The sequence below is a fragment of the Marinococcus sp. LNHM3E3-2.2 genome, assembly GCF_056034385.1.
Genome location: NZ_JBQLIC010000001.1, coordinates 1 through 54327 on the forward strand (window position 1 = coordinate 1; position 54327 = coordinate 54327).

The 54327-nt window shown below is 45.6% G+C and carries 68 protein-coding genes, 1 tRNA gene and 1 riboswitch (1 of these 70 only partly in view); of the genes, 45 read left to right on the forward strand and 24 right to left on the reverse strand.

Annotated elements, in window-relative coordinates; all coding sequences use genetic code 11:
- The first annotated feature begins 275 nt into the window (after positions 1-275).
- Together ACTRXF_RS00005 and ACTRXF_RS00010 are read left to right on the forward strand one after the other, a co-directional pair.
- Positions 276-524 (forward strand): hypothetical protein, encoded by a 249-nt coding sequence (locus ACTRXF_RS00005; protein WP_474277058.1) that lies wholly within the window; start codon positions 276-278, stop codon positions 522-524.
- Between the two features lie 275 nt (positions 525-799).
- Entirely contained in the window at positions 800-1618 is an 819-nt protein-coding gene (locus ACTRXF_RS00010; RefSeq protein ID WP_474277060.1) for a glycerophosphodiester phosphodiesterase, read from the forward strand.
- Between the two features lie 127 nt (positions 1619-1745).
- Here the strand turns inward: ACTRXF_RS00010 and ACTRXF_RS00015 are convergent, their stop codons facing one another.
- From ACTRXF_RS00015 to ACTRXF_RS00035, 5 genes are all read right to left on the reverse strand, one after another.
- On the reverse strand, positions 1746-2519 hold the full coding sequence (locus ACTRXF_RS00015; RefSeq protein WP_474277062.1) for a Cof-type HAD-IIB family hydrolase: 774 nt from the start codon (positions 2517-2519) through the stop codon (positions 1746-1748).
- An 82-nt stretch (positions 2520-2601) separates the two neighbouring features.
- Positions 2602-3492 (reverse strand): YihY/virulence factor BrkB family protein, encoded by an 891-nt coding sequence (locus ACTRXF_RS00020; protein WP_474277697.1) that lies wholly within the window; start codon positions 3490-3492, stop codon positions 2602-2604.
- A gap of 84 nt (positions 3493-3576) precedes the next feature.
- Complete coding sequence (locus tag ACTRXF_RS00025) at positions 3577-4842, reverse strand: DUF1565 domain-containing protein (RefSeq protein ID WP_474277064.1); 1266 nt, start codon at positions 4840-4842, stop codon at positions 3577-3579.
- Positions 4843-4978: 136 nt separating this feature from the next.
- Entirely contained in the window at positions 4979-5953 is a 975-nt protein-coding gene (locus ACTRXF_RS00030; RefSeq protein ID WP_474277066.1) for a DUF4003 family protein, read from the reverse strand.
- Positions 5954-6010: 57 nt separating this feature from the next.
- The gene (locus ACTRXF_RS00035) at positions 6011-7306 is read right to left on the reverse strand and encodes a protoglobin domain-containing protein (protein ID WP_474277068.1); all 1296 of its coding nucleotides are present in this window, start codon (positions 7304-7306) and stop codon (positions 6011-6013) included.
- 114 nt (positions 7307-7420) lie between these two features.
- On the opposite strand from ACTRXF_RS00035, the gene ACTRXF_RS00040 reads away from it, so the two are divergent.
- The gene (locus ACTRXF_RS00040; RefSeq protein WP_474277070.1) at positions 7421-7642 is read left to right on the forward strand and encodes a hypothetical protein; all 222 of its coding nucleotides are present in this window, start codon (positions 7421-7423) and stop codon (positions 7640-7642) included.
- A gap of 71 nt (positions 7643-7713) precedes the next feature.
- Here ACTRXF_RS00040 and ACTRXF_RS00045 read toward each other — a convergent pair whose 3' ends face one another.
- From ACTRXF_RS00045 to ACTRXF_RS00055, 3 genes are all read right to left on the reverse strand, one after another.
- Positions 7714-8199 carry a macro domain-containing protein gene (locus ACTRXF_RS00045; protein WP_474262669.1) on the reverse strand — a complete coding sequence of 162 codons (486 nt, stop codon included), beginning with the start codon at positions 8197-8199 and terminating at the stop codon, positions 7714-7716.
- An 85-nt stretch (positions 8200-8284) separates the two neighbouring features.
- On the reverse strand, positions 8285-9637 hold the full coding sequence (locus tag ACTRXF_RS00050) for a 5'-deoxyadenosine deaminase (RefSeq protein ID WP_474277072.1): 1353 nt from the start codon (positions 9635-9637) through the stop codon (positions 8285-8287).
- Between the two features lie 39 nt (positions 9638-9676).
- Positions 9677-9774, reverse strand: a riboswitch (purine riboswitch).
- Positions 9775-9833: 59 nt separating this feature from the next.
- Entirely contained in the window at positions 9834-10583 is a 750-nt protein-coding gene (locus ACTRXF_RS00055; RefSeq protein ID WP_474277074.1) for an SDR family NAD(P)-dependent oxidoreductase, read from the reverse strand.
- Positions 10584-10775: 192 nt separating this feature from the next.
- On the opposite strand from ACTRXF_RS00055, the gene ACTRXF_RS00060 reads away from it, so the two are divergent.
- Together ACTRXF_RS00060 and ACTRXF_RS00065 are read left to right on the forward strand one after the other, a co-directional pair.
- Complete coding sequence (locus ACTRXF_RS00060) at positions 10776-11666, forward strand: SDR family oxidoreductase (RefSeq protein ID WP_474277076.1); 891 nt, start codon at positions 10776-10778, stop codon at positions 11664-11666.
- 73 nt (positions 11667-11739) lie between these two features.
- Entirely contained in the window at positions 11740-12567 is an 828-nt protein-coding gene (locus ACTRXF_RS00065; RefSeq protein WP_474262663.1) for an STAS domain-containing protein, read from the forward strand.
- Positions 12568-12642: 75 nt separating this feature from the next.
- Here ACTRXF_RS00065 and ACTRXF_RS00070 read toward each other — a convergent pair whose 3' ends face one another.
- Both ACTRXF_RS00070 and ACTRXF_RS00075 read right to left on the reverse strand, forming a co-directional pair.
- On the reverse strand, positions 12643-13008 hold the full coding sequence (locus ACTRXF_RS00070) for an IDEAL domain-containing protein (protein ID WP_474262661.1): 366 nt from the start codon (positions 13006-13008) through the stop codon (positions 12643-12645).
- A gap of 102 nt (positions 13009-13110) precedes the next feature.
- Positions 13111-13521, reverse strand: coding sequence for an RrF2 family transcriptional regulator (locus tag ACTRXF_RS00075; RefSeq protein ID WP_474277079.1), 411 nt, complete (start codon positions 13519-13521; stop codon positions 13111-13113).
- A gap of 237 nt (positions 13522-13758) precedes the next feature.
- On the opposite strand from ACTRXF_RS00075, the gene ACTRXF_RS00080 reads away from it, so the two are divergent.
- From ACTRXF_RS00080 to trhO, 3 genes are all read left to right on the forward strand, one after another.
- Positions 13759-14025 carry a hypothetical protein gene (locus ACTRXF_RS00080; protein WP_474262656.1) on the forward strand — a complete coding sequence of 89 codons (267 nt, stop codon included), beginning with the start codon at positions 13759-13761 and terminating at the stop codon, positions 14023-14025.
- 164 nt (positions 14026-14189) lie between these two features.
- Positions 14190-14447: a holin gene (locus tag ACTRXF_RS00085; protein WP_474277081.1), complete on the forward strand. Its 258-nt coding sequence runs from the start codon at positions 14190-14192 to the stop codon at positions 14445-14447.
- A gap of 330 nt (positions 14448-14777) precedes the next feature.
- Positions 14778-15752, forward strand: coding sequence for an oxygen-dependent tRNA uridine(34) hydroxylase TrhO (gene trhO, locus ACTRXF_RS00090; protein WP_474277083.1), 975 nt, complete (start codon positions 14778-14780; stop codon positions 15750-15752).
- Between the two features lie 44 nt (positions 15753-15796).
- Here trhO and ACTRXF_RS00095 read toward each other — a convergent pair whose 3' ends face one another.
- The 3 genes from ACTRXF_RS00095 to fdhF all read right to left on the reverse strand — a co-directional run bounded on the left by ACTRXF_RS00095 (position 15797) and on the right by fdhF (position 20087).
- Positions 15797-16486: a phosphatase PAP2 family protein gene (locus ACTRXF_RS00095; protein ID WP_474277085.1), complete on the reverse strand. Its 690-nt coding sequence runs from the start codon at positions 16484-16486 to the stop codon at positions 15797-15799.
- Positions 16487-16596: 110 nt separating this feature from the next.
- Positions 16597-17133, reverse strand: coding sequence for a helical membrane plugin domain-containing protein (locus tag ACTRXF_RS00100; protein ID WP_474262646.1), 537 nt, complete (start codon positions 17131-17133; stop codon positions 16597-16599).
- Positions 17133-20087, reverse strand: a complete 2955-nt coding sequence (fdhF, locus tag ACTRXF_RS00105; protein WP_474277087.1) for a formate dehydrogenase subunit alpha — start codon at positions 20085-20087, stop codon at positions 17133-17135. The genes ACTRXF_RS00100 and fdhF overlap by 1 nt, the downstream gene beginning before the upstream one ends.
- Before the next feature lie 307 nt (positions 20088-20394).
- On the opposite strand from fdhF, the gene ACTRXF_RS00110 reads away from it, so the two are divergent.
- The gene (locus ACTRXF_RS00110; protein WP_474277089.1) at positions 20395-21087 is read left to right on the forward strand and encodes a Na-translocating system protein MpsC family protein; all 693 of its coding nucleotides are present in this window, start codon (positions 20395-20397) and stop codon (positions 21085-21087) included.
- A 36-nt stretch (positions 21088-21123) separates the two neighbouring features.
- Here the strand turns inward: ACTRXF_RS00110 and ACTRXF_RS00115 are convergent, their stop codons facing one another.
- The 3 genes from ACTRXF_RS00115 to ACTRXF_RS00125 all read right to left on the reverse strand — a co-directional run bounded on the left by ACTRXF_RS00115 (position 21124) and on the right by ACTRXF_RS00125 (position 22434).
- Entirely contained in the window at positions 21124-21306 is a 183-nt protein-coding gene (locus ACTRXF_RS00115; RefSeq protein ID WP_474277091.1) for a hypothetical protein, read from the reverse strand.
- A 215-nt stretch (positions 21307-21521) separates the two neighbouring features.
- The gene (locus ACTRXF_RS00120; RefSeq protein WP_474262638.1) at positions 21522-21839 is read right to left on the reverse strand and encodes a hypothetical protein; all 318 of its coding nucleotides are present in this window, start codon (positions 21837-21839) and stop codon (positions 21522-21524) included.
- A 148-nt stretch (positions 21840-21987) separates the two neighbouring features.
- The gene (locus tag ACTRXF_RS00125) at positions 21988-22434 is read right to left on the reverse strand and encodes a hypothetical protein (protein ID WP_091610069.1); all 447 of its coding nucleotides are present in this window, start codon (positions 22432-22434) and stop codon (positions 21988-21990) included.
- A gap of 258 nt (positions 22435-22692) precedes the next feature.
- On the opposite strand from ACTRXF_RS00125, the gene xylE reads away from it, so the two are divergent.
- Complete coding sequence (gene xylE, locus ACTRXF_RS00130; protein ID WP_474262636.1) at positions 22693-24072, forward strand: D-xylose transporter XylE; 1380 nt, start codon at positions 22693-22695, stop codon at positions 24070-24072.
- 54 nt (positions 24073-24126) lie between these two features.
- Here the strand turns inward: xylE and ACTRXF_RS00135 are convergent, their stop codons facing one another.
- Entirely contained in the window at positions 24127-25749 is a 1623-nt protein-coding gene (locus tag ACTRXF_RS00135; RefSeq protein WP_474277093.1) for a glycoside hydrolase family 43 protein, read from the reverse strand.
- Positions 25750-25997: 248 nt separating this feature from the next.
- Between ACTRXF_RS00135 and ACTRXF_RS00140 the strand changes: the two genes are divergently transcribed.
- The 10 genes from ACTRXF_RS00140 to ACTRXF_RS00185 all read left to right on the forward strand — a co-directional run bounded on the left by ACTRXF_RS00140 (position 25998) and on the right by ACTRXF_RS00185 (position 37245).
- Positions 25998-27170, forward strand: coding sequence for an ROK family protein (locus ACTRXF_RS00140; RefSeq protein WP_474277095.1), 1173 nt, complete (start codon positions 25998-26000; stop codon positions 27168-27170).
- A 24-nt stretch (positions 27171-27194) separates the two neighbouring features.
- Positions 27195-27788 (forward strand): YesL family protein, encoded by a 594-nt coding sequence (locus ACTRXF_RS00145; protein ID WP_474277097.1) that lies wholly within the window; start codon positions 27195-27197, stop codon positions 27786-27788.
- Positions 27789-27852: 64 nt separating this feature from the next.
- Positions 27853-29166, forward strand: a complete 1314-nt coding sequence (locus tag ACTRXF_RS00150) for an extracellular solute-binding protein (protein ID WP_474262628.1) — start codon at positions 27853-27855, stop codon at positions 29164-29166.
- 97 nt (positions 29167-29263) lie between these two features.
- Entirely contained in the window at positions 29264-30142 is an 879-nt protein-coding gene (locus ACTRXF_RS00155) for a carbohydrate ABC transporter permease (protein ID WP_474262626.1), read from the forward strand.
- 19 nt (positions 30143-30161) lie between these two features.
- Positions 30162-30983 (forward strand): carbohydrate ABC transporter permease, encoded by an 822-nt coding sequence (locus ACTRXF_RS00160; RefSeq protein ID WP_474277099.1) that lies wholly within the window; start codon positions 30162-30164, stop codon positions 30981-30983.
- Positions 30984-31027: 44 nt separating this feature from the next.
- Entirely contained in the window at positions 31028-32362 is a 1335-nt protein-coding gene (gene xylA, locus ACTRXF_RS00165; protein WP_474277101.1) for a xylose isomerase, read from the forward strand.
- A 16-nt stretch (positions 32363-32378) separates the two neighbouring features.
- A complete protein-coding gene (gene xylB / locus ACTRXF_RS00170) occupies positions 32379-33857 on the forward strand; it encodes a xylulokinase (RefSeq protein ID WP_474277103.1) in 1479 nt (492 codons plus the stop codon).
- A 186-nt stretch (positions 33858-34043) separates the two neighbouring features.
- On the forward strand, positions 34044-34781 hold the full coding sequence (locus tag ACTRXF_RS00175; protein WP_474277105.1) for a ThuA domain-containing protein: 738 nt from the start codon (positions 34044-34046) through the stop codon (positions 34779-34781).
- Positions 34781-35836 carry a Gfo/Idh/MocA family protein gene (locus ACTRXF_RS00180; RefSeq protein ID WP_474277107.1) on the forward strand — a complete coding sequence of 352 codons (1056 nt, stop codon included), beginning with the start codon at positions 34781-34783 and terminating at the stop codon, positions 35834-35836. The genes ACTRXF_RS00175 and ACTRXF_RS00180 overlap by 1 nt, the downstream gene beginning before the upstream one ends.
- Positions 35837-35979: 143 nt before the next feature.
- Entirely contained in the window at positions 35980-37245 is a 1266-nt protein-coding gene (locus tag ACTRXF_RS00185) for an L-lactate MFS transporter (RefSeq protein ID WP_474277109.1), read from the forward strand.
- Positions 37246-37290: 45 nt separating this feature from the next.
- On the opposite strand, the gene ACTRXF_RS00190 is transcribed toward ACTRXF_RS00185, so the two are convergent.
- On the reverse strand, positions 37291-38208 hold the full coding sequence (locus ACTRXF_RS00190) for an aldo/keto reductase (protein ID WP_474277111.1): 918 nt from the start codon (positions 38206-38208) through the stop codon (positions 37291-37293).
- A gap of 141 nt (positions 38209-38349) precedes the next feature.
- Here ACTRXF_RS00190 and ACTRXF_RS00195 point away from each other — a divergent pair, with 141 nt between their 5' ends.
- From ACTRXF_RS00195 to ACTRXF_RS00210, 4 genes are all read left to right on the forward strand, one after another.
- Positions 38350-38577 carry a hypothetical protein gene (locus ACTRXF_RS00195; RefSeq protein WP_474262610.1) on the forward strand — a complete coding sequence of 76 codons (228 nt, stop codon included), beginning with the start codon at positions 38350-38352 and terminating at the stop codon, positions 38575-38577.
- A 73-nt stretch (positions 38578-38650) separates the two neighbouring features.
- On the forward strand, positions 38651-38887 hold the full coding sequence (locus ACTRXF_RS00200) for a hypothetical protein (RefSeq protein ID WP_091610094.1): 237 nt from the start codon (positions 38651-38653) through the stop codon (positions 38885-38887).
- Positions 38888-39026: 139 nt separating this feature from the next.
- The gene (locus tag ACTRXF_RS00205; RefSeq protein ID WP_474262608.1) at positions 39027-39425 is read left to right on the forward strand and encodes a DUF3942 family protein; all 399 of its coding nucleotides are present in this window, start codon (positions 39027-39029) and stop codon (positions 39423-39425) included.
- Positions 39426-39545: 120 nt separating this feature from the next.
- Positions 39546-39767, forward strand: coding sequence for a hypothetical protein (locus ACTRXF_RS00210; protein ID WP_322524533.1), 222 nt, complete (start codon positions 39546-39548; stop codon positions 39765-39767).
- 37 nt (positions 39768-39804) lie between these two features.
- On the opposite strand, the gene ACTRXF_RS00215 is transcribed toward ACTRXF_RS00210, so the two are convergent.
- The 3 genes from ACTRXF_RS00215 to ACTRXF_RS00225 form a co-directional block, all read right to left on the reverse strand.
- Positions 39805-40116, reverse strand: a complete 312-nt coding sequence (locus tag ACTRXF_RS00215) for a hypothetical protein (protein WP_474277113.1) — start codon at positions 40114-40116, stop codon at positions 39805-39807.
- 654 nt (positions 40117-40770) lie between these two features.
- Positions 40771-41946 (reverse strand): tyrosine-type recombinase/integrase, encoded by a 1176-nt coding sequence (locus tag ACTRXF_RS00220; protein WP_474277115.1) that lies wholly within the window; start codon positions 41944-41946, stop codon positions 40771-40773.
- Position 41947: 1 nt separating this feature from the next.
- The gene (locus ACTRXF_RS00225) at positions 41948-42421 is read right to left on the reverse strand and encodes a helix-turn-helix domain-containing protein (RefSeq protein WP_474277117.1); all 474 of its coding nucleotides are present in this window, start codon (positions 42419-42421) and stop codon (positions 41948-41950) included.
- A gap of 152 nt (positions 42422-42573) precedes the next feature.
- Between ACTRXF_RS00225 and ACTRXF_RS00230 the strand changes: the two genes are divergently transcribed.
- The 13 genes from ACTRXF_RS00230 (at position 42574) to ACTRXF_RS00290 (ending at position 48546) form a co-directional block, all read left to right on the forward strand.
- On the forward strand, positions 42574-42813 hold the full coding sequence (locus ACTRXF_RS00230) for a helix-turn-helix domain-containing protein (protein WP_474277119.1): 240 nt from the start codon (positions 42574-42576) through the stop codon (positions 42811-42813).
- 21 nt (positions 42814-42834) lie between these two features.
- Positions 42835-43056 carry a helix-turn-helix domain-containing protein gene (locus ACTRXF_RS00235; protein WP_474277121.1) on the forward strand — a complete coding sequence of 74 codons (222 nt, stop codon included), beginning with the start codon at positions 42835-42837 and terminating at the stop codon, positions 43054-43056.
- A gap of 20 nt (positions 43057-43076) precedes the next feature.
- Positions 43077-43901 (forward strand): bifunctional DNA primase/polymerase, encoded by an 825-nt coding sequence (locus tag ACTRXF_RS00240; RefSeq protein ID WP_474277123.1) that lies wholly within the window; start codon positions 43077-43079, stop codon positions 43899-43901.
- On the forward strand, positions 43902-45275 hold the full coding sequence (locus ACTRXF_RS00245) for a DNA primase family protein (protein WP_474277125.1): 1374 nt from the start codon (positions 43902-43904) through the stop codon (positions 45273-45275).
- Positions 45272-45682, forward strand: coding sequence for a hypothetical protein (locus ACTRXF_RS00250; RefSeq protein ID WP_474277127.1), 411 nt, complete (start codon positions 45272-45274; stop codon positions 45680-45682). Before ACTRXF_RS00245 ends, ACTRXF_RS00250 begins: the two co-directional genes overlap by 4 nt.
- Positions 45683-46216 (forward strand): ERCC4 domain-containing protein, encoded by a 534-nt coding sequence (locus ACTRXF_RS00255; protein WP_474277129.1) that lies wholly within the window; start codon positions 45683-45685, stop codon positions 46214-46216. It begins immediately after the preceding gene.
- A gap of 13 nt (positions 46217-46229) precedes the next feature.
- Entirely contained in the window at positions 46230-46415 is a 186-nt protein-coding gene (locus tag ACTRXF_RS00260; protein ID WP_474277131.1) for a hypothetical protein, read from the forward strand.
- A gap of 189 nt (positions 46416-46604) precedes the next feature.
- A complete protein-coding gene (locus ACTRXF_RS00265) occupies positions 46605-46817 on the forward strand; it encodes a hypothetical protein (RefSeq protein ID WP_474277133.1) in 213 nt (70 codons plus the stop codon).
- Between the two features lie 38 nt (positions 46818-46855).
- Positions 46856-47071 carry a hypothetical protein gene (locus tag ACTRXF_RS00270; RefSeq protein ID WP_474277135.1) on the forward strand — a complete coding sequence of 72 codons (216 nt, stop codon included), beginning with the start codon at positions 46856-46858 and terminating at the stop codon, positions 47069-47071.
- Between the two features lie 2 nt (positions 47072-47073).
- The gene (locus ACTRXF_RS00275) at positions 47074-47703 is read left to right on the forward strand and encodes a hypothetical protein (RefSeq protein WP_474277137.1); all 630 of its coding nucleotides are present in this window, start codon (positions 47074-47076) and stop codon (positions 47701-47703) included.
- Positions 47704-47795: 92 nt separating this feature from the next.
- Positions 47796-48206 carry a hypothetical protein gene (locus ACTRXF_RS00280; protein ID WP_474277139.1) on the forward strand — a complete coding sequence of 137 codons (411 nt, stop codon included), beginning with the start codon at positions 47796-47798 and terminating at the stop codon, positions 48204-48206.
- Positions 48207-48209: 3 nt separating this feature from the next.
- Positions 48210-48404, forward strand: coding sequence for a hypothetical protein (locus ACTRXF_RS00285; RefSeq protein ID WP_474277141.1), 195 nt, complete (start codon positions 48210-48212; stop codon positions 48402-48404).
- Positions 48385-48546, forward strand: a complete 162-nt coding sequence (locus tag ACTRXF_RS00290) for a hypothetical protein (RefSeq protein WP_474277143.1) — start codon at positions 48385-48387, stop codon at positions 48544-48546. The genes ACTRXF_RS00285 and ACTRXF_RS00290 overlap by 20 nt, the downstream gene beginning before the upstream one ends.
- Before the next feature lie 14 nt (positions 48547-48560).
- Here the strand turns inward: ACTRXF_RS00290 and ACTRXF_RS00295 are convergent, their stop codons facing one another.
- Positions 48561-48776: a helix-turn-helix domain-containing protein gene (locus ACTRXF_RS00295; protein ID WP_474277145.1), complete on the reverse strand. Its 216-nt coding sequence runs from the start codon at positions 48774-48776 to the stop codon at positions 48561-48563.
- A 144-nt stretch (positions 48777-48920) separates the two neighbouring features.
- Here ACTRXF_RS00295 and ACTRXF_RS00300 point away from each other — a divergent pair, with 144 nt between their 5' ends.
- The 8 genes from ACTRXF_RS00300 to ACTRXF_RS00335 all read left to right on the forward strand — a co-directional run bounded on the left by ACTRXF_RS00300 (position 48921) and on the right by ACTRXF_RS00335 (position 52506).
- Complete coding sequence (locus ACTRXF_RS00300; RefSeq protein ID WP_474277147.1) at positions 48921-49199, forward strand: hypothetical protein; 279 nt, start codon at positions 48921-48923, stop codon at positions 49197-49199.
- Positions 49196-49639 carry a hypothetical protein gene (locus ACTRXF_RS00305; RefSeq protein WP_474277149.1) on the forward strand — a complete coding sequence of 148 codons (444 nt, stop codon included), beginning with the start codon at positions 49196-49198 and terminating at the stop codon, positions 49637-49639. The genes ACTRXF_RS00300 and ACTRXF_RS00305 overlap by 4 nt, the downstream gene beginning before the upstream one ends.
- Positions 49636-49965, forward strand: coding sequence for a hypothetical protein (locus tag ACTRXF_RS00310; RefSeq protein ID WP_474277151.1), 330 nt, complete (start codon positions 49636-49638; stop codon positions 49963-49965). Before ACTRXF_RS00305 ends, ACTRXF_RS00310 begins: the two co-directional genes overlap by 4 nt.
- A 182-nt stretch (positions 49966-50147) precedes the next feature.
- Positions 50148-50339, forward strand: coding sequence for a helix-turn-helix domain-containing protein (locus tag ACTRXF_RS00315; RefSeq protein WP_474277153.1), 192 nt, complete (start codon positions 50148-50150; stop codon positions 50337-50339).
- Entirely contained in the window at positions 50339-50647 is a 309-nt protein-coding gene (locus ACTRXF_RS00320) for a hypothetical protein (RefSeq protein ID WP_474277155.1), read from the forward strand. Before ACTRXF_RS00315 ends, ACTRXF_RS00320 begins: the two co-directional genes overlap by 1 nt.
- A gap of 129 nt (positions 50648-50776) precedes the next feature.
- The gene (locus ACTRXF_RS00325) at positions 50777-51733 is read left to right on the forward strand and encodes a GAF domain-containing protein (protein ID WP_474277157.1); all 957 of its coding nucleotides are present in this window, start codon (positions 50777-50779) and stop codon (positions 51731-51733) included.
- The gene (locus ACTRXF_RS00330; protein WP_474277159.1) at positions 51733-51909 is read left to right on the forward strand and encodes a hypothetical protein; all 177 of its coding nucleotides are present in this window, start codon (positions 51733-51735) and stop codon (positions 51907-51909) included. Before ACTRXF_RS00325 ends, ACTRXF_RS00330 begins: the two co-directional genes overlap by 1 nt.
- A 363-nt stretch (positions 51910-52272) precedes the next feature.
- Positions 52273-52506 carry a hypothetical protein gene (locus tag ACTRXF_RS00335; protein WP_474277161.1) on the forward strand — a complete coding sequence of 78 codons (234 nt, stop codon included), beginning with the start codon at positions 52273-52275 and terminating at the stop codon, positions 52504-52506.
- A gap of 1393 nt (positions 52507-53899) precedes the next feature.
- On the opposite strand, the gene ACTRXF_RS00340 is transcribed toward ACTRXF_RS00335, so the two are convergent.
- Both ACTRXF_RS00340 and ACTRXF_RS00345 read right to left on the reverse strand, forming a co-directional pair.
- Positions 53900-53975 (reverse strand) — tRNA-Val (locus ACTRXF_RS00340).
- A gap of 242 nt (positions 53976-54217) precedes the next feature.
- Positions 54218-54327, reverse strand: the 3' end of a protein-coding gene (locus tag ACTRXF_RS00345) for a hypothetical protein (protein WP_474262604.1). Its footprint extends 154 nt past the window's final position; only the last 110 of its 264 coding nucleotides appear in the window; its start codon lies off the right edge, out of view; the stop codon is at positions 54218-54220.

A 54327-nucleotide genomic window follows, 5' to 3' on the forward strand; every position in this document is an offset into this window, starting at 1 on the left:
CCAGGCTATTTCTTTTTATCATAGCACAAAAAAACTGCCGACAAACTCTAAAATTAGAGTCATTGTCGACAGTCTGAAACTCCGCCCTGGCGGAGTTTTTTTGTATTTCGCAGGGTTAAGCCCATAAATAAACGAAAAATGATTAAAGCCTGTATCATCTTTGAAGTGTATAATATAGGGTAATAACTAGAAGCTTATATAAATTAAGAAATCTGCGGCAGGGGGCTGCAGCCATAGCATTATTTATCATATGAAACGCAATTGGAGTGGGGGACATGGGAAAATTTTATACAATTATCACAGTGATTGGTCTGGGGGTTGCTGGTCTGTTCGGATACCATTGGTATGATACAGAATCGAGCATTCAGACGATTCAGATGCACGAAGAGGTTACCAGCTTATCAAAAGAAACGAACGTATCTTCGGGCTTATCTTCCTTTTCGCTAAACGACAGCGGGGAAGTGCGTTATTTTGGTATCAGTGAAAGATATATTCTGTCTCAAAAAATGCAGAAGAATAATTAAATCTGCTGTAGCTGCAGCTGTCTGTTCTGCTTTACCTGGTGAAAATCAAAAGAGCTGTTTGAAGGCCGTTCAGTTTTTATAGAAAAACGTTAATGGTTGATTTTCAAAGCCCATAATGTGAACATATAACTAAGAGAAGCTTAGACTGCAGATGGGGTTTATAAAAACAGCAGAAGAAGCAGAAAAGAACGATGATAACCGCCAGTAGGGCATCTACCGGAACCTGCACTCATAGAGCAGGTTTTGTACGGTTATGTGCAGGGAGGAAAAATATTTTGACTTCAATTATAGCCCACCGGGGGGCTTCAGACCGTCGTCCGGAAAACACCATGTCGGCTTTCCGCCAGGCTGTCACAGACGGAGCAGACGCAATTGAAACAGATGTGCAGCTGTCAAAAGACGGGGTACCGGTACTGATTCATGATACGCTGTTGAAACGTACAACCGGCGCTTCCGGAAGTGTTCACGAATATACATACAAGGAACTGCAGGATTTAAGCGCGGGGGCGTGGATGCATAAACGGTACCGCAAGGAAAAAATCGTCAGTCTGGAGCGGCTTCTGCAGGAAACAGGAATGGAGGAAATGAAGCTTGTGCTTGAATTAAAAAATTCCAACATTGCTCATAAAGGGCTTGAAGAAGCTGTGATTAACCTGCTGAACGACTATGAAAAAATAGAATCGGCTACAGTGTCGAGCTTCAATCACCGGTCGATGGCCTACGTTCGGGAGCTGTCGGAAGAGATCAATATCGCTATTCTTTACGCGGTGCACCTGTACCGCCCGTGTGAATACGCGAAAATCGTCGGAGCTACAGAGCTTCACCCTCATTACCGCACGATCGATAAATCCTGGATTGACGACGCTATTAATTCGGAACTCGAGGTTATTCCTTATACTATTGATAAAAAAAGCGGATGGAAAAAAGCAATAGATGCCGGCGTCACGGGGATTATTACAAATAAACCAAAGGCTCTTCAGCAGTATTTGTATCCCCCTGAGCAGGCAGCGCCGGAGGAACCGAAGCCTTCGGAACAAACGGAACCGTCAAAACTATCCGAACCATCGAATCAAAAAGAAGCTTACACAGATTAAAGCTTCTTTTTTTATGAGTGAATATAATTTCATTTACCGAAATTGTTTCATTGCTTACTAAAGAAAAAAGCCGCCTTTTTTACAAAGCGGCTTCCTGTCATTATTTGCTGTTAATAAACCCAGTGTGCTACAGCAGACCTACCTTTTCCAGGCCGCGCGCAATGCCGTCATTTCCCACGTCAGTGGTAATATGGCGGGCATAGCTTTTAACCTCATCCGGGGCGTTTCCCATGGCAACGCTGTTTGGTACGTACTGAAGCATTTCCACATCGTTGTAATTATCTCCAAAGGCATAGCAGTCCTCAAGCGCAATACCGGCTTCAGCGATTAGGTTTTTGATTCCGTTTGCTTTAGACCCTCCAGGAGGAATGACGTCGAGTGAATAAGGGTGCCAGCGCACAAACCGCAGATCCTGCATCTGGTCTACATAACGGTTTTCCTCGTCTTCCCGGGCAAACAGCAGGGCCTGATAAATATTGTTCTGTTCTGCAAACGAAGCGTCAAATTCGGGATGCTCTACGCCAAGCGTTGTAATGCTGTCATGAATATCATGATGAAATTCAATATTAGCTTTCATGGCACTGCTGCCCATAAATACAATCGGATGCTCTTTTTCAGCAGCGAAGGACTGCAAAGACTGAAGTTTTGCGGTGGGAATCGTGTTTTGATAAATAGCATTTCCATTATATTTCACAAATTGACCGTTAAATGAAATAAACGTGTGGATATCGAGTTCTTCCCGGAGGTCGTCGAACAAATAAGGGGCTCTTCCGGTGGATATCGCGATTTCATGGCCTTTGCTCCGGAGCATTTGAATAGCATCTCTGGTGGAAGCCGGCAGCTGTTTATTTTCATCGTACAGCGTTCCATCGATATCGAAAAAAATCATTTTTTTACTCATGTATGGGCTCTCCTTTTCTACACTTTTGCCCGTTTAGTATACTACAATCACTCACGTTCTACCAATACAGAGCCAAAAGAGGTTAATAGTAATCATGAAGCAGGGGAGCGGGATGCTTTCTCTGCCTCTGTCGGTAGATAAGAGCATTAATTTCTCCGCCGGTGACTAGAATCAGTCCCACCAGAAACAGCCACAGCATTAGCACGATGACTCCGCCAAGACTGCCATACGTGGAGGCATAGTTGGCAAAGTTGTTGACATAAAAGGAAAACCCCAGCGAAATTACCTGCCAGAGCAGCGTTGCTGTCATTGCCCCCGGCAAAACAGACCAAAAGGGCATATTATTGTTCGGTGCAAGATGATAGAGCATGGCGAGAATGACAGAAGTAATCGAAATAGTAATAAGCCAGCGCAGGAGCTGAACAAGAAAAACAGTATCCTCCGGAACATAAATAAATGATTGCACTGCCGATAAAATTAAATTGCCGAACACGGGCAGAAAGAGTGCAATAATAACGGAGAGCATTAATCCAAAGGTTAAACCGACAGACAGCAGCCGCACCTTGAAAAAGGACCGCGTTTCGATAACATCATAAGCCCCGTTCACCGCCTTAATAAAAGCATTCAGTCCGTTGGACGCTGTCCATATCGTGCCAATGATCCCGATGGTAAGCAGCCCGTTGCTCGAGCTGTTTATCGTATCTTCAATCGTGTCCTGAAACAGAGAGGCAGCCTCTGCAGGAACGAACTGGTACAAAAGTGATACAGCCCGGTCGGCATCGATATTAAAGTAAGGAAGGAGTGATAGAAACAAAATAAGCAGCGGGAAAATGGATAAAAGGTAATAAAAAGCCTGCTGAGCAGCCAGGCCGGCAGCATTGTCCTTCATTAATTCTGAAAATAAATTTTGAATAAAAGCAGTTATGCTTTTGATACTATCACTCCTTCGGACGGTTCTTCGGTCATTATACAAAAGACTGAAAGCAGAAAGGAAAAAACCTGTGCACAGCTGCTGCACAGGTTTTGCACATTGGGTCCCCTACAGCTGTCAGAGCTTCTAGTCAGTTTCTTCAGAAGAAGAGGAGGGGGCATCCTGTTCGATATATTGCTGGAATGTAACGAGATCCCTGAATTCACGACCCTCCCATTTCCATTCAGCTCTGGAAGAAGAAGGAAAGGAATTGTCCTTCAGGGTAACATAGTTGCTGATGTCTTCAGTGGCATCAATATAAAATCCGTTGAATGTGGAGCCTTCAAAATCGTTATTGATGACGCTTAAATGTCGTATGGAGGACTGGATACGCAGCTGGGCGGAGTCCCGGCTGCCGTGCGCGTTTTTCCAGGTGTTCTCTGAAAAAGAAACGCGGCTGATTGGACGTTGAGCAGGTCCTTGAACCAGAGCCGTTCCGGCCGACGTTTGGTCCCGCCATACATTATTTTTGAACGATAGATCCTCTGTTTCTGCAAAGGAAGTGTTACGGATAAATGTCCCAACAGCCCCTCCGCTTATAGTGTTATGTGAAAAAGTGACCTCATCGGCTCCCGCGACTGCAACAGCCGGATCGGTACTTCTGTTCGAGGAATTAATAATATTGTTTTTCACTACACCTCCGGACGGGACCCGGCCGTTTACTTCCCCGGGCACTGCCTGAAGATCAAGTGACGTTCCGGAAGCTTTCTCAAACCGGTTGTGGGAAACTGTAAACGAAGCTATGTTGCCCTCCAGTGCAAAGGCGGGGGCATGCTTCCATCTTTCGACAGTGTTGCCGCTTATGATTGTGTCCTCGTGAATGCTGTCTGCATCTGAACTGGCTATATGGACTGCTGACCCAGGCTCTTTTTCCGCTTTTTGAGACGATAAAAAACGGTTATCAAGTATTTGGAGGGCCCTGGTTTCTCCGGAGGAAGCAATCACAGATGCCGTATTTTCCTGATGAAAGGTGAATTTTTTAATCGTTATGTATTCGGTATCTTCTAAAGAAAAAAACGGCTTATCGCCAGCGGTTTTTAAATGAACGTTTTCATTTTCAAACGGACGGACGGTGATGGGAAGCTGTTCTTCACCCTGTTGGCTCATGTTCACATTTTCCTGATAAGTGCCTTCCCGTAAATAAATAGTATCTCCGGCTTCCGCGGTATCAGCGGCCTTTTGAACAGACTGAAAAGGCGCATCGATAGTGCCGTTTTGCTCATCATTTCCTGAAGGGGAGACAAATATCCCCTTATCGCTCTCGCCGGAATCAGCAGAAAAAGGAAGCATGCCGCAGCCGCTTATAAATAGTAAGAAAAAAAGCATGATAATAACAGAATAAAAACGTGGCATCTGAATCCCCTCCCTGTGAACTGATGAGACGTTGAATGTATGTAAATAAGCAGAAACTATCGTAGCACAATTGTAATAATTGCAACAGTTATAAATTGGAAGAAGACGCACGGGTAGTGTGCGCCTTCAATTTGTTTTAAAGGGTTATTGCTGCTGAAGCAGAAGTGGAGGAATTCAGTGCCTGCAGAGCCACAGCCCGCTGCGCGTCGATTAATGCTGGAGGCAGGCTGCCGTCTTGCAGGGAAGCGTGGTGGGCTACAGCAATCTGTATGGAGATATGAACCGCAAAATGCTGAAACCGCCGAAATTCACTTTGCTCAGCCAGGAGGGCATGAACGCTTCGGGCGTCATCAATAATGGTAGAAAAAGAAGCTGTAAATCCGAGCACTCCGAAAAGCGAGTAATAGAACGGACGTACGTGCCACTGTCCGGACTGCCAATGGCCAAGGATGTCGTCAAAACGTTCAAAGTATGCAGCTGCGTTTATACTTTCGAGATTCAGAGCGGATAAAAAGGAAAGGTACTGAAGTTGAGCACCTTTTTTAAAGTCCCGCTCGAGCAGCTGGTGATGGGCACTGTTCATATGCTCAATCATCTGTTCCTTATTTCCGGGGAACTGATGAATATAAAGCGTGTGTAGAGGATAATAATCCGCACTTGTTAAATCCGGAAAGGATTCCTGCAGAAACTCATACCAGGCCGTAAATGCCGGCACAGCTGAAAAGTCGTCCCGGAAGAAGGTGTAATATGATAAAGCGGCAGCGTACGTAGAGGTGCCGCGCCCCCACGGTCCCTGAACCAACTGGCTGTACAGCTGCTTAAAACCGCTCCAGCTGTCCTCGGGGCTGTCGGATAAACAGTCAAGCATACCAGCGATTGGAAAACGCTGGTGGGACCGCAGCGGTGAAAACCAGCTGTTGTTCTTTTTAATCGTCTGCTGGAGACGGTCAAACCGCTCAATGTCAAACGACTGGTGGTGCAGGGAATACATCGATGCCATCAGCATGAACATGCGGGCGTCCGAATGATGCCACGGATATTTTTTCTTTAACACCTCATAGGTGTTCAAATACTGCTTTGTAATATCTGTAAGCTGTTCCTGAGTTTCCATCTGAGGGCCTCCTTTTCTCTGGCTATGGTGTAAGTATAGCACGAGAATCGGAGGGTGTTATTCCTTCGTTAGCTCATGGAGAGAGGAAACAGAGCTCCCTACCTGAGAAATGGCCTGCTCGACTTCGCGCAGCTCCTGGATGAGTGAATGAACCTCCGCTTCGGCATCATTGCTCTGCTGGCGGCTTCTTGCCATTTCCTGTACGATACCATCAAACATGCTGTTGATTTCGTGGACCCGTTTCGTGCCGTTACTGATCTGATTGTCCGCGTTTTCAATGTGATTGCTCACAAGCTGAATTTGGTCATTTGTTTTCCGGACAAGCTCAGATACGGTATCTACGGATTTTTTTGTCTCACCGGAAAGCTTACGGACTTCTGTGGCTACCACCGCGAATCCGCGTCCGTGTTCGCCGGCACGGGCAGATTCAATTGAGGCGTTCAGGGCCAAAAGATTCGTCTGTTCAGCGATCCCAGTGACGATGTTTGTGATATCATCAATTTTAGCTGCAATTGCTTTGAGTTCACCCGTTTCAGTACGCATAAAATCCATGAGCTCCTGGAGGCTTTTCATATGCTTTCCGTGCTGTTCGAGCTCTTGCTTGCCTTCCTCGGACTGGGAAGCGGCTCCGGAGCTGCTCTTAACATTTTCTTTTGAAATGGTAACGACCCTGTTGGAAGTTGCAGTAAGTGAAGCAACAGAGGTATTTGTCTGGTTGAAAACCTCCCGGAGCGAGCGGGTAGTGACAGAAATTTGTTCGTGCAGATGATCTTTAACAGCCTGCTGTTCTTTGTGAAGTGTAAGGTGGGCCTCCTCGTAGGCTTCAAGCACAAGCTGCTGCTCGAGGTTAATGATTTTCGTAACTGCAAGAACAGCTGGAAGCAAATCAGCCCGACTGTTAAGGTGCTGGTCGACAAAATGAAGGATGGACTGCTCCATGTCTTGAAACGAGGACATGTACCATTTAGGCAGAAGGCCGATATGTAAATGAACCTGGGCAATCTTCAGCCGCTTTTGAATAAAAGTATCCTCCATTGTCCCCTGAAACATTTCCTGCACATGGACAGCAAGCGTTCGGCTCAGCCGTTCGACCGAGCTGTGCTCTTCAATGATTGCACGCAGGCTGGGCTCGTTCTTAAGGTTGCGGTAAAAGGCCTCAACAATAGCTTCGATGTTTTCAGCAATGACTGGCTGAAGTTCGGATAGTATATAAAGGTCATGGTCAGTTAGATGAATCAGCTGGAGCTGACGGTGCAGATCGCTTCCGGGGGAAAGCCTGATCCGGCTGCCGGCATGGGCGTCCCCTGGAAATTGTGAAGCAGGTGCAGATGATGGTTTTGCTGAAAACAGCATATTAATAGCCTCCCGATGCAATAAAAGTATGGTTGATACAGTAATTCTTATATCGGCTGAAGAAATATTAATATTCATGGATAATTAAAAATTTTTAGGAGGCAGGGATAGAATATGAGAAACAAAAAGATGTGGATAGCGGGGCTGTTGTCGCTTTTCATTCCAGGTGCGGGACAGGTGTATGTTAAAAAATACCTCTGGGCGGTGTTGTTTTTTGTGCTTTACGTAAGTCTGCTCGTTACGGTGTACGTGCCGTCCATTTTCGTTGCTGCGATTGCCGTGGTGCATGCGGTGCAGATTGCCGGACGGCAGGAAGCAGAAAGTAAGGACAAATAAAGGGGAAGGGCAGGGTGGAAAAAATTATTTGAAAGGCCCCGGGGTAAAAAACCCGGGGCCTTGTATCTGTGCTATTCGGCTTCGAGCGCCTGAATGAACGCTTCGTCCATATCGACAGCGATAAATTGAATTTCCCGGATGTTGTGCAGCAGCTCCCGGTAATAAATCGCGACGGTCTCGGGGTCCAGGCCGCCGGTGGCGGTGCCAAGCGCCGGCAGGGCGACCCGGTAGATGTGATTCTCCTGGCAGTAGCGTATTAACGCCTGAAGACAGGAATAAACCACGTCATAGTTCGACTTTTCCTCCGGGGCTTCCATCGTCACCAAATGAAGGATGGCTTCATACGGGAGACTGGCAGCCGTAGTCGTGTAAAGCTCGCCGCGCTTCGGCTCGTTCTTTTTGCAGTAGGCTTCTGCTTCCTGTTCAATAGTCTCTCCGCCAGCTTTTTTGATGGCAGCGGCAACCCCGCCGCCCATCGACCCCTTCCCGTTTGCAGCATTGCAAATATAATCGACATTGGTGACAGTGGTAATATCTCCATGTTTTGCACTAAGCATAATTTCTCTTCCTCTCCTTCTGCGCTATTATTCCGTCATCAGCATATCAGAATTTCCAGCCGGCAGGGAGGAGATTGCTCATAATTTATACAAAAGAATTAGACATATACCTGGAAGCCCTATGGAATAACTGCTTTGCTTCTTTGTTCGCATCACTAAGCACATGGTTCTTATTCATGGTCTGCATATTGCGGTCTTCCATAATAATCCGTCCATTCACGATGGTAGTTTCCACCTGATCTTTGGAAGCGGCGTATACAATACGGGAATATGGATCTGCTCCTTCGCTTGGATACGTATGAAAATCATAAAGGTTGAGGATAGACAAATCCGCTTTTTTGCCGATTTCGATACTGCCAATTTCCTGGTCAAGACCGACTGCTCTCGCACCTTCGATGGTTGCCATGCGAAGAACCTGTCTGGCATTCATGGCGGTCGGGCCATAGGAGGGTTTATGAATAAGGGCGGCCATCCTCATTTCCTGAAACATGTCGAGCGTGTTGTTACACGGGGAGCCGTCGGCACCGAGACTGACATTGTGATGGTGGTCGAGCAGGTCCGGGATCTCTGCGAATCCGGAAGCAAGCTTCATATTGGAGCTTGGGCAGTGACTGATATGAGCGCCCTTTTGTTTAATAATCTGCTTTTCATGCTCATCGAGCCAGACACAATGGGCGAGAATAAGGCGCGGGTGTACAAGGCCAAGGTGATCCAGATACGTTACATTTCGCATGCCGGTATCAGCTTCAACAATTTCTATTTCTCCCTGGCTTTCTGAAGCGTGTGTATGCACATACGCTCCGTAATGAGTGGACAGGCGGGAAACTTCGCGCAGCAGCGGTTCAGAGCAGGAGACAACAAACCGGGGTGAAAATGCGTATCGTATTCTATCATTATCCCGACCGTTCCATTTTTCATACAAATCGGCGCTTTCCTGCACGGACTGGCTCGTGGTTTCAAGCAGGGGAGCAGGCAGTTCATCGCCCTTATCCATCATAACTTTGCCGGATAGGGCCCGGATGCCGGAAGCTTCTATGGCTTCGAAGGCAGCGTTTGTATGGTGGACTGTTTCCATGTCGACGATCGTGGTCGTGCCGCTCCGGATCAATTCGCCGATGCCAAGCATCGCCGAGGCGTAGATAGAATCGGGAGTGTGGGCAGCTTCCATTGGCCATATGCGTTCCTTCAGCCAATCCATCAGCTCAAGGTCATCCGCCTGACTGCGAAACAGTGCCTGGCAAAGGTGAACATGGGTATGGATAAAGCCGGGAAGCACAGTTCGTCCCCGTGCTTCGATCACTTTTTCATCCGGACGGGGAGTTAAAGATGGTTGGATTTCTTTAATGTATTCATTTTCAATTCGTATATCTCCGTGCACAATGTCATTGTTTTCGTTCATCGTCATGATTTCAGCCTGCCGTATTAAGATCGTGGTCATTGTAAACACTCCTTTGTATGCATAAAAAAACGAAGAACACCTGTAAAAGGCGTTCTTCGTAGTTGGAAATTACGGTTTCCAGTAGAAACGTTCAACCCAATTGTTGAATATATACGAAGGATAAGTGGTAATACCTGCATCGTACCGGGGAATGAAAAAAACTTCAATAGAGTTGGAAGATAATATGACGAAAGATTTACTGGGCAGTATATCCCCCGTCTACGAGCAGGTTTGCCCCGTGAATAAATGAGGCATCATCACTGGCTAAAAAGTAAACAACAGAAGCAATCTCTTCGGGTTTAGCTAATCGGCCGACTGGATGCATACTGGCAAGCTGCTGCAGAGTATCTTCATCGAGGCTTGATTGAACAAGAGGGGTTTCGACATAACCAGGGCACACAGAGTTGACCCGGATGTTCTTTTTAGCATATGTCACTCCCAGCGTTCTTGTCAGATTAACTACGCCGCCTTTAGCCGTACTATAAGAAGTAATGGAATCGCTGCCTACGTGGCCGAGTATGCTTGCATTATTAATGATTTTACCGCCGCCGTCCTGGGTGAGCATTTGTTCAATAGCATATTTATCAGTTAAAAATACACCGTTTAAATTGACATCCATTAGTTTGTTCCATTCCTCATAGCTAAGTTCATGAATAGGCTTTGTGTCTCCCACACCTGCATTGGCAAAAACAATATCCACCGATCCAAACTGGCTGGCGGTCTCGTGGACCATCCGGGACACATCATCTTCAGAAGTCACATCGATGTGCATGTATTTGACGGTTTTATGGTTGTTCTTCAGCTCCTGCTCGAGTGCTTTGCCAAGTTCATCATTGATATCGGTTATAACGACAGACGCTCCTTCATCGGCGAGCCGGCGTACCGCTGCCTCTCCAATACCGGAAGATCCTCCTGTGACGATTGCTGTTTGATTTTGCAGTTTCAAAAAATCCCTCCCGTTTTAATAATAATAATATTAAGATATTCATTCACTGTACAGCTTCTATTTCTTTTATGAATATTCCTGTTTATTCCAAAAAAGAAAGAGAATTTTCAGGAAATGCACAGCACAAAGAGTGAACAATAGCGGCAATGGGTATAGTAAAAGCAACAAAACTATTCCAGAGGAGAATAAATTATGGAGAAAACAGCCATCATTACCGGAGCAAATACCGGAATGGGATTCGAAACAGCGAAACAGCTTGCCGTGAAAGGATTTAATGTCATTATGGCCGTCCGGGACGAGAAGCGCGGGGGAGAAGCCATGAGGCAGATAAAGGCCAGTACCGGAGCTTCACGTGTGCGGGTGATGCGCTGTGATCTGTCCTCTCTTCAGGATATACATACCTTTGTGCGCCAGCTCGAACAGATCGTTCCCTGTGTGGATGTACTGGTTAACAATGCCGGCGTAGTATCGCTGAAAAGAGAGCTTACCGAGGATGGTTTTGAAAGCATGATCGGCGTGAATCATCTGGGGCACTTCGCTCTGACACTGCAGCTTCTGCCTCTGCTTGAATGTTCGGCAGAAGAGGCACGTATCATTAATGTTTCGTCAGGAGCGCACAAATATGGAAGCATTCATTTTCCGGACCCTCATTTAACCAGAGGATATGGAACATGGAAAGGGTACGCCCAGTCAAAGCTGGCGAACGTTTTATTTACATACGCCCTTGCTTCCCGTCTCGAAGGGACGAGTATTCGTGTTAATGCCCTGCATCCCGGCGGGGTAAGTACTATGCTTGGAGTAGACCGGTCTACAGGCTTTGGGCGCCGTATTCATCAAACAATCCGGCCAATGCTTCGCACAGCAGCAGAAGGTGCGGAAACATCGGTGTATCTTGCCGCTTCCCGTGAAGTGGATGGCGTGCATGGCAAATACTTTATTGATTCTTTTGAAGAAGATACTGCCCCTCATGCCCGCGACAGGGAGCTCCAGGAAAAGGTATGGGAATGGAGCATGGACCAGACGAATGTGGAACGACTGCTGGAGGCAGAGTGGATCAATAGATTAAAACGTGAAAATCAGTAAGACAGCTTTATTTTTTTGATTATGTATTTTAAAATATATTAAATACAGGAAATGACAGAAAGGATTATTGGCGTTGAGTAAACAACTGTACAATTTCATGTTAAACCATGCAGAAGAGATCGTGACTACATGGATGGAAGATATTGAAGCGCAGTCGGAAGCTATCTACCCGAACGATGCCGACCGGAGGGAGGCATTCCGGGGAAGACTCAAGGGGTTCATACAGGAAACGGCAAAAGCAGTAATAGGGGAAGAACCGTCACTTACTGACTGGGCGCAGCTCACGGCGATGGACGGGCTTGAAAACCAGGGGCCGAGGTTTTACTCGGTAGAGTTTTTCAGAGTCGGGCGTGTTGACCTCTGGAAGCGTCTGTCTACCTACTTCAAAGAACGGGAGGACGAGATTTCCCCGCTGCAGGTGGCTGAGTGGGCAGAGAAGATTCAGTCGGTGTTTGAAAAGGGACTGGAGCTTGTAAACCAATACTACTATCAGATGAACGAAGCTCAGCTCGAGGCCCAGCAGCAGATGATGGTGGAGCTGAGTGTGCCGATCATTAAATTAATAGGGGATATTGGTGTCCTCCCACTTGTCGGAGATATTGATACGCACCGGGCGAAAATGATTGAAGACGTGACTCTTACAGAGGTGGCAAAGCTTGAACTCGATGTACTGATTATTGATATGTCCGGAGTGCCGATCATCGATACGATGGTGGCTCAGCAGCTGTTTAACCTGCATCACGGGCTGAGTTTAATCGGCACGGAAATCATTATTACCGGCATTCGCCCGGAAATTGCAGAAACGGCCGTGCGGCTTGGGATTGATTTCAGTAAAGTAAAAACCTTTGCTCATCTGCAGCAGGCCCTCGAACAGAAGATGAATATTCAAATTAAGAAATAACAAGTATACAGATGCAAAAATAGCCCTTCGCAGTAAATCTGCAAAGGGCTATTGTAGTAAATATGCCGGAAATTCCTAGTACTCGCTGTAATTCGACAGTGCATAGGAGGAATCGTTGGATGACCGGACATTTGCTTTATTATTCAATTCGGCAGTGAGCTCCAGAAACCACTGTTTATCATTGGTGACCAATGCAAGATCAATCAGGTCATGCAATTCATCCTCTGAAACAGGCTGTACGGTATTCAGCTTGCTTACTTTGTGGAGCAGCAGTTCAGCTGATTTTTCCATTATATCCTGATTGTCAGAGGAGATGACTTTTACTTTAATGGTTTGATAAGATTCTTCAATTGCTTCTACATAGCCTACAACCAATTCACCATAAATGGTGGTTCCTCGAACCCAATCTCCTACCGAAATAATATCGTTTGTTGGTAACATTCGCGTAACCTCCTAAGGATTACCTATTAATTAATAGTATTGTAATCTGAATTATCTATAACTATACATTTCCCTGTTTTTGATTGCAAAAACATTGCTCAGTTAATTTGTGATACATTTTTTCAGCATGTCGGCAATAGTAAATTGATCAAGGTGTTCTCCAAAAACGTATTCACCCTCCGAAAAAACACCGCCCAGCACTTGTTTCATATTAGCCCCAACGGAGCAATCGGGGTTTTCATCCGGGCACCGGGGCTGCAGAGTGCCTTTTGATGTGACCTGGTATACATCCCACAATGTGACGGCCTCCGGAGGGTGGGAAAGGACAAAACCTCCACCGGCGCCTTCCTTGGACTGAATCAAATCATGCTGCTTCAACAGGCTTAACACCTTACGGATCCGAACCGGGTGCACAGAGGCACTTTCAGCAATGAAAGTGCTTGAGGCAGCTTTCTCGGGCAGATGGGCGAGCAGTGTCAAACTGTGTACAGCTAAAGAAAAGTGGCTGTTCATACGTATCTCTCCGGGTAAAAAGAATTGTTAATGTTTATACTGTAATTATAAATATTACAGTTTTGTTTGTCAACGTTTGATGCCTGTGAAAATGGACGGAAGCTGCTCGGCAGGGAGAAATATTATCACTGTTTCGGTCAACTCGTTATGATTCATAAGCCTTTTCGTGTTATAATATACTTCTATTCATGCATTGTACTTTTCCGTGTCATTGATCCTATGAAAAGGAGTGAAGACATGAAAACATTTGAAGAGGTGGTCCGTACTTTAGCGGACATTGAAATGCAGTCTGTTGCTCAAACGAGATCAAGACACGAATTCCAGAACGAGCGCGAATACTATTCCCATTTTCTCCGTAATAAAGATCTTTCTTTTTATTTGGAAACTGTCGAAGAGATGTTTCCATTAGAAGCAAAGAAATACGGAGCAGAGGAAATTGTGCGTGGCATGGCTGAATATATCGAAGCAGGTGCCATGCCTGAGCGGGAGCCGCTGACTGAATAAAGGGGAAGCGGAAGATAAATAAACCGAATTGAATGTTATATCCGAAGGGTCCGGTTTACCGGGCCTTTTTTATTTTTGCAAATTCAACTTAAAAGGATGGTTTAAAAACGGAGGCATACATGCCTTTTGCAGAGAGAAGAAAAAACAAAGGGGAGGCGAAGAAAATGGAAGTCAGTCCGGAATTTCTGCTGTACATGTCATTCATCGGTACGACAAGTACGGCGCTGATGCAGCTGTTAAAGCAGGCGCTCCCGCTGCCGAAAAAGTATATCCCCCTTCTGACGCTCGGGATCGGGGCAGCCCTGGCACTTGTCCCTTTTCCGTACTCGAATGCCGTTCTGGCAGAGCGTGTATGGGCAGGCGTGCTTGCTGGACTCGGGGGCACCGGAATTTTTGAAAATGTGCAGAAAAGCAGAAAATAGTAAAATATCCTGCTGAAAACTGAGTGAGGACTCAAATAGAAAAAAGAGAAAGAAATCAATTCCCTCCTCTTGTTCAGAAAACTTTTTCATTTGCGGGGACAGGAAAATTTTTATATAATATGTCTGCGCACAACAAGAATCCCCCGCTTGCAGCAGGGGATTTTTATTGAGGTTTTGTTATGCTTTTAAATAACGTGGGCGCTGTTTGGGTATATTTCCCGCTGCTGTTAAAAGAAACGAAACAAAACCCTTGTGTGACAAGGCTTCCTGATTGCAAGACAGGGAGTCAGGAATGTATCTTGCAAATATATTCCGGATAGGTGAGAACAAATGACAGAAGAAAATCAATCGTACCGGGTGTTACTGTATTACAATTACACGTACGTGGAAGACCCTGAGACCTTTGCTGCAGAGCATCTGGCTTTCTGCAAGGAGCTTGGTTTGAAGGGGCGGATTATTGTTGCAGAGGAAGGCATCAATGGTACTGTTTCCGGCACTGTAGAACAGACGGAGGCATACATGCAGGAGCTGACAGGCGATGAGCGGTTTAAAGATACCGAATTCAAGGTGGACTATGCCGACGGGCACGCATTCAAAAAAATGCATGTACGTCCGCGTTCAGAGCTGGTGTCGCTGTATCTCGAAGATGACATTAACCCAAATGAACAGACTGGTGAACACTTGAGCCCGAAAGAATTTTACGAAGCGCTTCAAAGCGATGAAACCATCGTTCTTGATGCCCGGAATGACTATGAATATGATCTTGGGCATTTCCGGGGAGCGATTCGCCCGGACATTAATGCCTTCCGGGAGCTGCCGGACTGGGTCAGGGAAAACCGGGAACAGCTTGAAGGTAAAAAAATATTAACCTATTGTACCGGCGGCATCCGCTGCGAGAAGTTTTCCGGATTTTTGAAAGAAGAAGGGTTTGACGATGTGGCGCAGCTGCATGGCGGCATCGTTTCCTATGGCAAGGATCCTGAAGTAAAAGGGGAGCTGTGGGACGGAAAGTGCTACGTGTTTGACCAGCGTATCAGTGTGCCGATCAATCAGGTCGAGCATCGCGTAATCGGAAGGGATCACTTTGACGGGGAACCGTGTGAACGATACGTTAACTGTGCAGATCCTGACTGCAACAATCAAATTATCTGCTCTGAGGAAAATGAGCATAAATATATGAGAAGTTGCACAACGGAATGCATGACTCATCCAAGAAACCGTTATATGGAAGAGCAAGGGCTGACGGCAGAAGACGTTCAGGAAAAAATCGATGCGAGAAAAGCAGAACAGATGCAGAATGCATAAATACAAATAACGAAGCCTCCGGCATCCTGTGCCGGGGGCTTCATTTAGGTTTGCCTGCGGTATTTGTGCCAAAGTGTAAGCTCCAGGGCGATAATGCAGATGAGCAGCCAAAATATGCCGACTGAAATGCCTGCAACTACATCTGTAAAGTAATGAACGTCCAGGAACATCCGGCTGACAGCGACAAGCAGGGCAGCGAGCGTCAGCAGTATGCCGAGCATCCACTTCCACACAGTGGCCAGTGTACTTCGTATAACAAGATAGGCAAGAAATCCGTAAAAAGTAATGGCTCCAGTAGCGTGGCCACTCGGGAAGCTGTATCCGGTACCGTCATAGGCGGCGAGCACTTCCGGGCGCTCTCTTGAGAAGAAATTTTTGAAAGCAGTTGTGATAATGCTGATGCCAATCATATTTACGGCAAAATAAACTGCATGCCATCTGCTGAAGGATGAAAAAAACAACAGATATACTGTGATAGCAGCGGCACCGATTGTCAGCCAGGTAACTGAACCGCCTTCCGTAATAATGCCCATTATGGACTGCAGAAGATTGGTATTGAGCGCTGATACAATATTTTGGGCTGTTCGGTCGACCATAAATGTTTCCTGTTCGAGTACTTCTTCACCCATATCGAGAAATAAAAAAGCTGTCGTAAACAGTGCGAGCAGACCGGCAATGATAAGTATCCAGGAACTTTTTGGAACATCGGACAGTTGAAGACCTTTGAAAGACAATGACATTTGCTCCCTTGATTTGTTTTTAGACCTATTCCCTTGAGGATGATGGTATTAAACAAAAAACCAGGCTGCGCGAGGGCAGCCTGGAGCGTATTGGGTAGTGCCGGTTAAACCTTCGTGTTTGGTTTCCGGTCTTCCTGTTCTTTTTCCATTTCGGGTTTGCCTGTTTCGCCCATGCCGCGCATAAAAGCAATGCCGAGCGAAAGCGTGTGGTTTACTTCCGGATCCCGGAGGAGCTTTAACAATTGGAAAATGTTCACGGTTTGTTTTTCCTGTTCTTTCTCCTCTTCGAGTTTTGCTACACGCTCAAGTCCTTTGTTTAATTTCAACAGGAGCGGCTGCATGCTTTCAATATCGAGCTTTCCGGCTTCGCCGGCGAGAAGAAGCATGTTTTTAATCATGTTAGTGCTTCCTTCAGTATTCATCGCGTTTACCGCTACGTTTAATACCTTATCGCCTTCGCTTAGAAGTCCATTTGCCATATCAAGCAGGCCGGACTCATCAAGAAGGTTCGCAGTGCGCATCATCTTTTCAAGGCTTTCTTTGTTATCAAGCAGCTGGGACTGGAGTTCTTCCATGTCCCGCTGTTTGATTTCTTCTTCGGAGAATTTCAGCTTCTCAATATGAGTTATGCGCTCAGCCATTAGCGGTTCTCCTTTCTCACCATGTCGCCAGGGAAGATGTAGTCATTACGTTTCCATTTCCGTTCAACTTCCACGCCGTTCTGAGGGTTAGGATTTCCGTATCGGAAATTGTTTTTCGGCATCGGTGCTTCCCCGTCTGTACTGAGTATTTCCATGAATACCTGCGTTTCTTTGTAGGCCGGTGTATCCGTATCCTTATCAGCTTCGCTGCTCGTAAGTCGGTTAATGGCTGATTCACCGGAATTGTTCATTGGAATGTAAAGCTGTTTTTCTTTCACACGGTCAGTAACAAGCGCCTGGATGCGTACAGCCCCGTACGGCGATTTCAAGCGAACAAGGGCGCCGCTTTCGAGTCCGCGTTCTTCGGCGAGTTCCGGAGAAATTTCCACGAAATTGTCCGGGGTTTTCAGCGTGATTCCTTCCGTTTTGTACGTCATATTGCCTTCGTGGAAGTGCTCAAGCATCCGTCCGTTGTTCACGTGCAGGTCGTACTGCTCGCCGAAGGTTTGCGGTTCGGTCCAGTGCACCGGATAGAATCTTGCTTTTCCGTTCGGGAACTGGAAGCGGGATTCGTAAAGAAGCGGCTCATCCTTGCCTTCTTTGGTTACAGGCCATACGAGAGAGTTATATCCTTCAAGCCGTTCGTAGGATACTCCTTCGAAAAACGGGGAGAGTGAAGCAGCTTCTGCCATAATTTCAGACGGGTGGCTGTAGTTCCAGTCTGCGCCCATCCGGTTAGCCACAAGCTGAAGAATTTCCCAGTCCGGCTTAGAGTTACCGAGTGGATCAAGCGCCTTGTATAAACGCTGGAAGCGGCGCTCGGTGTTTACAAACGTGCCGTCTTTTTCGAGACTTGGGCTTGCAGGAAGTACAACGTCCGCAAACTTGGCGGTTTCGGATAAGAAGATATCCTGTACTACGAAGAAGTCGAGCTTCTCGAAGCCCTGCTGTACGTAGTTAATGTTGGAGTCTACAAGCGCCATTTCCTCGCCTTTCAAATAGAGGCTGCGGAGGCGGCCTTCGTGCATCGCATCGACCATCTCATGGTTGGTCATGCCGACTTCACTGGAAAGCTCTGTGTTCCAGCCCTGCTCAAACTTCCGGCGGACGTTTTCGTCTTCCACGGATTGGTAGCCTGGAAGAAGATTCGGTGCGCTTCCGAAGTCTGTTGCGCCCTGAACGTTATTATGTCCGCGAAGCGGGTAGGAGCCGGTTCCGTGACGGCCGTAGTTGCCGGAGACAAGCAGGAGGTTCGATATTGCCGTACTTGTATCCGCGCCGCCGGAGTGCTGGGTAACACCCATCGCCCACAGGGCACAGGTAGTATCTGCTTCGTGAATGCTTTCGGCAATGCCAATCAATTCCTCACGGGAGAGCCCGGTCTGCTCTACAGCGTAATCGATGGTGTACATTTCGAGTTCTTTCACAAAGTCATCGTAGTAATCCACGCGTTCATTAATAAACTCTGTGTCTTCCCAGCCCTGGTCGATAATGTATTTTGCTACTGCGTTCAGCCATACAAGGTCCGAGCCTGGTTTCGGCTGGATAAACATGTCCGAGCGTTCCGCCATTTCATGTTTTCTGATGTCGGAGACGATCAGCTTCTGGTTGCGCAGCTTATGGGAGCTTTTAATCCGTGTGGCAAGAACCGGGTGGGATTCAGATGTGTTTGTCCCGACGGTAATAATAAGCTCTGCGTTTTTAATGTCTTCTATCGTGCCGGTGTCCCCGCCGTAGCCTACTGTGCGGAAAAGGCCCTGGGTAGCAGGAGTCTGGCAGTACCGGGAACAGTTATCAATGTTGTTTGTGCCCATAACGGAGCGGGAGAGCTTCTGCATAAGATAGGACTCTTCGTTTGTTGTCTTGGAAGAGCTGATAAATGCAAGAGCGTCGTTGCCGCTTTCTTCTTTAATGGAAGTGAAGTTCTTCTGAATAACATCTAAAGCATGCTCCCACGTAGTTTCGACAAACTGGCCGTTTTCACGGACGAGCGGATTCTGAAGGCGTTCTTCGCTGTTTACAAAATCCCAGCCGAATTTGCCCTTTACACAGGTGGAAATGCCGTTTGCAGGTGCTTCTGCCTGAGGCTCAATTTTAAGGATTTCACGGTCCTTCGTCCAGACATCAAAGCTGCAGCCAACTCCGCAATAAGTACAAACTGTTTTCGTTTTTTCAATACGGTCGTCGCGCATTTTGGATTCCATGTTGGAGAGAGCCAGAATTGAGCTGTAGCCGGTTTCAACGTCCTTGGTGATATCGATCATCGGACGAAGAGTATCTTCTTTGATCCCGGTCATGTAGCCGGCTTCGCCTTCCATATTTGTTTCGATTAAAGCGTTACATGGACAGACGGTGGAACAGTGGCCACAGGATACACAGGAGGATTCGCCGATAGGAACATCGTTATCCCAGATAACACGGGGGCGTTCACGTTCCCAGTCAATGGAAAGGGTTTCGGTCACCTGGACATCCTGACAGGCTTCCACACAGCGTCCGCAGAGAATGCACTGATCCGGGTCATACCGGTAGTGAGGGTTAGTATAATCTTTTTCATACGGCTTAGTTTCAAAGGGAACGCTCTGGTGTTCGACACGCATTGCTTCCACTGTATTATGAATTTCACAGCCGCCATTATTGTAATCGCAGACGGTACAGTACAGCTCGTGATTATGCAAAATCCGGTCCATCGCAATTTTTTGTGCCTGATCAACGTCAGGGGTGAGGGTTTCGATGACATCATCTTCTTTAAATTCGGTGGAACAGGCACGGACAATTTCTCCGTTTACCTTCACCATACAGGTGTCACAGGTTTCAATTGCGCCTAGGCTCGGGTGATAACAAACATTTGGGACTTCCTCATTGGTGCCGCGCGTGTAGTCGAGGATTGTAGAGTCATCCGATACTTTGCGCTCGGTGCCATTCATCGTTACTCGAATAATCGACAAAATAATCATCCTTCCATTTTGGAAATAAAGTTGGACTAAAGGAATAAAAAAGTAGTGGACGGTAGATGAATGCAGCACTCGCTTATGTAATAGTCAAGGGAGTGCACCTTTATTCTAGGGATTACAGAGGAAAATGTAAAAAATAATAAAGATATACTCCCACACTTCCACGAAATTAGAAATTTAAAACAATATTTTAATAATTATCGGCCGCCCTGTTGACCCGTGTGGCATTTGTGATTAAATCAAAACTAGATTATAATGCTTTTGGATAGTAAATATGTGAATAATACTTAATTAAAGGACACTGATAAACATGAGGCCAACAGAAAACGAAAAGGATATCGCAAGCTTTGCCGGCAAACTGCTTCGGGAGAGATTCGGCAAAGGCCCGGAAGCCGCGCATGTGGTAATGCAGGGACCGTTCATCACCATTTACCTGCGGCATTTCCTGAGCCCAATGGAGCGGGTCATTCTCGAGCAGGAGGGCGAACAGGCTGTTTTCCGTCTGCGTGAAAGTATGATGCACAAAATTGTTCCGGAAATTAACGGATACGTGCAGTCGGTCACCGGCCAGGTGTATAAAAACTTTTACCACGACAGCGATTTTAATAAAGAATCGAGTATATTTGTCGGAATCGACGAGAATGCATATGACGGCGAAAATCCGTTTAAAGAATATGCGGGTAAAAAGAAGCTTGAAGAGCGTGTAAGGCAGGTTACTGCAGAGGCAGAAAAGGAACCCGACAAAGTCTTTTCAGGAATGCTGAATAATAAGACTGTTCTCGTGATCCGGGAAGGGCTGCTGATTAACATTGAAAAAGAGTTAGTACAGCAAGGATATGAAGAGCAGCTGAAGGTAACTAAACGCAAGCTGGAAAAACGACTGTTAATAGAAGGGAAGTCGTTTACCTCCATTGCCGGGATGAACATTGCTGAAGTGTTTGTTGACTGGGACTTTGAACGGGACCGCAGCGTCATTGTCTTTATTATGAGCGGGTCGGGCTAGAGGCAGGGTGCTCCTCCAGCCAGCCAGCCTTCTTTATCAGCCGGCGTATGCCTGAAAACAGTGGACACAGTAAGAGTAGTTCTTTTGAGTGAGTGGCTGCAGGGCAGCTTCTTCCAGCAGGCTTTCCCAGTCCGAGGGCCTGCTGTTGCTCATACAGCGGTCATTAACAAATACCGATTTGTGAATCTTTTGACCGTCGTGATCAATTAAAAATTTCATAAATTAAAAGGATGCTCCTTTCACAAAACAAATAAAAAAAGCCAAAAAGATAAACAGGAGGCAGGTACCTCGTGTCTCTTTTTGGCTTATGGGAAATAGCGCCATTGTCTATCCATTTCCACCGTTTATTTAATTGCTCTTAAGTAATTGCTTCGTATGTACACCCTAAAGGATATGGCGTTTAATTGCAACCATGATAAAAACAGGCAGCAATGCTATTCGCTGGCCGGTGTATCGACTAATCCGGTGAAACGCAGACGGAAAGACGTTTCGTCTTCATCAATATAGCCCCAGGCAATACGATCTTTTTTCCAAAAGATTTTAAATTGGTTACGGTCAACAATTTCAAAGCTGTCGCACTCTGAGATGATTCCAAGCATCTCCAGTTCACGGCAGATTCTCTTTGTCTCTGATAAATACCACATATTCTCCCAGCGAGGGTGCTCAAAACGGCTTGTTATTTCTGCAATAACTTCAATAGAGCCATTCTGGAGAACACGGTACCGGCCGAAGGAAGCTGCTTGATATTCCATGTATTTCTCCCCATTCGTTTTTCTTTTATTATGCATGAAAAACTAGGTAATTTCTACTTTTAAAAAACTCCCGGCCTCGGCCGGGAGTAAAAAGTTTTGGAGAGAAAGTGATGGTAGAATTAAATTTTTGAATTAGAGAAAAGCTGTTTTATTTCCATTTCATGACGACCTTCAGTTTGTTCTGCTCAAAGTAGTAGGAGTCTATTTTTCCATAAGGAACTTTTTTCATAGGCTCAAATACTTCCAGGTGAAAACCTGCCTGCTGCTCTTGAGCAGAGAAATAAGGCGGGCGGTCGAAGATTTCCCTGAATACGTCGTCCGCTTCTAAAGGGGAAATGGATTTTAACGTGAAGTAAAGGGTCCGCTCTGAAGCGTGGGAAGGTTCCAGCAGCATACTGAAGCGGCTCTGGCTGCTGTCATTTTTAACGCCTTCAATACGCAGGACCTGGTCCTGGATATGAACGGCGGAAATATCCACATTGTCCATTTTTTTAACCTGAAGTACCTTCAAAAACATTTTTTCCGTTACTGGAATGGTTACTCCGTTTTCTTTTGCGTCGGTCACTCGTTTTTTAATAGATGAAAAAAGACTCACTATTGATTTCCTCCTCATAAATTGGCTACTTATACACATTCCCGGATAAGCCTGTGAAGGAACGTCTTTTTTAGTTCGGAATAGATTTTTATTCGCTTAATTAAAAAATAAATTTCAGTATAGAAATGGAAGCAGCCGTCCTTAAGGATCTTTGTCCGCTTAATAAAGTTTATTGATTAAACAAACAAAGAATGTTAATGTGGTTTGTGATCGCTTACATAGAGGAAGGAGGGAAGAGTAGCACGTCTACTCAAGTATATGAATTCTAAACGAACGATGTATGTAGTATTAGTTACCATGGTAGCTACACTTGGCGGCTTATTGTTTGGTTATGATACGGCCGTGATTTCCGGAGCGGAGGGGTCACTGCAGACCTATTTCGCTGAAAGCCTGAATCTGAGTCCGTTTATTCACGGAATTACCGTTTCAAGCGCACTTATCGGTTGTATTATCGGGGGTTTGATTTCAGGTTTTTTGGCAAATCGTATTGGAAGAAAATTCACGTTAGTTATAGCAGCGGTTTTGTTTCTTCTTTCCGCATTGGGTTCAGCCTACCCGGAGCTGTTATTCTTTACTGCCGGGGAGCCTTCGATCGCTCTCTTAGTTGTATTTAATATTTACCGTATTATCGGCGGTATCGGAGTGGGGCTGGCCTCAGCGGTTGCGCCGATGTATATTGGTGAAATGGCTCCACCCAATATTCGCGGGAGGCTTGTCTCCCTCAACCAGTTTGCGATTATTTTCGGTCAGTTTGTCGTATACTTTGTCAACTGGGGGATTGCCCGCGGACAAACAGCGGAATGGGTGGATGCTCTCGGCTGGAGGTATATGTTTGCTTCGGAAGCGATTCCAGCTGCTTTGTTTTTACTGTTCATGCTAACAGTGCCGGAGACGCCGCGTTATTTGGTTTCCAAAAACCGGGACGACAAAGCCATGAAGATTTTATCCAGGATCTATGATCAGACGATGGCTAAGGCTACATTCTATGAAATTAATCAGTCATTTGATAAAAGAAAAGAAAAATTGTTCGCCTACGGAAAGCTGATTATTATTATTGGTATTCTCCTGTCGATTTTTCAGCAGTTTGTCGGCATTAACGTTGCGCTGTATTATGCCCCGAGAATATTTGAAAGCATGGGAGCGGCAAGGGACGCTTCGTTATTCCAGACCATTATTATGGGGGCCGTCAATTTAATATTTACAGTCATTGCTATCATGACAGTAGACAAATTCGGTCGTAAGCCACTGCTGATTATCGGCTCTATTGGAATGACCATAGGCATGTTTGGTGTTTCGGCTCTCGCTTTTACCGGCACAATTGGTATAGCGACGCTTGTATTTATTATCATCTATACGGCTTCCTTTATGATGTCGTGGGGACCAGTGGTATGGGTGCTTTTATCCGAAATATTCCCGAACAAAATCCGCGGTCAGGCTCTCGCTATTGCGGTGGCAGCCCAGTGGGCAGCTAACTATTTTATTTCTTCCACGTATCCAGCCATGATTGAGTTCAGCGGTGGATTAACGTACGGATTTTACGGTCTCATGAGCATATTGTCTGCTTTGTTCGTATGGAAATTTGTCCCTGAAACGAAAGGGAAAACGCTTGAAGAGATAGAGATGGGATTAAAAAAGTAAGAGTATAAAAAAAGAGGCCCGGCTGCCATTAGTGCAGTCCGGGCCTTCTGTATTTTATGCTTCGTTTTCTTCTTTAGGAACATAATGAAAGTATTCAAAATCTGCAGGCTTGGAAGAAAAACTGTCCTGGCACTGCATACCGACAAAAGCGCCTGTAAAAAAGCCATCGCCCTGGATATGGTCATCCGATAGTTTAGCGGCAGGAAAAGAAATATCCACCGCAGTCCAAGTGTTCCCATCAAAAGAATAGGAGAACCAGTACTTGTCCATACGGACAGAGACTTTAAGATAAATCGTTTCTACATTGCGATCAATTTCAATATCGCTGTCTCCAAGCGGCGTGTCAAACTGATAATGGTCATTAGCTAGAAGGGTTAAAATCCTTCCTTTACTTTCATCGTGGGTAATGTAAAAATAAACCCAGTTTTGCGTATTGTAATAGCAGACCATGCCTGCGGACTGCTGAAAATGATCCGGATCAAACTGAACGGCGGTTTCAGCATCAAAATAAAAGTGCTGCCACCTTCTTGCGACAAATGCCTGGGTGAATTTGGACGTCAGGGAGTCTTTACCGTACAGCCGCAAATAGCCTGGGCGGTCTTTAAACGATAACGTATTTTCTTCTAAAGGGATCCGCAGTGTCTGGAAGCTCTTATCCAAATTACCGGTGTTAAAATGACTGTAAACAGGAGACGCTGATTGCTGTGGCTCCTCCGAAAGACCAGGGCCCTCCACGTATAGCGAAGGTTCATTGCCGCCGGCTATGTAAGGCCATTCTTTTTCCCAATAAACCTTTTGAATGGCGGTTTCTCTTCCGAGAGGGCAGAAGCCCCGCGGATCCAATAAAGGTTTTTGTGCCTCTTTTAACGGCCGGCCGGTCAGGTGTACAAAATACCATTCGCCGTTCTGTGTTTCTACAAGAGAGCCGTGCCCCGCTTTCTGCAGAGGGTTTCTCGGATAGGGCCAGGACGTAATAAACGGGTTTTCCGGGTGGACCTCGTAAGGGCCGAATAGTGATTTGGACCGTGCAATGGTAGCTGCGTGGTCAAAGGTAGTGCCGCCTTCTGCTGTAAGCAGATAATACCATCCATTAACTTTATATATATGTGGTCCCTCGGTCAGCTTGATATCTGTACCGGTGAAAATAATCTGCCGCTCACCGATCAGCTTTTCTGCTTCAGCGTCGTATTCCTGCAGAGCAATACCGTAAAAGCGGTGATTGCCCGGCCGGTAATCCCAGACCATATTCAGCAGGTATTTTCTGCCGTCGTCGTCATGATAGAGGGAAGGATCAAAGCCGGAGCTGTTCAAATACACAGGGTCGCTCCATTCACCGTCAATCGTATCGCAGGTGACGAGGTAATTATGGCCGTCCTTCCAGATGCCGTCGATTTGTTTAATATCTGAATAAATAAGCCAGAACTGATTATCGTGCCAGGAAAGAGCGGGCGCCCAGACGCCGCCTGAGTCCGGATTACCAGCCATATTCAGCTGGGAGGTCCGCTCGAGAGGATGTTTGACGACTTCCCAGTTTTTTAAATCCTTTGAGTGATGAATCTGCACCCCGGGGAACCATTCAAACGTGGAAGTAGCAATATAATAATTCTCTCCAGCCCTGCAAATACTCGGGTCAGGGTTAAAACCAGCCAAAATTGGGTTAGTAATTTGATCATTCACGAAAGTAGCCTCCTTAAATTGGTAACGCTTTCAAAATAGATTGTATAAGCAATAAACTAAATATAACTTAATTCCTGATTCTGCTCAACTATCAATTTGTTTTAAAGCGAAAAAGTGGATGAAAACATAAATTATTGCGAATAGATACCCATAACTTTGTTTAATTAAAAAACTATATAATAACCAAAAGAAAATATATGCTATTATGTACGTAAACCGAACAAAATTGAGACGTAGGAGAAGATAATATGCGCACGGGAGACCAAACTCTGGTAAAGCAAATAAATAAATCAATTGTGCTGACGACCGTTCAGCAGAAAAGCCCAATTTCGAGGGCGCAGATTTCTAAAGATACCGGACTGAATAAAGCTACAGTTTCAAGTCTGATAGCCGACCTGCTGGAGGGCAGACTTGTGGAGGAGATGGGGGCAGGGCTTTCCAATGGAGGAAGAAAGCCGACGATGCTGTTTTTTAATAATAAAGCCGGCTATGCTATTGGAATTGATCTTGGAGTAAATTATGTTCTCGGTATACTGACAGATCTGCAGGGAGCGATCGTTGCTAAAATTAATGAACCGCTGATTTCCATTGATGAAGGGGCTGTGTTTAATAAGGTGGAGGAAGTCATTGAGGACCTTACGGAACAGGCGCCGAAAAGTGCCTATGGGATAGTGGGAATCGGTGTAGGTGTGCCGGGGCTGATCGATAACGAAGGGACCATTTTGTTCGCCCCAAACCTGGAGTGGAAAAATGTGCATTTAAAACAGCATCTGGAGAGAAAATACGAACTGCCGGTATTCATTGAAAATGAAGCAAAGGCTGGTTCGCACGGGGAAAAACGTTACGGAGCCGGCCAGGGCGTTTCGAACTTTATCTATGTAAGTATTGGTATCGGTGTCGGCGCCGGGATTTTTATTAATGACCAATTATACAAAGGCGGCAGCGGTATCTCAGGCGAAGTCGGTCACTTCACCATTGAACCAAATGGAAGGAAATGCCGGTGCGGCAATAAAGGCTGCTGGGAGCTGTACAGCTCAGAAGGCGCTCTGGTGGAAAAGACAGCCCATCTCTTTTCAGACCGGGAAGAAGTAACGACCGAATGCCTGATCGCAAAGGCAAAGGAAAGAAACCTGGAAGTGCTGAACGCTTTTGACCAGGTAGGGGAATATATTGGTATTGGACTTACGAATATTATCAACATATTCAACCCGGAAAAAATTATTATAGGCAACCGTTTTGCAGAATTGGAGCAGTGGCTTCGCAACCCTATCGAAAGAGTGTTTCAGCAGCGGCTTCACGAGGAATTCCGGGACTCTTTCACGTTATCCTTTTCCGAAAACAGCATTTATTCATGCGCGCTGGGCTCTGCGGCTTTTTCAATTGAAACATTTTTTTCAACCAGCAAAGTCACAGTTGTATAAGCATGGAAAGGAGTTTGTCCGATAATGAACAGTAAAATTTATCAAGCGCTTACATGGGTGATGAATTTTGCCTATGTGCAGGTGCTCTGGGTGTTTTTTACGCTGATGGGCGCTGTAGTCGCAGGCGTATTTCCGGCTACAAATGCTTTGTTTGCAGTAGTGCGGAAATGGGTGAGCGGAGAAAGGGATCTGCCGGTTTTTTCTTATTTCTGGAAGGTATATAAGCAGGAATTTATTCAGTCCAATAAACTTGGGGCGGTAGTCCTTTTTTTACTTGTGCTTGTTTTTCTCGATATTCAGTTCATAGCGGCAAGCGATACGCTGAACTGGCTGCACATACCGCTATTTGTTTATATCCTTTTTGTATTTGTTTTTCTTTTGTATCTGTTTCCATCGTTTGCTCATTTTGACGATAAACTAAGGAATGTTTTAAAAAATGCATTTTTTATTATGCTGACTAATCCCGGTCACTTATTCTTTTTAACGTTAAGCTTGTGTCTTCTGGGGGTTATTTTTTACATGGTGCCGGCACTCGGATTCATATTTGGCATAAGCGCCACGGCGTTTGTTGCTACCGTGGTTAATAAAAATATTTTCAGAAAAATTATAAAAACTTAGTTTGTTTACTGGACAAATGATGTAGGGGGTGTTACCTTAATATTAAGAAAAGGGGGAGGAAATTATGAAAAAGATGAAAGCGGTTACGTTTCTGGCGGCAGGTTGTGCAACAGCGATGGTAATGACAGGCTGTAACTCGGAATCTTCAGGCTCTGGCGACGGCGGCGGGGACGGGGAGCAAAAAACGATTGAATTTATGCACTTATGGCCAGAGGGAAGCTCAAAGGACCATTACGATATTGTAAACGACATCATAGCTGATTATGAAGAGCAGAATCCGGATACTACGGTGGAACTCGAGGTGCTGAGTAATGAGCAGTACAAGGAAAAGCTGCAGGTAACTTCTACATCGGGTGAACTGCCGGATGTGGGCATGACATGGCCGGGCGGTTTCCTTGAGCCTTACGTTGACGGTGAAATGTTTGCGCCGCTCGATGATGTGCTTGATGAGGACGGCCTGCGTGATTCATACGTGGAAGGTACTACGGAAGCGTATGAAATGGACGGAAGTACTTATGGACTGCCGCTCGAACTGAACGTAGCCCAGGTTTTCTATAACAGTGCGATATTTGATGAATACAATTTAGAAGAACCAGAAACATACGAAGAGCTTGAAGAAATTGTAAGCACGCTTCAGGAAAACGACGTGGCTCCGATTGCGCTGGGCAACCAGGATCGTTGGACCGGCTCACTCTGGTACATGTATATGGCAGACCGGCTTGGTGAAGACAATCTATTAGACCAGGCAATCAATGGAGAAGCATCCTTTACGGAAGAACCATTGGTAAATGCGGCGGAAAAAACACAGAACCTGGCTTCAAGCGGAGCTTTCACTCAAGGATTTAACGGCCTTTCCGACCAGGAAGCAAAAAGCATGTTTATGAGTGAACAGGCAGCAATGTATTTAATTGCTACATGGGATCTTCCGAACTATACAACGGATGAAAGTGTTTCGCAGGATTTCCGGGATGCAGTTGACTATTTCGACTTCCCAACAGTAGAAGGTAAAGGCAATCAGAACAGCTATGTAGGCGGACCTGGCGTAGGGCTGTTTGTTTCTGAAGAGTCTGACGTAAAAGAAGAGTCTAAAGATTTTGTTAAGTACTTCTCTGAAGAGTGGGGCGAAAAATCCGTCAGTGATGCGGGCGTTATTCCAGCTACGAAAGTAAATACGGATAACGTGGACCTTCCTGATATGTACCTCGAAGTACTCGAAGATTTAAACAATGCTGACAACCTGACGTTGTTTGCGGATGTACAGATGAGCCCGGATGTTGCCGAAACTCACCTGACAGCCATTCAATCATTATTCGGTGAAGAAATTACGCCGGAGGAATTTGCTGAAATGCATGACGAAGCAATAGAAGAAGACGAGTAAATAAAAAAATGAATAAAGGGCATTCCTTCAGGGTTTGCCCTTTATATCATTCATGAATGCATTATGGACGTAAATGCAGAGCTTGGGGGCAAGTGAAATGAATAAAGTTATGTCGAATAAACTCATGATTACGCTTTACATATTCCCAGCTTTATTTCTCATTGCCGTACTTATTATAGTTCCACTCATACTGACTGGCTATTACGGCCTCATGGACTGGAACGGTATCGGGTCAATGACTTTTATTGGCATGGAAAACTACATCAATGCCATTCAGGACGGGGATTTTTGGGACAGTGCATGGCACTCTCTGCTGCTGGCTTTATTTTCAACCTTAAGCCTGGTGGTTTACCTGGCTGTATCCATGATTTTGGCTTCCAAAATCAAAGGTGCGGATTTATTAAGAAAAATTTATTTGATTCCGATGCTTTTGTCATCTGTCGCGATCGCACAGCTGTGGATTAAAGTGTACAACCCGGCAAACGGAATCCTGAATACGATTCTCCGCGGTATTGGCATTGAAAATCCGCCGTCGTGGCTGGCGAACCCGGATGTCGTGCTGTACGCCATATTCATACCGATTCTCTGGCAGTACGCAGGCTTTTATATCCTTATATACTATGCTGCATTGAAAAATATTCCGGAATCCTTGATTGAATCAGCAAGAATTGACGGAGCGAACCCAATGCAGATTGCCTACAAAATTAAGCTTCCTTTAATCATGGGTGTAGTAAAAGTAACCATTGTCCTGGCCATCGTCGGGTCGCTGAAATATTTCGATCTGATCTACGTAATGACCGGCGGGGGACCGAGTGGTTCGAGTGAAGTAATGGCATCGTACATGTATGATCTTGCTTTTAGTACGAATAACTTCGGTTACGGCAGTGCCATCGGCTTTTTACTGCTGATTATCACACTCGTCGTTACGGTTATCATCAGAAAATTAACTGCATCCAAAGAAGATATTCAGTACTAGTTGAAATGAGGTGAACGTTATGGGTCGAATTGGATATATTTTGTTATACACATGTTTGGCACTGGTAGCAGCTTTTCAGATCTTTCCGCTGCTGTGGCTGGTATTGTTTTCTCTTAAAGATAATGCCCAGACCTTTTCAGGTTCCCCGTTTGCGCTGCCGAATGATCCGCAGTTTGGAAATTACCTGAACGTCTGGCAGGGCGGTATAGGGCTGTACTTTTTCAACAGTGTGTGGATTACCGGGCTGGCTATTGTACTTACAGTACTTTTTGCCAGTATGGCAACATTTGCGATTACACGCATGAACTGGAAATTGAATAAATTTGTGCTGGGACTGTTTATGGTTGGATTGATGATCCCTATTCATTCTGCGCTTATTCCTTTGTTCAGTATGTTTCTCAGCGTGAACTTAATCGATAACCCATTATCAATTGTTCTCACATACACAACGTACAATCTACCGATTACGATTATGATTCTGCTCGGCTTCTATTATACTCTGCCAAGAGAAATTGAAGAAGCGGCAGTGATGGACGGCTCTTCGATTAACCGGTTGTTTTTCACGATCATTTTGCCGATGACAACGCCGGTAATGTCTACCACTGTAATCATTAATATGATCTACAACTGGAACGAATTCGTGTTTGTGAATACATTTATCAGCTCGGATGAATACAAGACGCTGACCGTCGGTATTCAGAATTTCATCGGGCAGTATATGACAGATTGGGGTTCCATCGGGGCAACACTTGTTATCAGTATCATTCCGGTTTTACTGGCTTTTCTGTTTTTCAGCAACAAAGTGGTGGAGGGTATCTCTTCAAGCGCTGTTAAAGGCTGATACACCACAGTAATGATTTTAACTAACAATTAGGAGGATGCATTATGACTGTATTTAACAACGTACCAACTATCAACTTCGAGGGTGCCGCTTCGGCCAATGACTTTTCTTTTAAGCACTATGACAAGGACGCAACTGTCATGGGGAAATCGATGGATGAATGGCTCCGTTTTTCAGTAGCCTACTGGCATACACATACTTTCGGCGGGGAGGATCCGTTTGGCGGTCCGACGATGGAGCGTTCCTATCAGAAATACAGCGGTATGGATCTCGCAAAAGCACGGGTGGAAGCAAACTTTGAACTTCTAAATAAGCTGGGAATCAGCCGGTTTGCATTCCATGATATTGATATTGCACCGGAAGGTAATTCCTTAAAAGAAACGTATCAAAATATCGATACAATTACTGCGATGCTTAAGGATAATATGAAAGAACATGGCATCGGTCTTCTTTGGAATACGGCGAATATGTTTGTGGACCGCCGGTTTATGCACGGGGCAGCGACGACAAACAATGCGGATGTTTATGCCTATGCCGCAGCTAAAGTAAAGAAGCAGCTTGAGGTAGCTAAAGAGCTTGGTGCAGAAAACTACGTATTCTGGGGCGGTCGCGAAGGGTACGAGACCCTGCTCAATACCGATATGAAGCGCGAAATGGATAACCTGGCACGTTTTTATCACATGGCCGTGGATTATGCGAAAGAAATAGGCTTTGAAGGACAGATGCTGATCGAGCCTAAGCCACGTGAGCCGATGAAGCACCAGTACGACTTTGATGTAGCTACCGCCTATGCGTTCCTGCAAAAATATGATCTCGACAGCCATTTTAAAATGAACATCGAATCCAACCACGCCACGCTCGCCGGCCATACGTTTGAACACGAGCTCCGCTATGCGAGAGAAATGGGCATTCTCGGCTCGGTGGATGCAAACCAGGGTGACCTGCTGCTCGGCTGGGACACCGACGAGTTCCCAACTGATATTTACGATGCCACCCTCGCGATGTACGAAATTCTGAAAAATGACGGCCTCGGTACAGGCGGCTTAAACTTTGATGCCAAGGTACGGCGTCCATCCCATAAACCGGAAGATCTGTTCCATGCGCACATTGCGGGAATGGACACCTTTGCGTATGGGTTGAAGGCAGCCTCCCAGCTAATCGAAGACCGTGTATTTGAAAACATCGTGGATGAACGCTACAGCAGCTTTGACAAAGGCGTGGGAAGCGATATTCTTGCCGGGAAAACAAACTTTAAAGAACTCGAAGCCTATGCACTTGAACTCCAGGAGCCGATCGAACATCAGTCGGGTAAACAGGAGCTTATTAAGGCAAAACTGAATCAGTATATTTTAAACGCTAACAATAAAGTAAAAGTTTAAGCAAAGAGGTGCTGGCATGACATACGTAATAGGGGTCGATTTAGGAACGAGTGCAGTGAAATCCCTGCTTGTGAACCGGAATGGGGATGTGACAGCCTCTGTATCAAAATCACTGTCTGTCCAGCAGCCGGCAGCAGGGCATTCTGAGCAGAACCCAGATGAATGGGTGGAGCAGACGAAAGCATCGATTCAGGCACTGCTCGAGGAGACAGGAATAAAGGCAGAGGAAGTGGAAAGTCTCAGCTTCTCCGGGCAGATGCACGGCCTGGTGCTCCTGGACGACAGCGGCCGCCCGCTGCGCCCAGCTATACTCTGGAATGACACAAGAACGTCGGAGCAATGCGAAACGATTCGCCGCACGATCGGGGAGAACGAGCTGATTGAGGCAACACAGAATACAGTTCTCGAGGGCTTTACTCTTCCGAAAATGCTCTGGGTGCAGGAAAATGAGCCGGATGTCTGGAGCAGAGCAGCATCTTTTCTACTGCCAAAAGACTACGTGCGGTACCAGCTGACAGGCAGTATACAGATGGAACTCTCCGATGCTGCCGGGACGCTTCTATTGGATGTGAAAAGCAAAACTTGGAGCCGTACGATGCGGGAAGGCTTTAATCTCTCCGCCTCGTTCTGCCCTCCGCTGATTGAGTCCCATGAAAGCGCGGGAAGCCTGACGAAGGAGGCGGCAGCACAGACGGGACTGCATGAAGGAGTGAACGTTATAGCCGGCGGGGCTGATAACGCCTGCGGTGCCTTAGGAAGCGGAATCACAGAACCGGGGGAAGGCCTTTTAAGCATAGGGACTTCCGGAGTGCTTCTGGTGCCGGATCACGGCGAAGCGGTTCCGGATGGACGTCTGCATTATTTTAATCACGCGTCAAAGGACCAGTATTATTATATGGGAGTCACTCTGTCCGCCGGGAACAGCCTGCAGTGGGTAAAGGACAACCTGTTTTTTGACGAAACGATTGAACAGCTCGTTGAACGGGCATCACAGGTGCCTGCAGGGGCAGATCAATTGTTGTTCACCCCGTTTTTGACCGGTGAAAGAACGCCGTATATGGACGCAGGGATCAGGGGCAGCTTTATTGGCCTCGATATCCGTCATACGAGAGGCCATATTGTCCGGGCTGTGATGGAAGGGATCACTTATTCTCTAAAGGAGTCTCACGAAATCATCCTTCAGCAGGGCTTTCAGATAGATTCCCTTGTGTCCATTGGAGGGGGAGCGAAAAGCTCCTTCTGGCTTCAGATGCAGGCGGATGCTTTCGGATGCCCTGTGCGCAAGCTCGCTCACGAACAGGGGCCGGGACTGGGGGCCGCAATGCTTGCAGCCTACGGTACAGGATGGTTTGCTACGCTTGAGGAGTGCAAAAAAACGTTTGTCAAAGAAAGCGAAACGTTTTACCCGGATCCTGATCAGTCACTGATATATGAACAATCATTTCAGGCATATAAGAAAATTTATGCCCATACATCGCCGTTAAAAATGTCCTGACTTACAGGCAAAAGCCCGAAAAGGCTTTTGCCTGTTTTAATAAAAAAGTAATTGAAGATTGCGATCCGAAACGTTTTGGATTACTATGAAATGGAAGCGGTTTAATGATTCCGAATCGAATTAAAAATATTTAAATGGTTTTGGTAACGCATTCAGTAAGCGTTTAACGACTAAAGGAGGTACGGCATGAACATTACCGTATGGAACGAAAACAGGCACGAAAACAAGAATCCGGACGTTAAAGAGGTGTACCCGAAGGGGATTCACGGTGCATTGGCTGACTTTCTGGGGGAAGAGGCAGACGTTGTACGCACAGCAACACTCGATGAACCGGAGCATGGACTGACAGAGGAAGTGTTAAACGGCACCGATGTGCTTTTATGGTGGGGCCATATTGCCCATGACGAAGTAGAGGATGTCGTTGTCAAACGTATTCAGGCTCGCGTACTGGACGGGATGGGGCTGATTGTGCTTCACTCGGGCCATCTGTCAAAAATATTCCGAATGTTGATGGGAACAGGCTGTGACCTGAAGTGGCGGGAAGCAGACGAGCGTGAACGTCTCTGGGTCGTAGAGCCTGGCCATCCGATTACTGAAGGGATCGGAGAGTATATTGAAATGCCGAAAGAGGAAATGTACGGCGAACACTTTGATATTCCCGCACCGGATGAACTCGTGTTTATCAGCTGGTTTGAGGGCGGAGAAGTATTTCGCAGCGGCGCAACGTTCACCCGGGGACGGGGAAAGATATTTTATTTCCGTCCAGGACATGAAACGTATCCAACCTACTACAACAAAGACATTCAAACGGTGATTAAAAATGCTGTCCGGTGGTCGGCCCCGAAAAATACACCAGTACCTGTTTATGGTAATGCCAGGCCTCTGGAAGCCATCTCGGGTAAAGATACGGAGGGAAAGGACTAATGGGAAAGCTTCAGATAGGCATTATTGGTGCAGGCGGCATTGCCCGCGGGAGACACCTTCCCGCTTTTCAGCAAATTGAAGATGCTCACGTAGCCGCTGTTTTTGATACAGATCTCAGTAAAGCAGGAGCGGCTGCGGAAGAATTTGATATTCCCGCTGTATACGGCACTGTAGAAGAATTGCTCGCCCACGTTGAAGCAGTCATCATTTGTACACCAAACAAATTTCATGCAGAACTTGCCGTGCAGGCCCTGGAAGCCGGAGTGCACGTGCTCTGTGAAAAGCCGATGGCGATGACCACCGCTGAATGCAGAGACATGATTGACGCATCCAGGCGTTCAGGGGCTGTGTTAACGATTGGTTATCATTACCGTTACATGCAGGAGTCCCGTACGGCGAGACAGATGGTGCAGGAGGGCGAAATTGGCGATCCACTGGTTGTACGCCTTCAGGCGATGCGAAGACGGAAGGTGCCCGGGTGGGGCGTGTTTACGAATAAAGAACTTCAGGGCGGAGGCAGTCTGATTGATTACGGCTGTCATCTGCTGGATTTGGCTCTCTGGCTTCTGGATGACCCACAGCCGGTAGAAGTGAACGGAAGAACATACGACCGTCTGAGTAAAACTCCTGGCCAGATTAATGAATGGGGAGCGATCGATGCTGAAAGCTTTTCCGTGGAGGACCATGTGACTGGCTATATTACGTTTGAAAATGGTATGACGCTGCTCTTGGAGTCATCCTGGGCAGCGAATATAAAAGAAGATAAAGAAGAATTAAGTATTTCCGGGGTGGATGGAGGACTCCAGGTCTTTCCGCTCGAGCTTTACCAGTCAAAATTCGGTTCGATGATGAGTACGGAGCCGCACTTAACAAACTATGAGCGTGAAGATGTGCTGCAAGCAAAGAATTTCATAGAGGCATGTCTGGGGCAGGCTGAGGTTGTCGTTGAGCCTGAGCAGGCTTTGAGGGTCACTCGGATTATTGAAGCTGTTTATGAAAGCAGCAGAACTGGAAAAAGCGTCCGTTTGGATAATGTCTATGCCGACGAAGTATAAGCATCCATCCGGGTGCTTTTTTTCGTTATTTTAAAGCAATTCTTAAGAAATAATTTTTACAATTTTTTTGGGAATGACCGTTTGAATGCATACTCAGAGGGAATGAGAGGATTGTATTATTACAGAAGGGGGACTTACTAATTATGGAAGCAGATCGAAATCGTTGGTTGATGGCTTTATCAGCTGTAGCGATTCATTTATCGATTGGTTCAGTATATGCGTACAGTGTGTACCAGAACCCGCTGAATGAGTCACTTGGCTGGAACATTTCCGACGTAACACTCGCATTCACCATTGCAATTTTCTTCTTGGGGATGTCGGCCGCTTCACTAGGTTTTTTTGTGGAAAAATACGGGCCGAGAATCTCAGCTGCCATTGCAGCCGTGCTGTTTGGTGCCGGGACAATGGGGGCCGGACTTGCGGTCCAGCTTGAAAGTCTGCCATTATTTATTGGTTCTTATGGTGTTCTCGGCGGCATTGGTCTTGGTATCGGGTACATATCCCCGGTTTCTACGCTAGTTATGTGGTTTCCGGACCGCAGAGGGATGGCTACTGGCATGGCAGTTATGGGATTTGGCGCCGGGGCGCTGATTACAAGTCCCGTAGCTGAATGGCTCATGAACGCAGTATCAATACCGGGGGCATTTTATATTCTGGGCGCTTCGTACTTCATTCTTATGCTTGCGGGGGCAAGCTATATGAAGAAGCCGCCGAAGGACTGGATGCCTAAAGGCTATAAGAAGGAAGACCTTAAAACAAATCAAAAAGGCGGAGACCTGGCACAGCTTTCAGCCAAAGAAGCACTCCGGACGATGCGTTTTTACCTGCTGTGGCTCGTGATGTTTATTAACATTTCATCGGGTATCATGCTGCTTGCAGTCGCATCAAACATGACTCAGTCCATCACTGGAACAAGCGCAGCTGTAGCAGCTACCATCGTCGGCGTAATGGGCTTTTTCAACGGAGGTGGAAGAATTGTCTGGGCGTCACTCTCGGACTATCTTGGAAGAACGAACACGTTTACGCTGTTCTTTCTCATTCAGATTGTTGCCTTTTTCCTACTGCCGTTAACGACTAACGTTGTGCTGCTCGCAATTCTCTTATTCATTATTATTACGTGTTACGGTGGCGGCTTCGCCTGTCTACCGGCTTATATCGGTGACCTGTTTGGGACGAGACAGCTCGGAGCCATTCACGGATTCCTTTTAACTGCCTGGGCTCTTGCCGGTGTGGCCGGGCCGACAGCTGTTTCGAGCATCGTTTCGGCAACAGGAAGCTACGTCTTATCGTTCTACCTGTTTAATATTCTTCTAGTAGTCGCCCTGGCGGCTATGATCGTAATGCGATTTAATATTAAAAAGATCAGGAAGAATAAAGAAAAAGAAAGCACAGAAGCAGCGAAAGCATAAAGAAAGACCCCTTTTCCCTGAATAAAGGAAAAGGGGTCTTTATTGTTATGGGAGTTCATTGCCGGCTGTCTGATAGAGATCATACCATTCTTCACGTGTCAGAGTGATCTCAGAAGCTTTGGCGATACCTGCCAGTCGTTCTGGATTCATCGTTCCGACAATGGTTTGGATGCGGGCCGGATGACGAAGAATCCAGGCAGCCGCTACCGCAGATTCAGTAATGTCGTAGCGCTTGGCCAATTCGCTGAGTTTTTTGTTTACTTCCGGAAATTTGTCATTGCCGACAAAAACGCCTTCCATCATGCCGTACTGAAAAGGAGACCAGGCCTGAACAGTCATACTGTTCAACTGACTGTACTCAAGCAGCCCGCCTTCACGCATCACTGCGGCATCGTTTTTCATATTTACATTCAGTCCCTGGTCTATCATGAGGGAGTGCATCAAACCGAACTGCAGCTGGTTGGCAATCAGGTCCTGCTTAACGTGCTGCTTTAAAAGCTCAACCTGCATTGGATGCTGGTTGCTGACACCAAAATGCCGGACTTTACCGGAGGCCTGGAGATTGTCGAACGCTTCCGCGACTTCTTCGGGCTCCATAAGCGCATCGGGACGGTGAAGAAGCAGTACATCCAGATAATCTGTCTTAAGGCGCTTCAGGCTTTCATCGACGGTTTTTAAGATATGGGACTTGGAAAAATCGAAAGAATTCCCACGGATGCCGGCTTTGGACTGAAGAATCACTTTTTCACGGAGGTCATCGTTCATGCCGGCCGCTCTGGCAAAAATGTCTTCAGAATCGCCGCCGCCGTAAATGTCGGCATGATCAAAAAAGTTCACCCCTGCCTCAAGAGCAGTGCGGAAAACTTTTTCAGCATCATCGATAGAAAGCTCATTCATGCGCATACACCCGAGTGCTATATTGGATACGTGAAGAGAACTGCTGCCTAACTGCATTTGTTTCATCTGAGCACCTCTTTTTTTCAGGATAAGAATAGTGTAACATGACGGATGTGCAATAGGGATGATAACGCTGTCAAAAACATGAAAAATGACTTTTACACATAAATATGGTAATTTGTAGAAAAACATTAAAGGATGTCAGACATGAAACGAAGAACAATAAACAGTTATTTTATTCTATTCTGGCTCATTATCGGGATATGGAATATCGGCCTCGGAATTATTGTCGGCCTCGTACTGCAAAGCTATGTATGGGCACTCATTCATGTCTTGGCCGGAGCGCTCTGTTTAGTTATAACGGAAGCAATACGAAGAGGGAAATTACAGGTCAAACAGAAAAAAGAAAATCATTTGCATGAGAGCGACCAGTAATTTTGCACCCGTGGATTCAAAAATAGTTGTAATTTGAGGATTACCCTGCAGACTTTTCGGAAATAGAATATTAGTGATAAACAAAGGGGTGAACATTATATTACAAACCAGAGGGGCAAAAACAATAAAAAATATTATTCAGGACAATGAAAAGCCACTGACTAATAAAGATGTCGCCGCTATATTAAAAGATAGAAACAGCATTGACAGTTCTTTTGCGTTAAAAACTATTGATTCGATGGTGGGCAATGGACAGTTGATGCTGATCCGATATGTTGATGCTGGTGTGTATGTAGTAGAAGTGAAATAAATTATGTTAACTGTTTTTATGAGCAGTTAACATAACTCTTTTTTAATAAATATTTTTTACATAATTTTTCTGCTGCAGTAGTGGAGAAGCCGTATAACCTGTAGAATGGGGAATTACTTTAAAGAAGAGGGTGATGGCAATGAGTTTCGAAGATGAGTTCGTAGCTAAAGCAGTTGAATACCTGGAAGTAAATGAAGACGCAAACATTATGAACGAAGTAAACTGGGAAATTGCCAAGTACTTTAATAATTTGAACAAAGAGATCGGTGAAGTGAAAAACGATTCGTTCAGCAGCTATGGTTCGAAGCACCGCAGCTATATGACCATCGATAATCGTGAATTGCTTTTTGAAACCCGCACAGACGACGACAATTGTCACATTGAAGTAACGCAGAGTACAGATGATACGACGAAAGAGCTCGATGTCATATACGTCCAGAATGGCAGAATGTACAGCCGGGAAGAAGAAAAAGAATTCGATATGGATATCGTCCGGAACCATCTTCAAAATACATTCGGCGATATCCTGGGATTATAGAACGAAGAAGCGCCCGCTGCGGCGCTTTTTTTGACTCGAAAAAATATTAAATAATTAATAGGGAAATAAGTCTTGATTCGCCTCGAATGGGTATATTGTCATTAAGGGGGGATATACGCCATGGGGGTTGTTTATATTGACCGGCATATTCGCCAGGTGCAGGTAATCATTTGTAGTGAAGGGCACATGCTGCATTGCCTTGTTTGGCCGGGGGAAGGGGGATGGGTCGCCGATATACACTCCATGCAGGACAGCGGTTTTCATCCGACGTTTGAGCGGGTTTATTTTCCTGAGAATGAAGAAATTATTCAGCTTGGGCGGCATATATACGTTCTGCGGTAAAAAGGCAGAAGCTCGCAGCTTTCTGCCTTTAACTGTGCTAAAGAGTATTTGGATCCGTATAGCCGATAGGCCCCCTTGATTCGGAATGCTCCACTACAGTAAGAATAAAACGCATAGGAACAAAGATGGTCTTGCTGCCTCCGGAGGTGTTCCTGGCTTTTTCCTGATAGAAGTAGATCCCCGCTTCTTCAATACCGCAATTCTCCGAAGACACTACTGCTTTAACGTAGCTGGAATGCTCTTCGAAGGTGCCTTCGCTCTGGAACCCATTCAATTCAAAAAGCGGGATGGCGGAAGGGTCAAAATACACCTCGACGAAATTCGAACTATCTATTGATGATGAACTCATCCGTATTCCTCCTTTCAGTATTTGTTTATCATGATATACCCTGAAACAGTTTAATAAAAGCAGAGGATACAAAAGGATGGCACGAGAATATACATAAATTTTATGAGGTGCACTAATTATTGTAAAATAATGGGTAAGGTAATAGATGTATCAAAGAAAGTGGCGACTATAAACAGCCCGGGCTATGCAAATTAAAAAACAGAAGCCAAAGGCTCCTGCTGTAGTTTATTATGTATGGTGTCCCGTACTGGGCTCGAACCAGTGACCTCCACCCTGTCAAAGGGAGACAGTATGACAAACTGAGACAGATGGCCACTAATCAACCCTATTCCTGTGCATGTTGTAGTGTACTAAGACTAATGCAATGTAAGAAATACAACGACACTGCACTGAATTTTTCCCCATATTTTCCCCATAGCGTACCTGGGGCAACCCCAGCCATGCTAACCAGTTCCAGTTGTCCGCTCTTTTGTTTATTATAAATCCCTAAGAATATTAAAAAGATATGTAAGTTATGAATTAGAGAGTAGAATACTTATATAGCAAGGGTTACAGCGTTCATAAGTTAAAAAAAAGTTATGAATAACTCATGTAATTTATGAATTAACTTATGTTATTCAGCTAACTAAATGGCATATAAAAAAGCCCGCTGTATTAGCTGGGCTTGTCGCTTTGAAAGAGCGTATCTAGTTTGTTCGCTGCTTCCTGGTCTGCTTCTTGAATATACTTGCCGTACACGTTCATGGTTGTCTGTATATCAGCGTGGCCTAAGCGTTCGGATATTACTTTGGCATGTACGCCCTGATTAATGAGCAGAGTGGCCGCTGTGTGCCGCAGTCCGTGGAAACGAATAGGCTTAAAGCCTTTACGCTGGAGAAAGCGCCGCCACCATGTGCCAGGCACAGAGGGGTACATAGGCTTGCCATTCCACGTAGAGAATACAAAGTTATGTTTCCCGCCTTCCCAACGATCAGCCGCTTTGATCTTGTTTTTCCGGCTCTCCCGCTGATGGCTTTTCAATAACTCCGTGACAAAGTGAGGGAGAACAACAGAACGAGCAGACGTTTTCGTTTTCGGCTCTTTGAGATCGTAGCCTTCTCCCTGGTTAAACTGCAAGGAGTGGCGAACTGTGACCGTGCCTATCTCTAGGTTAATATCTTCCCATTGTAAGCCCAGAATTTCCCCACGGCGTAAACCGGCAGTAACAGCAAGGGTCACGATCAACCGCTGATGTAGCGGCTCTTGTTCCAATAGACGGAATAGCTGCTGTACTTCCGCTTGCGTGTACACTTCCACGTCCTCTTGTGTCTGTTTCGGCTTCTTCACGTTCTGCACGGGGTTGCTATTAATCATGGCCCATTCTACCGCCCTGCTGAATATGTTGCGGAGTACCCGGTGATGATAGATGATACTGGCTGGAGACAACCCGCCCGACTTTCCGTCCAAGCGGGAGCCGTCCTGCTCGAGCTGGTCAAGGTACTTCACAACGTGCATAGGGTGGATGGCGTTTATTTTCATGTGGCCAAAGGCAGGAAGAAAGAAGTTGCGAACCACATACATATAATTTTCTAGCGTTTTAGGAGAAAGGTGTTTTTTGGCGTACTTGTCGTGCCAGTCCGTGATAAAGTCCTGAAACAAGGTTTTCGCAGGGTCAATGTAATGGCCGGATTCCACTTCCGTGACAAAGGCAGAGAGCATCTTTTTTGCTTCCGTTTTATTTTTGGCTTTTACTGTGCGCCGTTTTTTAATGTATTTCCCGTCCGGGCCTTTCCCCAGGCTGACCGTTAAGCGGTAGGAACCATTGCCCCGAGCTTCGATGCTACCAGCCATGCTAATGCCCTCCTAACTTATAGAAAAGCTTATCGACTTCTTTAATAATCGTTTCAGGAGAAGCTACTTTATTTTCCAACAAAGGCAAAATGTAACGCAGGGTTACAGCTATCGCTTCACTTTCTGCTTCATTGAACTCTCGCCCTGCACCTTCAAAAACAACCCCAAACTCTTCATAATCAACAATTTTATATAACTCAAATTTTTCAGGGGCAGCAGCTTTTTCTTTCTGATACTCTTCCGCTCGAATTTTATTAATAGCATCGATGTTAAATAAATTAGCTTCATTCATAAGATCGTAAGCACTCACACCTAAGCCGTCTGCAATCTTTTTTGTCATACCGCCAGTAGGATTATTATTTAACCCTTTCTCTAATTGAGATAAATAAGCTTGAGAGATTCCAGCTCGCCTTGCTAATTCCCGCATAGAAATGTTTTTTTCTTTTCTTATTTTTTTAATTGCGTCACCAATCATATTAACTCTTCCTTTAATCATATTTATCTAAAGTTTACATGCTTCCGATAAATATATCAATCAAAATTTCGCTAAACCTATTGAAATCAATATCTGCTTTTGCTATGATAAATATAACGTTCAGGAGTATGTACCTATTAAGGAGGGTGGACATGATTAAAACTGAATTGATTAACGCAAAGGAAACCAGGCTGTTAATCGCTAAACAAGGAAAAAGTCTAAGAAATTTCTCAAAACAAATTGGTATATCGCAAGCCTATCTTTCTCAAGTATTAAATGAAGAATACACTCCTTCTCCAAAGGTTGCTTACAAGATAGCTGATGGTTTAGGAGTAGGAATTGAAGAAATTTTTTTGGTCAAAGTGATAAATATAACGAACGCCAAAGCTTAAATAATAAAAGGAGGTGAAAACATGGAAAGAAAAACGATTACAGCGGCAGAAGCAGCGGAGTACCTGGGGCTGTCTACCGAAAAGGTGTATCAGATGGTGAGACAGGGAGAAATGCCAGGCGTGAAAGTCGGCAGGAGAGTATTGATAGATAAGCATAGTATAGATGCCTGGTTTGCCAGTGAAGAAGAAGCACAGCTGCAAGAAAGACAAAAAAATACGCCCGTGCCGGGGCGCATTTCGTGAGGACTGGAGGAAAATATTCTATGGCTATTATACCACAAGAAAAGCAGGAAAACACAATATTTCTACGCAGCGCCCTAGCGTATGCCAATACATTTAACCTTCCTGTTTTCCCCTTAGTACCAGGGGAGAAACGCCCGCTCACCGCTCACGGTCTGCACGATGCAACGACTGATAACGAGCAGATCAAAGCATGGTGGGAGCAATACTCTGGGGCAAACATTGGAATCCCGTGCGGCCCTGGCAGTGGCCTTCTCATAATTGATGAGGACGTGCGAAACGGAAGCGAAGAATCCATTGAACGCTTAGAACATGCGAATTATGAACCGCTCCCGGAAACCGTAACTGTCCTTACACCTACGGGAGGGAAGCACCGCTACTTTCAGCACCATGAACAAGTAACCCGCACCAAATTAGAGGAATACCCCGGTATAGATATTCAGCGTAGTGGCAAGTATGTGGTAGCGCCCCCGAGCGTTCATCCGAATGGCGGCGAATACCAGTTCGAGCTTTCAAGCCATATTAGTGAAGTGCCGATTGCACCGCTGCCGGAATGGTTTATTACATTGGCCCAGCAACCTAGTGCAAACGGAGAGGTACAGGCCAAAACCAAAGAGCATTGGGTGAAGGTGCTACAAGGCGTAGCGGATGGCAACCGAAACGAAACTGCCGCTTCTCTTACAGGTTATCTGCTTAGAAAGTATATAGATGTGCCTGTCGCTTATGAGTTGGTCTGCGCCTGGAATGAGCGAAACAACCCACCAATAGATGCAGAAGAACTTGACGACACATTTAATTCGATATTAAAGGCAGAGTTGGAACGAGTGAGGAAACGGAGGAATCGGTAAATGGCCTACAACGAAGAATATGCAGAACAACTCGAAGAAGAAAAATCCAATGTTGTGCCGATACGTGATAAAAACGTAGCCCGCTACTTTGATAAAAATACGTTTATCCCTAAACGGCTGGCAGACGAGATCGCTCACGAATACCCGGTATTCCATGATGGAACGATGCTATATATGTATGAGGATGGCGTGTACCGCTCCAATGTGCAGCACCGCTTACAGCAGATTGCCCAGGATAAACTCAAAGATGAATCCCGGCGCAATCGCATCGAAGAAACCTTGTATTACCTGCGCTCCTATCGCCTGGTTAATCCAAACGATCTCAACCCGAATAAAGAGATCATTAATGTACAGAACGGGCTGTACGACTGGAGAGCGGATAAACTGCATGAGCATACGCCGGAATACCTGTCCACCATACAATTAAACGTAGCCTTTGACCCGGAAGCCACTTGCCCCAAGTTTGACGAGTTCCTTACGGATATATTGCCCGAGGATTCGATACCAATGGCCGAGGAAATGATGGGTTACACGATGGTTCCTGATACCCGATTGAAGAAGGCGTTCATGCTGACGGGGAGCGGCGACAATGGCAAGAGTGTATTCATCTACGCAATCGAGCAGTTACTAGGTGGGGCTAATGTAAGCAATATCGAGCTGCAAGACCTGGAAGCCGATAAGTTTGCGAAGGCGCAGATATACGGAAGACTGGCCAATACTTTCTCCGACTTATCCGCCCGCATTATGGAATCAAGTAAAGTCTTAAAGACGATTACCAGCGGCGACACGATCAGCGGGGAGCGCAAGGGCTTTGACCGTTTCAGTTTTACACCATTCTGCACCTTGATATTTTCAGCCAATGAGATCCCTAGCTCGAAAGAATTAGACCCGGCGTTTTTCGATAGGTGGATCATCCTGGAACTGCCCCGGCAATTTCCAAAAGATCAGCAAGACCGCATGTTGAAGTATAAGATCACGACCCCGGAAGAACGGAGCGGCATGTTTAACAAAGCGTTACGGGGCTTAATCCGGGTGATGGACACAGGCCAATTAACCCTAAGTGAAGCGTCTATCCAGCGCAAGGAACAATACCAGCGGGAAGCGGACAATGTGCTGTTGTTTGTAGACGAGGAGTGTGTGATACATGCAGAAGCCGCTTGTCCGAAAAATAAGCTCTATGACGAGTATAAAAAATTCTGCTCCGATAATGGCTACCGCCCGCTAGGGAAGATCAAATTTAACAAAAGATTGAAGAACAAACACCCGCAATTAGATGATTCCTGGCGGCCTACGGGAAGCAAAGTGAATTACTGGACAGGCATAGGAATGAAAGCGGAGGACGTGGAACCGGGGGAAGGTGATCTGCAGCTATGATGCAAGCTACCGAATTAATCAGACAGATGGAAGCAGAGGGCTGCCTGGCTGATGCCGGAAACGGGATTTTAAATATCAAGCAAGGCTCCCGCTTATCTAATGAAGTAGTAGAACAAGTGAAGCAGCAGAAAGAAGCAATCCTCACCATTTTGGAAAGAGACAGGCAAGCACAAACCGCAGGGCTAAACGTGGCCCTCTATGGGGAAATGTATTGGCTATCCGTCACGCCAAAGGCGGCGCTCTATATGGAGCGCACAGGCGGCACAGAAGGTGATTGGAGCTTATGGCGGGAGAATGACAAGGCCGTGTACCAAAAGAACAAAGTGATGGCTACCGGGGATTTTGACGATGTGGTCAAACGGGCCGCTAATTACATTCAATTCATCAAGCGGAAGCAGGTGGTCTGATTGGAATTACAAACTATTTACACGGATGCCGAGATCAAGGAGCTGCTTGCTTCCCTCACCGTAGCGGTTGACAGCCGAGAGCAAAATAATGGCCATATCATCGACCACCTGGGACAGAAGCAAGTGCCGATGATAACCCGCAAGCTAGGCGCTGGGGATTACGGGGCGCTTCTCCCCGCTTCTCCGGCTCTAGGGATTGCCAAAGACGTGCTGCTCCCTGTGGTGATCGAGCGCAAGAATAGCGTGGACGAGCTGGCCGGAAGCATTAAGGAGCGCACCCGCTTCGAGAACGAGCTGATACGATCGGAGCCGCTGTATTTCACCCTGATGGTGGAGGATGAGCAAGGCTTTTCCAAGATGCTGAATGGCAACTATCGCAGCCAGTACCAGCCAAAGGCACTCATTGGCAGCTTACAGTCCTTTGAAAGCCGATACCGCTTTAGCACCGCATATATTCAGAAAGACCATGCGGGAGCGTTTATATATAGTAAACTGCTGTATTTTGCAAGAAATGCCCTGAAAGGGCAACTATAAAGGAGGTGATGGCATGAGTAGTCCTTATATTGAAGTGAAGCTGCCCAAGCATACGGCGTTTCTTACCCCGGAGGAAATACATGGCCTGTTGCGGCAGAACGTGACGCTGTACAAAGAGGCCACGCAGCGGGGCAAGTATTTCAAACGCAGCCGGACGCAACGCCAGCGGGAGCAGCAGAAGCGCGAGGAGGTGCGGTGAATGGCCGGAAGCAAGGTCTATACCAAATACTATTACTGCTCGAAGTGTCACCGGAAAACCAAACAAGATTGCACGTATAGCGGGGAACGCATGACCCGCAGGTGTACTCATTGCGAGAAAGCCACGACCCAGGCCGCTCCCGCTAAGAAAGATCGAGAAGCCGAATGGATAAAGAAGGTGCTGCATTAAATGGCCATTCAGCAGTTTATGAAGGTGTTCTATTGCAGCAGTCGTCAATGCCAGCGGGAAACGGTTCACAGCTGCGCCGATGATGGGATATGGCTGGGGCGAGTATGCAACGAGTGCGACAAACGCCGGGCGCAAGATACCATTCTCTACAATGAAATACCCGCTCGTTACCGAGTGGACAATATGAAGCACTGGCAAGGGCGCACCGTCTAACAAAACCAACTTAAACTACAAGAAAAGGATGATGAATGATGCAAGAAGCTAATTGGAACGCTGTTGTTACGTATGTAGAGGAACAGATGAAAGAAAACCGCATGATAAGTGGTAAATTCAACAAGCACAATGAAGCGCTGTGGTTGTTAAAAAAAGAGATGCAGAAAGCGGATGGCACAATCACAAACGTAGGACGTACCTTCCAAGAGCATGAAAACGCTGAATATGACGTAGCAAACGGAGAGGGGAAATAATTATGACAATCACATTCGCCCAAGTAGCCAAGCATTTTGACGGATTAAGCCAAGTGTATGACCGGGAGTATGCCAAGTACAAGCAAGTGGTGGATAACAAACGCCGATACAGCAACGAGTATTTGCAAGAAGCTCGACAAAGCTTTTTTGATGCGGTGCGGGCGGACAAGCAAGCCAGGGTACAAAAAGCCCTAGCTGACATTGAAGCCTACCGCCAGGACTACACGAAAAAGGACTTTGTGAACCCATACCATCAAACTGGCAAGGTGATTACTACCGAGGACAAGCTGCTTGTGGAAATGCAGCGGGAGAAACAACGGAGACTGCTGGATAAGAAAATGGAAGTAGCGGATGGTTCCCAGGACTTTCAAGCTCTGATGGATGAATACGGGCAAGACGAGTTTTTCCACGATTATATCCGGGCAACGGTAGATCAGCGGATTAAAAAGGATGGCATGAGCGGTTATACGCAATTCTTGAACAATGAGCAAATCCCGCCGGAAGTGGATAGCGAATTGACGAGAATGGAAAGCACCCTGCGTACTGTAGGGAATACGGAATACTACCCGGTTGGTATTGAAGGAGCCACGTCCTTTAGCGACATTGATTTCAAACCAATGGCGAAAGATTAAATACAAGAGCCTTCTCCCAGGAGGGGGAGGGCTTCTTTTAAAAGACAATGCCCGCAGGTGCAAGATTTTCCCTTAGGAATGGAGGTAGACAGATGGCAGGACATGGAGAAAAGAAAGTACGGAAACGAGATACCGCAGTATTGGCCTTACTCACAGAGCCAACGATACGGAAAGCGGCAGAAAAAACAGGCGTGAATGAAAGCACGTTATGGCGCTGGATGCAGGAAGAAGATTTCAAAAAACAATACCAGCAAGCCAAACAGGAAGCAGTCGGCCAGGCTACCAGCCGTTTACGCCAAAGCATGACCAGTGCAGTAGATGCCTTAGTGGATATGGCCACGAATAGCAAGACACCCGCTATCGCAAGAGCGAACGCTGCGAGAACATTGCTCGAGTTTGGCTTTAAAGCCCACGAAACAGAAGAAATGCAGCAGCGTATTGAAGCCCTGGAAGAAGCACTTCAAGAGGATGAAAGCAAGCAAAGATGGAAAGGGGGAGCCTAACGTATGAGAAACATGAACGGACGTTTAGAGCGCATAGAGAGCCTTGTGCAGAGCCATGAAGGTGTGCCGGTGCTGATTGCTCACAGTGAAGAAGAGATTGAGGAACGCCGGGCAGAGATCGGCCCGAACACGGTAGTTATTTTAGATGATATATCGGAAATGCAAAGGAGGATGGACGATGCAGACTCTAAAAAATAGGTTGAACCGTTTGGAGGATATGCGACAGCCGGAGCCATATACCATTCATGTAGTGGAAGAAGGCGACCAGGACGATCATACGGAGCGCTGCACCAATCCAAAATGCTTTCACATTGTACGAGACTACGAAGAAGAAGCATAAAAAAAGGGAGAGGGCTACTGGCCTTCTCCTTTGTCGTATGTCATTAATTCTCCTGGCTGGCAGTCGAGCGCTTCGCAGATGCTTTCTATTTGCTCGACTTCAAAGCGCTTAATCCGCTCATGGTATATGGCGTTAATCGTAGCCCGGCGCATCCCCGTTAATTCGGCAAGCTCACTTTGCTTCATGCGTTGCCTTCCAAGCAATTCAGATAGATGGATCCGTAATGGCATAATGGCAGACCTCCTTTCTTCTTCTGATACTAATATATCATATAGGAGTAATTAAATATACAAAAGAAGTAATTAAATGATTGACAGGAGTAATATAGGCGTAATATAATTACTTACAGAAGTAATCAAAGGAGGTAACTTTTTATGGATGAAGTGTATGTATCTTACAATCGAGGACGGGGCTTTGTCCGCATGGTAGCGGAAGGCCACCCGGTAGACGTAATGGCCAGCGTGTGGAAAGCCTTTGCGGTAGTACCCGGCCATGCAGACGCTCACAGCTCCGCTGGCATTGTGGCTTTGCCTATGGAAACATTGGTTGACCTCTTAGACGAGTGCCGCAATGTAGCAGGAAATGGCCGCTTTTTAGACGCTATCGACCATCAACTTGTACAAACCTATTTTGAAGGAGTGACGCAAGCATGAGAGATTATATCGAAGTAAACCTGCATCCTAATGGCGTATTGAGTGAGGAAGCCATGCAGGAAGCAACCAGCTATTTACAAGAAGGTTACCAGGTGAGGGAATATATTTTCGGAAAGCTGCGCTTCATAACGAAAGAGGACGTGCCGGAGCTAACGAGCAGCTGGCAGCAGTACAAGCGGAAGCAGTGGGAGAAGCGACTGCTAAGCAAGGATGCAGTCTATCAGATCACCGCCGCCATGTATGTGCAGTTTGGAGATGAATTGCCGCCATTATTGCAGCCATACAAGCGCATCAACGCCGAGCGGACACTTCATAAGTTTGGATTATTCACCTTCTTTGATAAGAAGATTGAACGCCGGGAGAAGCGGCATGAGAAGAATTTAGCCAAGCGGAAAAAGGAAGAAGCGAAATTTAATAAGAAGGGGAACGTGATAGCATGAAAAATGTGATTGCTTTAGAAGAAGCCTTACAGAGCGATTTTGTGAAATCAAAGCCAGAAAAAACGAAACTCTTTGGCCTGCAACTGCCCCAAGAACGCACCGATCAGGAAAGAAGAGAACTGGAAGATGTGATTGTGTCCTTGTTCTATCATGGCTACACGGTCCAGCTGCATGACGAGGCGCAAGGCATCAGCATAGACGGACACCCTGTGCATATTTTCTGCCGAGAACGAGAAGGAGAAGGCTATCAGCCAGACCCTCGCGACGTGCTGGGCGTATTACACGCTAAATGGTGGACGGTGGATAAGCAGCATGTTGAATTATAGATATAGAAGAATACACAAAGAAAGAAGCCGCTACTTTGGGGAGTAACGACTTCAACCGCTCTCTGCAAGGAGAGGGATGATTATTCCGATTATATTGTATCACAGGCTCACCTGTCGCAGGTGGGCTTTTGCAGTATAAAATAAAATGAAAGTAACATTAGACACATTAAAGGAGGCCAACCATGAAAGAAACCATGAACGCCCGGGAAGCAGCGGACTACCTTGGCATTGGCAAAGACACACTGTACCGCATGGCGAAACGCGGCGAGATTTACCACTTCCGTCCGGCGAGCCGCGTGATGTTCCGGCGCAGCTCCCTGGATCGCTGGATGGACGAGCAGGAAGAAAAGAATATGAAAAGGGGAGAGTCTTAATGACCAACATTAACGTACAGGCGGAACTCACAGACGAGCAACTGGACGACCTGGCCGGGCGCATTGCCGCCAAGATGCAGGAGCACCATCAGCATCAGCACCACGGCCTGCCACCGGTCCTCAGCCAGCGCCGCTTCATGGCAGAATTTGACGTGAAGCAGAGCAAAGCGACGGAGCTGTTCCAGCGCGAGGACTTCCCGATCATTGCCGACATGGGGCATCCGAAAGTCAACACGAAGCTGCTGTTCGAATGGATGGATGCACACACCCGGCAAGGCAAGACCCACGGGCTGCCTGATCCACGTTAAAGCTATCCAAGTAAGTTTTGGCTAAATCATATAAATAAATCATAGGCTCATCTTTTAGAGGTGGGCTTGTTGTAATTGTGTATTGAAATGTGCCTTCTTAAAATTTAGAATTAAAAATAAACTGTAGGCGTGATAAAAATTAAAACTTTTTTCTTATTCGTCATATCATTACTGATTGTTTTAATTGCTCTCTTTGGTGTAAGTAGTTTTATTACAAGCTCTTTAAATAGCCTTCTTGAGGAAGATGTGGATTCGTTTTTAATAATAAGCATTTTAGCGATAATTTATACAATAGTTTCTTCAGTTTACTTTATTCAACGTCATATAAGAGCTCATAAAGAGAATATATCACTTTCTTTTTTCGACATACCAAATATATTTTACAGTGAAGAATATGCGGCAAAAATTAAATATTATGATGTAGATATCTATAAGGAAAATAAAAGATTAAATAGTGAAATAGAACAAGCTAAAAAATTAATTCAAGACGCAACTAGTGACATTGAAAACAAACAAGATTACATAGATTATCTTGAATATGTAAGTAAAATTTTTATGCGTCATCATAAAAATTCTAGTAGATTAGTCCGTTCACTGGTGAATTTAATGAAAGAAAATAAAGAAGGATGGCTTCAAGAATTCTGCGATAATGTATTAGATGAGTGTGTGACGGTCCAATTTCAAGATAGAGCTGATAAATCTTCGTCTTTATATTTTATTGAAGATGGGGTATTAGAAATGTACTCTTATAACCGTTTGGAGTTCTCTTCTTCAAGAGAAAGAACATTTAAACCAGGCGAGGGTTTTGCAGGAGCAATTTTTCAAAGTGGCGCGACAAAAATCATAAAAAATGTTCAAGAAGATGAAAATTTTCAAGGTGAATTCAGCCCGAGACATTCATATAATTCAATTTTGGGAGTTCCCTGTAAAATTGGTAATCAACCAATCGGTGTTATAAACATTCAAAGTGAAGAGTTTAATGATTTTAGTGAAGATGATGAAGTGACTATGCAATTTTATGCTGATATATGTGCATTAGCTTATTATTGTGATAAGATAATAAATAGAAGGGGAGGTGATGGATAATGCAAACGATGAATAGACGTCCGTCACAATTTAAAGCTGCCAAAACTATTGCTAAAAAAAGCGCCCAATCTAAAAAAAATACTAATAATTTAGTTGCACGTGCCCGTGAAATGGGCTATGAAAGTAGCGACAAATCATATCACTCTAATAAAAAATCAAAACATGCTGCGAATTAAGCAAAGCGTCCTCAAATAAGGGGCGCTTTTTTAATGCCAGTTGGTTAACAACGAACTATCTCACAAAAGGCTAGCTCATAAAACCTCAACCTCTTAAGCACTAACGGGGGAACGGGTTAAGCGCCTTATCTTTCGAGAAGGGGTATGGTGAACATACGTCATTAGTTGGAGATGAGGTGATTATTAGTAAGGTCATCTACGACTATATACTGCCCAGGATATTAACAAATATAAATTAGAGGAATTCTCCCAGATGATGCAGAAGGTGGTAGGGCATCATAATAAAGGGAGGTATTCTATATTAAAACACAACTTAAATCTTTAATCGTAGGTAATCGACCTATCGGTTTCGAGGAAGCCACATTGACTATTAAGAATGAGGCAGATAAGTTCAGCGATTGGACAATATACTTTTCAGGAGTGTACGAGAAAGACATTGATCCAGAGTTGCATGGAGTGCGTCAACAAGTAGAAATCATTGATATGGAAGATGAAAAATATAGTGGGACTTGTGATGTAAAAGGGGTCTCTTATCGGGAAAATAAAATAGCTGATGGAAGAATGGAAGGCATACCCGCTATAAACAAAGTTAAATAGCACGCACGAGCATCTGCCGAAGGGCGGGTGCTTTTTTATTACCTGGTATTAATTAAGCTACCTAATAAAACCTAGCATGAAATCCTTATATGGTAACCATTTCTTGTGGCCATTACGGGCACATTGCTGTACAAAAGAAATACGGAAACGTTGTCGTATTTATCGGCAGTTTCGGCGGTCTTAAAAATAGAATTAATAGACTCCCTAAAGAGAGTTTCCGGACGCAGTAAAAAGAAGAAGATCCATTTATCACGGAGTGCAAGTTTCAGCTCAGCTGGAAGGAGCCACGTTTAAAAAACGTACCCAGTGAACAGTCAAAATGAAATGACTGTGTAAATGGGCATTCGTTCCTCGACGTTCCTTCCAGGGGGTTAGTATTTTAACCCTGGGCAGCAGCGATTGCTTATGGTACGACATGCAACCCTGATGCTAATAAATGCTAATACAAAACAACATAAATCGTTTAAAAGGTTGCACTGCAACCCTGTATTGCGCCTTTTACAAAACTAACTTAAAGAATAAAAAGGTTGCATCTGCGTTGCAAAAGGTTGCATCCAAAAGGGCAAGGTTTAGGCAAGGTATAACGACATTGAAAACGGATTTTTCCCTTGTGGCAGTAAGGACATAGCAAAAACCATAGCTGGACTATGAATGGCACGATGCAACGGGGATGCGCTTTTTACAAAACGGAACAGCTCCACTAAAAGGTTGCATCGTTTAGAGCTTCTATGCAACTCATACAGCGCATTTCTTCCTGCCAATACTTACCGCCCAGGAGGACAACTGAAAAGCTCACAGTGAGCCGCTCCTGCAATCGTTTTGTGCGGGAGCATGAAAAAGACACCGCTTCAATGAAGCAGTGCCTGTGAGGTGGTGCTATTATCCAATAGGTATCGCCCGGTATTCGATGTGCTGCCGACATTTGCTATCCATCGCCCATGTAGCTACCCTATGCTACCTCTCTATTATACCATAAATACTGGGTTAAATGGAGGGAAATGGCTGTGTATAAGCGGCTGGATTGACCGGGCAAATCATCTTAATTTCATTGATCGTAGTTAAAAGACCAGGTAATTACATAAGTTTCATAAGTTCAATGCAAATTCATAAATCGAAAATTAATTTATGATGGCGGTATTCCTTGCGCCCGTAAGCGTCCGGCGATAATTACATAAGTTACACGTTTTTTTCTAATTCTTATGTAGTTATATATATTTCTGTCGTGGGAATCAGTACCATATAATGGGAAATACCTGCGCCTGGGAGCAAAAATAAAATATTTTTCCCCATATTTTCCCCATTGGCGCTGTATTAGTCAATAATACCTGTCTGTGTACCAGTCGGATATATAATAAAAACCCCTGCATGGCAAGGGTTTGAGCGTTATCTGTTATGGTGTCCCGTACTGGGCTCGAACCAGTGACCTCCACCCTGTCAAGGTGGCGCTCTCCCTACTGAGCTAACGGAACAAATGATATGGAATGAAGCGACAGAAATAATATACAATAGGAAAAGAACGGTGTCAATCCTTCTGTGGCCAATTTCAGCAGGTAAAGCAGGGATTTATGCTTGCCATTCCATTTCCTCTGGCCAGTGAAGCTTAAAGGCCTTGCTGAAGTCCGGTTTCTGCCGGAGATACTGAAGTCGTATAAGCACCTGCGGCAGAAACAGAAATCTTTATCGTTTGCAGTACATATCCATAAAAAATGAATTACTTTTCCTTTTGCTGTTTTTCTTTCCGCTGCTGAAGGAATAGAAATAAGCAGAAAGCAAGCATGCCCAGACTGAGGTTGGAAAGAATGAACCCGAGCGGTCCCTGAT

Excerpts from the sequence above, each read along its gene's own strand:
- ACTRXF_RS00005 (WP_474277058.1), top strand. The coding sequence starts at position 276 with ATGGGAAAATTTTATACAATTATCACAGTGATTGGTCTGGGGGTTGCT.
- ACTRXF_RS00015 (WP_474277062.1), bottom strand. The coding sequence starts at position 2,519 with ATGAGTAAAAAAATGATTTTTTTCGATATCGATGGAACGCTGTACGAT.
- ACTRXF_RS00025 (WP_474277064.1), bottom strand. The coding sequence starts at position 4,842 with ATGCCACGTTTTTATTCTGTTATTATCATGCTTTTTTTCTTACTATTT.
- ACTRXF_RS00030 (WP_474277066.1), bottom strand. The coding sequence starts at position 5,953 with ATGGAAACTCAGGAACAGCTTACAGATATTACAAAGCAGTATTTGAAC.
- ACTRXF_RS00035 (WP_474277068.1), bottom strand. The coding sequence starts at position 7,306 with ATGCTGTTTTCAGCAAAACCATCATCTGCACCTGCTTCACAATTTCCA.
- ACTRXF_RS00040 (WP_474277070.1), top strand. The coding sequence starts at position 7,421 with ATGAGAAACAAAAAGATGTGGATAGCGGGGCTGTTGTCGCTTTTCATT.
- ACTRXF_RS00045 (WP_474262669.1), bottom strand. The coding sequence starts at position 8,199 with ATGCTTAGTGCAAAACATGGAGATATTACCACTGTCACCAATGTCGAT.
- ACTRXF_RS00050 (WP_474277072.1), bottom strand. The coding sequence starts at position 9,637 with ATGACCACGATCTTAATACGGCAGGCTGAAATCATGACGATGAACGAA.
- ACTRXF_RS00060 (WP_474277076.1), top strand. The coding sequence starts at position 10,776 with ATGGAGAAAACAGCCATCATTACCGGAGCAAATACCGGAATGGGATTC.
- ACTRXF_RS00070 (WP_474262661.1), bottom strand. The coding sequence starts at position 13,008 with ATGTTACCAACAAACGATATTATTTCGGTAGGAGATTGGGTTCGAGGA.
- ACTRXF_RS00075 (WP_474277079.1), bottom strand. The coding sequence starts at position 13,521 with ATGAACAGCCACTTTTCTTTAGCTGTACACAGTTTGACACTGCTCGCC.
- ACTRXF_RS00080 (WP_474262656.1), top strand. The coding sequence starts at position 13,759 with ATGAAAACATTTGAAGAGGTGGTCCGTACTTTAGCGGACATTGAAATG.
- ACTRXF_RS00085 (WP_474277081.1), top strand. The coding sequence starts at position 14,190 with ATGGAAGTCAGTCCGGAATTTCTGCTGTACATGTCATTCATCGGTACG.
- trhO (WP_474277083.1), top strand. The coding sequence starts at position 14,778 with ATGACAGAAGAAAATCAATCGTACCGGGTGTTACTGTATTACAATTAC.
- ACTRXF_RS00100 (WP_474262646.1), bottom strand. The coding sequence starts at position 17,133 with ATGGCTGAGCGCATAACTCATATTGAGAAGCTGAAATTCTCCGAAGAA.
- fdhF (WP_474277087.1), bottom strand. The coding sequence starts at position 20,087 with ATGATTATTTTGTCGATTATTCGAGTAACGATGAATGGCACCGAGCGC.
- ACTRXF_RS00110 (WP_474277089.1), top strand. The coding sequence starts at position 20,395 with ATGAGGCCAACAGAAAACGAAAAGGATATCGCAAGCTTTGCCGGCAAA.
- ACTRXF_RS00115 (WP_474277091.1), bottom strand. The coding sequence starts at position 21,306 with ATGAAATTTTTAATTGATCACGACGGTCAAAAGATTCACAAATCGGTA.
- ACTRXF_RS00120 (WP_474262638.1), bottom strand. The coding sequence starts at position 21,839 with ATGGAATATCAAGCAGCTTCCTTCGGCCGGTACCGTGTTCTCCAGAAT.
- xylE (WP_474262636.1), top strand. The coding sequence starts at position 22,693 with ATGAATTCTAAACGAACGATGTATGTAGTATTAGTTACCATGGTAGCT.
- ACTRXF_RS00140 (WP_474277095.1), top strand. The coding sequence starts at position 25,998 with ATGCGCACGGGAGACCAAACTCTGGTAAAGCAAATAAATAAATCAATT.
- ACTRXF_RS00145 (WP_474277097.1), top strand. The coding sequence starts at position 27,195 with ATGAACAGTAAAATTTATCAAGCGCTTACATGGGTGATGAATTTTGCC.
- ACTRXF_RS00150 (WP_474262628.1), top strand. The coding sequence starts at position 27,853 with ATGAAAAAGATGAAAGCGGTTACGTTTCTGGCGGCAGGTTGTGCAACA.
- ACTRXF_RS00155 (WP_474262626.1), top strand. The coding sequence starts at position 29,264 with ATGAATAAAGTTATGTCGAATAAACTCATGATTACGCTTTACATATTC.
- ACTRXF_RS00160 (WP_474277099.1), top strand. The coding sequence starts at position 30,162 with ATGGGTCGAATTGGATATATTTTGTTATACACATGTTTGGCACTGGTA.
- xylA (WP_474277101.1), top strand. The coding sequence starts at position 31,028 with ATGACTGTATTTAACAACGTACCAACTATCAACTTCGAGGGTGCCGCT.
- xylB (WP_474277103.1), top strand. The coding sequence starts at position 32,379 with ATGACATACGTAATAGGGGTCGATTTAGGAACGAGTGCAGTGAAATCC.
- ACTRXF_RS00175 (WP_474277105.1), top strand. The coding sequence starts at position 34,044 with ATGAACATTACCGTATGGAACGAAAACAGGCACGAAAACAAGAATCCG.
- ACTRXF_RS00180 (WP_474277107.1), top strand. The coding sequence starts at position 34,781 with ATGGGAAAGCTTCAGATAGGCATTATTGGTGCAGGCGGCATTGCCCGC.
- ACTRXF_RS00185 (WP_474277109.1), top strand. The coding sequence starts at position 35,980 with ATGGAAGCAGATCGAAATCGTTGGTTGATGGCTTTATCAGCTGTAGCG.
- ACTRXF_RS00190 (WP_474277111.1), bottom strand. The coding sequence starts at position 38,208 with ATGAAACAAATGCAGTTAGGCAGCAGTTCTCTTCACGTATCCAATATA.
- ACTRXF_RS00195 (WP_474262610.1), top strand. The coding sequence starts at position 38,350 with ATGAAACGAAGAACAATAAACAGTTATTTTATTCTATTCTGGCTCATT.
- ACTRXF_RS00205 (WP_474262608.1), top strand. The coding sequence starts at position 39,027 with ATGAGTTTCGAAGATGAGTTCGTAGCTAAAGCAGTTGAATACCTGGAA.
- ACTRXF_RS00210 (WP_322524533.1), top strand. The coding sequence starts at position 39,546 with ATGGGGGTTGTTTATATTGACCGGCATATTCGCCAGGTGCAGGTAATC.
- ACTRXF_RS00215 (WP_474277113.1), bottom strand. The coding sequence starts at position 40,116 with ATGAGTTCATCATCAATAGATAGTTCGAATTTCGTCGAGGTGTATTTT.
- ACTRXF_RS00220 (WP_474277115.1), bottom strand. The coding sequence starts at position 41,946 with ATGGCTGGTAGCATCGAAGCTCGGGGCAATGGTTCCTACCGCTTAACG.
- ACTRXF_RS00225 (WP_474277117.1), bottom strand. The coding sequence starts at position 42,421 with ATGATTGGTGACGCAATTAAAAAAATAAGAAAAGAAAAAAACATTTCT.
- ACTRXF_RS00230 (WP_474277119.1), top strand. The coding sequence starts at position 42,574 with ATGATTAAAACTGAATTGATTAACGCAAAGGAAACCAGGCTGTTAATC.
- ACTRXF_RS00235 (WP_474277121.1), top strand. The coding sequence starts at position 42,835 with ATGGAAAGAAAAACGATTACAGCGGCAGAAGCAGCGGAGTACCTGGGG.
- ACTRXF_RS00240 (WP_474277123.1), top strand. The coding sequence starts at position 43,077 with ATGGCTATTATACCACAAGAAAAGCAGGAAAACACAATATTTCTACGC.
- ACTRXF_RS00245 (WP_474277125.1), top strand. The coding sequence starts at position 43,902 with ATGGCCTACAACGAAGAATATGCAGAACAACTCGAAGAAGAAAAATCC.
- ACTRXF_RS00250 (WP_474277127.1), top strand. The coding sequence starts at position 45,272 with ATGATGCAAGCTACCGAATTAATCAGACAGATGGAAGCAGAGGGCTGC.
- ACTRXF_RS00260 (WP_474277131.1), top strand. The coding sequence starts at position 46,230 with ATGAGTAGTCCTTATATTGAAGTGAAGCTGCCCAAGCATACGGCGTTT.
- ACTRXF_RS00265 (WP_474277133.1), top strand. The coding sequence starts at position 46,605 with ATGGCCATTCAGCAGTTTATGAAGGTGTTCTATTGCAGCAGTCGTCAA.
- ACTRXF_RS00270 (WP_474277135.1), top strand. The coding sequence starts at position 46,856 with ATGCAAGAAGCTAATTGGAACGCTGTTGTTACGTATGTAGAGGAACAG.
- ACTRXF_RS00275 (WP_474277137.1), top strand. The coding sequence starts at position 47,074 with ATGACAATCACATTCGCCCAAGTAGCCAAGCATTTTGACGGATTAAGC.
- ACTRXF_RS00280 (WP_474277139.1), top strand. The coding sequence starts at position 47,796 with ATGGCAGGACATGGAGAAAAGAAAGTACGGAAACGAGATACCGCAGTA.
- ACTRXF_RS00285 (WP_474277141.1), top strand. The coding sequence starts at position 48,210 with ATGAGAAACATGAACGGACGTTTAGAGCGCATAGAGAGCCTTGTGCAG.
- ACTRXF_RS00290 (WP_474277143.1), top strand. The coding sequence starts at position 48,385 with ATGCAGACTCTAAAAAATAGGTTGAACCGTTTGGAGGATATGCGACAG.
- ACTRXF_RS00295 (WP_474277145.1), bottom strand. The coding sequence starts at position 48,776 with ATGCCATTACGGATCCATCTATCTGAATTGCTTGGAAGGCAACGCATG.
- ACTRXF_RS00300 (WP_474277147.1), top strand. The coding sequence starts at position 48,921 with ATGGATGAAGTGTATGTATCTTACAATCGAGGACGGGGCTTTGTCCGC.
- ACTRXF_RS00305 (WP_474277149.1), top strand. The coding sequence starts at position 49,196 with ATGAGAGATTATATCGAAGTAAACCTGCATCCTAATGGCGTATTGAGT.
- ACTRXF_RS00310 (WP_474277151.1), top strand. The coding sequence starts at position 49,636 with ATGAAAAATGTGATTGCTTTAGAAGAAGCCTTACAGAGCGATTTTGTG.
- ACTRXF_RS00315 (WP_474277153.1), top strand. The coding sequence starts at position 50,148 with ATGAAAGAAACCATGAACGCCCGGGAAGCAGCGGACTACCTTGGCATT.
- ACTRXF_RS00320 (WP_474277155.1), top strand. The coding sequence starts at position 50,339 with ATGACCAACATTAACGTACAGGCGGAACTCACAGACGAGCAACTGGAC.
- ACTRXF_RS00330 (WP_474277159.1), top strand. The coding sequence starts at position 51,733 with ATGCAAACGATGAATAGACGTCCGTCACAATTTAAAGCTGCCAAAACT.